Annotated in this window: 51 protein-coding genes and 2 tRNA genes (1 of these 53 cut by a window edge); 30 read left to right on the top strand and 23 right to left on the bottom strand. The window is 70.3% G+C overall.

The window, feature by feature from the left end; genetic code table 11:
- Window positions 1-922, bottom strand: partial view of a DEAD/DEAH box helicase gene (locus ABZW11_RS34400; RefSeq protein ID WP_355426446.1) — the start only. Its footprint begins 1,100 nt before the window's first position; only the first 922 of its 2,022 coding nucleotides appear in the window; it begins with the start codon at window positions 920-922; its stop codon lies off the left edge, out of view.
- 351 nt (window positions 923-1,273) lie between these two features.
- Here ABZW11_RS34400 and ABZW11_RS34395 point away from each other — a divergent pair, with 351 nt between their 5' ends.
- On the top strand, window positions 1,274-1,918 hold the full coding sequence (locus ABZW11_RS34395) for a ferritin-like fold-containing protein (protein ID WP_355426444.1): 645 nt from the start codon (window positions 1,274-1,276) through the stop codon (window positions 1,916-1,918).
- Window positions 1,919-2,521: 603 nt separating this feature from the next.
- Here the strand turns inward: ABZW11_RS34395 and ABZW11_RS34390 are convergent.
- The 5 genes from ABZW11_RS34390 to ligD (ABZW11_RS34370) form a co-directional block, all read right to left on the bottom strand.
- Window positions 2,522-2,755: a DUF3107 domain-containing protein gene (locus tag ABZW11_RS34390; RefSeq protein ID WP_345389806.1), complete on the bottom strand. Its 234-nt coding sequence runs from the start codon at window positions 2,753-2,755 to the stop codon at window positions 2,522-2,524.
- 88 nt (window positions 2,756-2,843) lie between these two features.
- Complete coding sequence (locus ABZW11_RS34385) at window positions 2,844-3,464, bottom strand: TetR/AcrR family transcriptional regulator (protein WP_355426440.1); 621 nt, start codon at window positions 3,462-3,464, stop codon at window positions 2,844-2,846.
- 123 nt (window positions 3,465-3,587) lie between these two features.
- Complete coding sequence (locus ABZW11_RS34380; protein WP_355426437.1) at window positions 3,588-3,794, bottom strand: hypothetical protein; 207 nt, start codon at window positions 3,792-3,794, stop codon at window positions 3,588-3,590.
- 44 nt (window positions 3,795-3,838) lie between these two features.
- Complete coding sequence (gene ligD, locus ABZW11_RS34375; RefSeq protein WP_355426434.1) at window positions 3,839-4,711, bottom strand: non-homologous end-joining DNA ligase; 873 nt, start codon at window positions 4,709-4,711, stop codon at window positions 3,839-3,841.
- The gene (ligD, locus tag ABZW11_RS34370) at window positions 4,708-5,610 is read right to left on the bottom strand and encodes a non-homologous end-joining DNA ligase (RefSeq protein WP_355426431.1); all 903 of its coding nucleotides are present in this window, start codon (window positions 5,608-5,610) and stop codon (window positions 4,708-4,710) included. Before ligD (ABZW11_RS34370) ends, ligD (ABZW11_RS34375) begins: the two co-directional genes overlap by 4 nt.
- 59 nt (window positions 5,611-5,669) lie before the next feature.
- Here ligD (ABZW11_RS34370) and ABZW11_RS34365 point away from each other — a divergent pair, with 59 nt between their 5' ends.
- The 3 genes from ABZW11_RS34365 (at window position 5,670) to ABZW11_RS34355 (ending at window position 7,821) form a co-directional block, all read left to right on the top strand.
- Window positions 5,670-6,560 (top strand): Ku protein, encoded by an 891-nt coding sequence (locus ABZW11_RS34365; protein ID WP_355426428.1) that lies wholly within the window; start codon window positions 5,670-5,672, stop codon window positions 6,558-6,560.
- 150 nt (window positions 6,561-6,710) lie between these two features.
- Window positions 6,711-7,142 (top strand): S26 family signal peptidase, encoded by a 432-nt coding sequence (locus ABZW11_RS34360; protein WP_355426487.1) that lies wholly within the window; start codon window positions 6,711-6,713, stop codon window positions 7,140-7,142.
- Window positions 7,143-7,485: 343 nt separating this feature from the next.
- A complete protein-coding gene (locus tag ABZW11_RS34355) occupies window positions 7,486-7,821 on the top strand; it encodes a hypothetical protein (protein WP_355426426.1) in 336 nt (111 codons plus the stop codon).
- A gap of 730 nt (window positions 7,822-8,551) precedes the next feature.
- Here ABZW11_RS34355 and ABZW11_RS34350 read toward each other — a convergent pair.
- From ABZW11_RS34350 to ABZW11_RS34340, 3 genes are all read right to left on the bottom strand, one after another.
- Window positions 8,552-8,833 carry a hypothetical protein gene (locus ABZW11_RS34350; RefSeq protein ID WP_355426423.1) on the bottom strand — a complete coding sequence of 94 codons (282 nt, stop codon included), beginning with the start codon at window positions 8,831-8,833 and terminating at the stop codon, window positions 8,552-8,554.
- A gap of 519 nt (window positions 8,834-9,352) precedes the next feature.
- Window positions 9,353-9,733, bottom strand: a complete 381-nt coding sequence (locus tag ABZW11_RS34345; protein WP_355426420.1) for a hypothetical protein — start codon at window positions 9,731-9,733, stop codon at window positions 9,353-9,355.
- A 1,018-nt stretch (window positions 9,734-10,751) separates the two neighbouring features.
- Complete coding sequence (locus ABZW11_RS34340; RefSeq protein ID WP_355426418.1) at window positions 10,752-11,048, bottom strand: hypothetical protein; 297 nt, start codon at window positions 11,046-11,048, stop codon at window positions 10,752-10,754.
- Window positions 11,049-11,194: 146 nt separating this feature from the next.
- Between ABZW11_RS34340 and ABZW11_RS34335 the strand changes: the two genes are divergently transcribed.
- The 11 genes from ABZW11_RS34335 (at window position 11,195) to ABZW11_RS34285 (ending at window position 27,805) form a co-directional block, all read left to right on the top strand.
- Window positions 11,195-12,094, top strand: coding sequence for an alpha/beta hydrolase (locus ABZW11_RS34335; RefSeq protein ID WP_355426415.1), 900 nt, complete (start codon window positions 11,195-11,197; stop codon window positions 12,092-12,094).
- 44 nt (window positions 12,095-12,138) lie between these two features.
- Window positions 12,139-13,320: an adenylyltransferase/sulfurtransferase MoeZ gene (moeZ, locus tag ABZW11_RS34330; protein ID WP_355426412.1), complete on the top strand. Its 1,182-nt coding sequence runs from the start codon at window positions 12,139-12,141 to the stop codon at window positions 13,318-13,320.
- A gap of 38 nt (window positions 13,321-13,358) precedes the next feature.
- Window positions 13,359-14,081 (top strand): hypothetical protein, encoded by a 723-nt coding sequence (locus ABZW11_RS34325; protein WP_355426411.1) that lies wholly within the window; start codon window positions 13,359-13,361, stop codon window positions 14,079-14,081.
- Window positions 14,075-15,307 carry a S8 family serine peptidase gene (locus ABZW11_RS34320; RefSeq protein WP_355426408.1) on the top strand — a complete coding sequence of 411 codons (1,233 nt, stop codon included), beginning with the start codon at window positions 14,075-14,077 and terminating at the stop codon, window positions 15,305-15,307. Before ABZW11_RS34325 ends, ABZW11_RS34320 begins: the two co-directional genes overlap by 7 nt.
- Window positions 15,308-15,364: 57 nt before the next feature.
- On the top strand, window positions 15,365-16,267 hold the full coding sequence (locus ABZW11_RS34315) for a hypothetical protein (protein ID WP_355426405.1): 903 nt from the start codon (window positions 15,365-15,367) through the stop codon (window positions 16,265-16,267).
- Window positions 16,261-17,424: a S8 family serine peptidase gene (locus tag ABZW11_RS34310; RefSeq protein WP_355426403.1), complete on the top strand. Its 1,164-nt coding sequence runs from the start codon at window positions 16,261-16,263 to the stop codon at window positions 17,422-17,424. Before ABZW11_RS34315 ends, ABZW11_RS34310 begins: the two co-directional genes overlap by 7 nt.
- A gap of 57 nt (window positions 17,425-17,481) precedes the next feature.
- The gene (locus ABZW11_RS34305) at window positions 17,482-17,841 is read left to right on the top strand and encodes a hypothetical protein (protein WP_355426400.1); all 360 of its coding nucleotides are present in this window, start codon (window positions 17,482-17,484) and stop codon (window positions 17,839-17,841) included.
- A complete protein-coding gene (locus ABZW11_RS34300) occupies window positions 17,829-18,143 on the top strand; it encodes an MGMT family protein (protein WP_355426398.1) in 315 nt (104 codons plus the stop codon). The genes ABZW11_RS34305 and ABZW11_RS34300 overlap by 13 nt, the downstream gene beginning before the upstream one ends.
- Before the next feature lie 208 nt (window positions 18,144-18,351).
- Window positions 18,352-21,099 carry a CDP-glycerol glycerophosphotransferase family protein gene (locus tag ABZW11_RS34295; protein ID WP_355426395.1) on the top strand — a complete coding sequence of 916 codons (2,748 nt, stop codon included), beginning with the start codon at window positions 18,352-18,354 and terminating at the stop codon, window positions 21,097-21,099.
- Between the two features lie 251 nt (window positions 21,100-21,350).
- Complete coding sequence (locus ABZW11_RS34290) at window positions 21,351-24,530, top strand: ATP-dependent DNA helicase (protein ID WP_355426392.1); 3,180 nt, start codon at window positions 21,351-21,353, stop codon at window positions 24,528-24,530.
- The gene (locus ABZW11_RS34285) at window positions 24,524-27,805 is read left to right on the top strand and encodes an ATP-dependent DNA helicase (RefSeq protein ID WP_355426389.1); all 3,282 of its coding nucleotides are present in this window, start codon (window positions 24,524-24,526) and stop codon (window positions 27,803-27,805) included. Before ABZW11_RS34290 ends, ABZW11_RS34285 begins: the two co-directional genes overlap by 7 nt.
- Here ABZW11_RS34285 and ABZW11_RS34280 read toward each other — a convergent pair.
- The 4 genes from ABZW11_RS34280 to ABZW11_RS34265 are packed head-to-tail and all read right to left on the bottom strand — an operon-like array spanning window position 27,765 to window position 32,979.
- On the bottom strand, window positions 27,765-28,838 hold the full coding sequence (locus ABZW11_RS34280) for a type III PLP-dependent enzyme (protein ID WP_355426386.1): 1,074 nt from the start codon (window positions 28,836-28,838) through the stop codon (window positions 27,765-27,767). The genes ABZW11_RS34285 and ABZW11_RS34280 overlap by 41 nt on opposite strands.
- Window positions 28,835-30,367 carry an IucA/IucC family protein gene (locus ABZW11_RS34275; RefSeq protein WP_355426384.1) on the bottom strand — a complete coding sequence of 511 codons (1,533 nt, stop codon included), beginning with the start codon at window positions 30,365-30,367 and terminating at the stop codon, window positions 28,835-28,837. The genes ABZW11_RS34280 and ABZW11_RS34275 overlap by 4 nt, the downstream gene beginning before the upstream one ends.
- Window positions 30,368-31,843, bottom strand: coding sequence for an IucA/IucC family protein (locus tag ABZW11_RS34270; RefSeq protein ID WP_355426381.1), 1,476 nt, complete (start codon window positions 31,841-31,843; stop codon window positions 30,368-30,370). It abuts the gene before it with no gap.
- Window positions 31,840-32,979, bottom strand: coding sequence for a siderophore biosynthesis protein (locus ABZW11_RS34265; RefSeq protein ID WP_355426378.1), 1,140 nt, complete (start codon window positions 32,977-32,979; stop codon window positions 31,840-31,842). Before ABZW11_RS34265 ends, ABZW11_RS34270 begins: the two co-directional genes overlap by 4 nt.
- A 214-nt stretch (window positions 32,980-33,193) precedes the next feature.
- Between ABZW11_RS34265 and nudC the strand changes: the two genes are divergently transcribed.
- A complete protein-coding gene (gene nudC, locus ABZW11_RS34260) occupies window positions 33,194-34,096 on the top strand; it encodes an NAD(+) diphosphatase (protein ID WP_355426376.1) in 903 nt (300 codons plus the stop codon).
- 3 nt (window positions 34,097-34,099) lie between these two features.
- Here nudC and ABZW11_RS34255 read toward each other — a convergent pair whose 3' ends face one another.
- On the bottom strand, window positions 34,100-34,348 hold the full coding sequence (locus tag ABZW11_RS34255; protein ID WP_355426373.1) for a mycoredoxin: 249 nt from the start codon (window positions 34,346-34,348) through the stop codon (window positions 34,100-34,102).
- A gap of 75 nt (window positions 34,349-34,423) precedes the next feature.
- A complete protein-coding gene (locus tag ABZW11_RS34250) occupies window positions 34,424-35,281 on the bottom strand; it encodes an alpha/beta hydrolase (RefSeq protein WP_355426371.1) in 858 nt (285 codons plus the stop codon).
- 189 nt (window positions 35,282-35,470) lie between these two features.
- Between ABZW11_RS34250 and ABZW11_RS34245 the strand changes: the two genes are divergently transcribed.
- From ABZW11_RS34245 to ABZW11_RS34225, 5 genes are all read left to right on the top strand, one after another.
- Complete coding sequence (locus ABZW11_RS34245) at window positions 35,471-37,519, top strand: ATP-dependent DNA helicase UvrD2 (protein WP_355426368.1); 2,049 nt, start codon at window positions 35,471-35,473, stop codon at window positions 37,517-37,519.
- Window positions 37,520-37,645: 126 nt separating this feature from the next.
- Window positions 37,646-38,515, top strand: a complete 870-nt coding sequence (locus ABZW11_RS34240) for an acyl-CoA thioesterase II (RefSeq protein ID WP_355426365.1) — start codon at window positions 37,646-37,648, stop codon at window positions 38,513-38,515.
- Between the two features lie 113 nt (window positions 38,516-38,628).
- Window positions 38,629-38,892 (top strand): hypothetical protein, encoded by a 264-nt coding sequence (locus ABZW11_RS34235; protein WP_355426363.1) that lies wholly within the window; start codon window positions 38,629-38,631, stop codon window positions 38,890-38,892.
- A 129-nt stretch (window positions 38,893-39,021) separates the two neighbouring features.
- Window positions 39,022-39,291, top strand: a complete 270-nt coding sequence (locus ABZW11_RS34230) for a WhiB family transcriptional regulator (protein WP_355426360.1) — start codon at window positions 39,022-39,024, stop codon at window positions 39,289-39,291.
- 65 nt (window positions 39,292-39,356) lie between these two features.
- Complete coding sequence (locus ABZW11_RS34225; RefSeq protein WP_355426357.1) at window positions 39,357-39,521, top strand: hypothetical protein; 165 nt, start codon at window positions 39,357-39,359, stop codon at window positions 39,519-39,521.
- Window positions 39,522-40,084: 563 nt separating this feature from the next.
- Here ABZW11_RS34225 and ABZW11_RS34220 read toward each other — a convergent pair.
- The 3 genes from ABZW11_RS34220 to ABZW11_RS34210 form a co-directional block, all read right to left on the bottom strand.
- The gene (locus ABZW11_RS34220) at window positions 40,085-40,291 is read right to left on the bottom strand and encodes a hypothetical protein (protein WP_355426355.1); all 207 of its coding nucleotides are present in this window, start codon (window positions 40,289-40,291) and stop codon (window positions 40,085-40,087) included.
- Window positions 40,292-40,854: 563 nt separating this feature from the next.
- On the bottom strand, window positions 40,855-42,198 hold the full coding sequence (locus tag ABZW11_RS34215; protein WP_355426352.1) for an AarF/UbiB family protein: 1,344 nt from the start codon (window positions 42,196-42,198) through the stop codon (window positions 40,855-40,857).
- Window positions 42,199-42,260: 62 nt separating this feature from the next.
- A complete protein-coding gene (locus tag ABZW11_RS34210) occupies window positions 42,261-43,778 on the bottom strand; it encodes a hypothetical protein (RefSeq protein WP_355426349.1) in 1,518 nt (505 codons plus the stop codon).
- Window positions 43,779-44,242: 464 nt separating this feature from the next.
- On the opposite strand from ABZW11_RS34210, the gene ABZW11_RS34205 reads away from it, so the two are divergent.
- From ABZW11_RS34205 to ABZW11_RS34195, 3 genes are all read left to right on the top strand, one after another.
- Window positions 44,243-45,025 carry an enoyl-CoA hydratase-related protein gene (locus ABZW11_RS34205; protein WP_355426347.1) on the top strand — a complete coding sequence of 261 codons (783 nt, stop codon included), beginning with the start codon at window positions 44,243-44,245 and terminating at the stop codon, window positions 45,023-45,025.
- Window positions 45,026-45,092: 67 nt separating this feature from the next.
- Window positions 45,093-45,608 (top strand): M48 family metallopeptidase, encoded by a 516-nt coding sequence (locus tag ABZW11_RS34200; RefSeq protein WP_355426345.1) that lies wholly within the window; start codon window positions 45,093-45,095, stop codon window positions 45,606-45,608.
- Complete coding sequence (locus ABZW11_RS34195) at window positions 45,605-46,189, top strand: hypothetical protein (protein WP_355426342.1); 585 nt, start codon at window positions 45,605-45,607, stop codon at window positions 46,187-46,189. Before ABZW11_RS34200 ends, ABZW11_RS34195 begins: the two co-directional genes overlap by 4 nt.
- Here ABZW11_RS34195 and ABZW11_RS34190 read toward each other — a convergent pair.
- The 3 genes from ABZW11_RS34190 to ABZW11_RS34180 are packed head-to-tail and all read right to left on the bottom strand — an operon-like array spanning window position 46,176 to window position 48,967.
- Window positions 46,176-47,162, bottom strand: coding sequence for an endonuclease/exonuclease/phosphatase family protein (locus tag ABZW11_RS34190; RefSeq protein ID WP_355426339.1), 987 nt, complete (start codon window positions 47,160-47,162; stop codon window positions 46,176-46,178). The genes ABZW11_RS34195 and ABZW11_RS34190 overlap by 14 nt on opposite strands.
- Before the next feature lie 33 nt (window positions 47,163-47,195).
- Complete coding sequence (locus tag ABZW11_RS34185; RefSeq protein WP_355426336.1) at window positions 47,196-47,756, bottom strand: NUDIX hydrolase; 561 nt, start codon at window positions 47,754-47,756, stop codon at window positions 47,196-47,198.
- A complete protein-coding gene (locus ABZW11_RS34180; protein ID WP_355426484.1) occupies window positions 47,753-48,967 on the bottom strand; it encodes a zinc-dependent metalloprotease in 1,215 nt (404 codons plus the stop codon). Before ABZW11_RS34180 ends, ABZW11_RS34185 begins: the two co-directional genes overlap by 4 nt.
- Before the next feature lie 130 nt (window positions 48,968-49,097).
- Between ABZW11_RS34180 and ABZW11_RS34175 the strand changes: the two genes are divergently transcribed.
- From ABZW11_RS34175 to ABZW11_RS34150, 6 genes are all read left to right on the top strand, one after another.
- Entirely contained in the window at window positions 49,098-50,171 is a 1,074-nt protein-coding gene (locus ABZW11_RS34175; RefSeq protein ID WP_355426481.1) for an NAD-dependent epimerase/dehydratase family protein, read from the top strand.
- 16 nt (window positions 50,172-50,187) lie between these two features.
- Window positions 50,188-50,613 (top strand): molybdenum cofactor biosynthesis protein MoaE, encoded by a 426-nt coding sequence (locus ABZW11_RS34170; RefSeq protein ID WP_355426333.1) that lies wholly within the window; start codon window positions 50,188-50,190, stop codon window positions 50,611-50,613.
- 10 nt (window positions 50,614-50,623) lie between these two features.
- Window positions 50,624-51,670, top strand: a complete 1,047-nt coding sequence (locus ABZW11_RS34165) for a PDZ domain-containing protein (RefSeq protein WP_355426331.1) — start codon at window positions 50,624-50,626, stop codon at window positions 51,668-51,670.
- A gap of 129 nt (window positions 51,671-51,799) precedes the next feature.
- Entirely contained in the window at window positions 51,800-54,769 is a 2,970-nt protein-coding gene (locus tag ABZW11_RS34160; protein ID WP_355426328.1) for a UPF0182 family protein, read from the top strand.
- A gap of 56 nt (window positions 54,770-54,825) precedes the next feature.
- Window positions 54,826-54,902, top strand: a tRNA-Met gene (locus ABZW11_RS34155).
- Between the two features lie 109 nt (window positions 54,903-55,011).
- A tRNA-Met gene (locus ABZW11_RS34150) sits at window positions 55,012-55,088 on the top strand.
- Between the two features lie 24 nt (window positions 55,089-55,112).
- Here the strand turns inward: ABZW11_RS34150 and ABZW11_RS34145 are convergent.
- Both ABZW11_RS34145 and ABZW11_RS34140 read right to left on the bottom strand, forming a co-directional pair.
- Window positions 55,113-55,310 (bottom strand): hypothetical protein, encoded by a 198-nt coding sequence (locus ABZW11_RS34145; RefSeq protein WP_355426326.1) that lies wholly within the window; start codon window positions 55,308-55,310, stop codon window positions 55,113-55,115.
- 363 nt (window positions 55,311-55,673) lie between these two features.
- Window positions 55,674-56,411 carry a hypothetical protein gene (locus ABZW11_RS34140; RefSeq protein WP_355426323.1) on the bottom strand — a complete coding sequence of 246 codons (738 nt, stop codon included), beginning with the start codon at window positions 56,409-56,411 and terminating at the stop codon, window positions 55,674-55,676.
- Between the last annotated feature and the right edge of the window lie 395 nt (window positions 56,412-56,806).

Raw genomic sequence — 56,806 nt, 5'->3', positions numbered from 1 at the left:
CGGTGCGGCCGATGCGGTGCACGTAGGTCTTGTCGTCGGTGGGGCAGTCGTAGTTGACCACGTGGGTGACGTCGTCGATGTCGATGCCGCGCGCCGCCACGTCGGTGGCGACCAGCACGTCGATCTTGCCGTTGCGGAACGCCCGCAGCGCCTGCTCCCGCTGGCCCTGACCGAGGTCGCCGTGGACGGCCGCGACCGCGAAACCACGCGTGTCGAGCTGCTCGGCGACCATGTCACAGGCCCGCTTGGTCTCGCAGAAGACCATCGTGAGCCCGCGGCCATCGGCCTGCAGCAGGCGGGCGAGGATCTCGATCTTGTCCATCCGGTGCGTGCGCCACACGATCTGGCGTACCTGCGGCGTGGTCTCGCCCTCGCCGCTCTCCATCTCCGCGCGTACGTGCGTCGGACGGTTGAGGTATTTGCGCGACAGCGCGACGATCTCGCCCGGCATCGTGGCCGAGAACAGCATCGTCTGCCGCTGCGCCGGGATGAGCTTGAAGATGCGTTCGATGTCGGGCAGGAAGCCCAGGTCGAGCATCCGGTCGGCTTCGTCGAGCACGAGCGAGGTGACCTGGCTCAGGTCGAGGTGCTTCTGCTTGACCAGGTCGAGCAGCCGGCCCGGCGTGCCGACGATGACGTCGACGCCGGCCTTGAGCGCCTCGATCTGCGGCTCGTACGCGCGGCCGCCGTACACGGTCAGGACTCGGGAGCCGAGCTTGCCCGCGGCGGTCACGAGGTCTTCGCTGACCTGCACGGCCAGCTCGCGGGTCGGTACGACGACCAGCCCGCGGGGCTTCTTGCGGTTTTTGCGCGGCTTGCCGATGCTCTGCAGCATCGCGATGCCGAACGCGTAGGTCTTTCCCGTGCCCGTGCGTGCCTGACCGATCAGGTCCTGGCCGCTCAGCGCGAGCGGGAGTGCCATCTCTTGGATGGGGAACGGTGTGACGATGCCCTCGGTCTCGAGGGCATCGGCGATCTCTGGTGTGACTCCGAGGTCTCGGAAAGTCGTCAGCGTGGCCTGCCTCAGTCTCAAATGAAGGCGGGCCTGCCGGGACCGACGGGCGGAAAACAGCCCCCGTGTCGTGGGTCCTCGCGGTAGAGCCAGCCCTCTCGCGTCATCAGCGACCGCGCACCCGGGGAATCGGGGGTTATCGGGTCATCAACCCGAAGCAACACAGTGCGGTCGCACTTTCACAGAGCAGTGTACTCGATACCACAACGCTGACAGAGCTTGCGTATGTTCCCGAGATTTGGCCGAAGTACGCTGCCTTGCATGAAGGAGTCTCCTGGAGTCGTCGACCTGCTCGGTGTGCTGGCGTACGCGGAGCTCAGTGCGTACGCCCGCATGACCGAGGACGCCGCCTCGCTGGCACCCACGCTGGCCGACCGCGCGGCGCTCAGCGAGCTGGCCGTCACCGAGTACGCCCACTTCCGCCTCCTGCGCGACCGGCTGGCCGAGCTCGGGGCCGATCCCGGCGACGCCATGTCGCCGTTCGTGGACGCGCTGGACGCCTGGCACGCACAGACCCGGCCGGCCGACTGGCTGCAGGCGCTGGTCAAGACGTACGTGGGGGAGGGCATCGCGCTCGACTTCTACCGGGAGGCCGCCCGCCACCTCGACCCGTCGATCGCCTCCCTGGTCGACGAGGTGCTGGTGGACGAGGAACGCTCCCGCTTCGCGGTGGAGGGGGTGCGGGCCGGCATCGCCGCCGACCCGACGGCGGCCGGCCGCCTCGCCCTGTGGGCCCGCCGCCTGGTGGGCGAGGCTTTGAGCCAGGGCCAGCAGGTGGCCTCTGCCCGGCCCGAGCTGGCGTTGCTGCTCATGGAGTCGCAAGGCGAGGAACACGCCGACATCTCCCGTCTCTTCGCCAAACTCACGGAGGCCCACAACAAACGCATGGCCGCCCTCGGCATCTGACCCGGCGCGCCGCAGTCAGGCCCGCAGGGTCGCCGTCACGCCAGAGACCGTCGAAGCGGTCGCGTGGGCCTTCCTTCGCCCCCTAGGAAGTGGGTCGAAAGGGTGGTGGAGATTGGGCGGGTGGGGGGTTTCGGGAGGGTTGGGTGGCTTGTGGGAGGTGAGGTTGCGCTAACCGGCGGCACGCGGCGCGGAAGGGTTGTACCGTGCCGACATGAGGGCCTCGCGCCGCTACGGCAGTTCCTTGACGAGATGTGGGCCGAACCGCTGGGTATCCCGCGCTGTGTTGCGAAGGGAGAGCGCGGCCTGTCCGGCTGCGGAGCCGGGCCGGGCATGTGTCCCCCGCCCCCGCCGCCCCCGTGGTTGCCTGTTCCGCCGCTCCCCCCGCACCTGACCACCACCCGGTGCCCCGACCGACCACACCGGACGTCACCCGACAATCGGATCGACCGCATCGGACCGTTGACCGGCGACCGGACCGACCGCATCGGAGGCACCCTGCCTGCCGGCATGCCCGATGCGGCAGGCACATGCGGCCTGCTGAGCGGCGAGCGATGGAGTCGGGGAAGGGTACGGCTCGGGCGGCCGTACCCTTCGCGTACAGACTTAGAGCGTGCCGCCGAAACCGACGGGGCGGGACTCGTCCTCCCCGATCTCGATGAACCCGAGCGAGGCCACCGGCACCACGACTCGCCTGCCCTTGACGTCGGTCAGGGCGAACACGCCGCCGCGATCGACGGACAGGGCGTTTCTGATCTCCTGCTCCACCTGGTCGGCGGAGAGGTCGGTCTCGACAACGAGTTCGCGGTGTACGGAGCGTACGCCGATCTTGACTTCCATGGTGGCTCCCTAGATGACGGGCTGGCTCACTTTCATCGTGGCCGTTCGGCCCCCCGAAAACGACGAATGATCGCGCCCAGCGAACGGGTTATGCCGTACGCGGAAAACCGCTGATGCCCCGCCACGCGAGCCGGGCCATGAGTTGCTCGGCCGCGTCCTTGGGGATGGAGCCGTGGGTGGTGACCCAGTAGCGGGCGCTCACCTCGGCCATGCCGACCAGGCCCACACCAAGGAGATGGGCCTCGTCGCTGGTGCACCCGGTGTCCTCCTGGATCAGCTCACTGACCATCTCCGCGCACTCCTGCAGCGACCGTTCGACCCGCTGCCGCACGGGCGCGACGTTGCGCAGGTCGGACTCGAAGACCAGCCGGAACGCCTCGCCCTGGGTGGAGACGAAGTCGAAGAACGCGCTGAACGTGGCCTGCACGCGCAGTTTGTTCTCCTGCGTGGAGGCCAGCGCCTCGCGGCAGCGGTTGACCATGTCGTCGACATGGAGGTCGAGCAGCGCGAGATAGAGCTCGAGCTTGCCGGGGAAGTGCTGGTAGAGCACGGGCTTGCTGACCCCGGCCCGGTCGGCGATCTCGTCCATGGCGGCCGCGTGATAGCCGTTCTCCACGAACACTTCCTGCGCGGCGCTCAGGAGCTGCCTGCGTCGGGCCAGGCGGGGCAGCCGGGTGCCCCGGGGCTTGGCATCCGGGGTTGCTGTCACGCGGGTCTCCATTGGTCTCTCAGCGAACTGTGCGGACATCCTACGTGCGGCCGGCCGCCGGCGTCGGCCCCAGCCGTCCGTCTTCGACCTCTTTCGCGCAGGTCACCGCCGCCGGGCCGGGGCTCAGCGGTAGTCGTCTTCGTCGAGATCCACCACGCGGTCCTGGTCGGCCCCGTCGGCGGGGTCGACGTCGAGCGGCAGCTCCCGGCGCAGCCGCCCGGTGTTCTGGAGCATCTCGCGCTGCTGCTCGATCGCGTCCGCCTCGGGCGTCTCGATCGACAGCTCTTCCTCTTCTTCGATGTACGGGACCTCGTCCCCGCGAATGTCCATCTCCGACATCTTCGGCCCCCTTCTCGGTGCGGACGGAAACCAGACTACGCCCGGCGGAAAAGGTCGCCGTGCTTCTCCACTCTGGCGAGTACGTCGGGCGCGGTGAACACCAGGTCGTCGGGGTGTTCGCAGCCCTCCACCTCTTTCCAGGTGAGCGGCGTCGACACGGTCGGCCGGTCCTTGGCCCGCAGCGAGTAGGGCGCCACGGTGGTCTTGGCCGGGTTGTTCTGCGACCAGTCGATGAACACCTTGCCAGGCCGCGCCTTCTTCGTCATCACGCTGACGACCTGGTCGGGGTGCTCCTTCTCCAGAAGCTGGGCCAGCCTCTTGGCGTACGCGGACGGCTCCTCGCGGCAGTCCCAGTCCGCGTACAGCTGCATGCCCTTGCTGCCGCTGGTCTTCGGCAGCGCGGCCAGCCCCTCGGCCTTCAGCACCTCGCGCAGCATGAGCGCCACCCGCGTGCACTCGACGATGGTGGCGGGCGCGCCCGGGTCGAGGTCGAACACCAGCGTGTCGGGCGGCAGCGCCTGCCCGTCGTCGTCCACGCGCCATTGGGGAACGTGCAGTTCGAGCGCGGCGAGGTTGGCGTAGTAGACGAGGGTGGGCAGGTCTTCGACGACGGCGAAGTCGATGGTCTCGCGGTTCTTGGTGCTGCCGGGCGCGGGCAGGTTGACGCGCCTGACCCAGTCGGGGGTGTGGTCGGGGGCGTTCTTCTCGAAGAAGGACTGTCCCGTCACGCCGTTGGGGAAGCGCTTGACGGTCAGGGGACGGCCCTGAAGGTGCGGCAGCAGGACGGGGGCGATGCGGCTGTAATAATCGATGATCTCGGCCTTCGTGAACCCGTTGTCGGGATAGAGGACCTTGTCCAGGTTGCTCAGGGTCAGCTCGCGCCCGTCGACTTTGACCGGCACCTTCATCGCGTCACCTCCGCGGGGAGTTTGTCGGGGCGCAGGCCACGCCACACGGGGTGTCGCAACCGCTGTTCGTCGGTCCACATCGTGTAGGCCACCTCCCCTACGAGATCGGGCCTAACCCATCGATTACGCCACGGCACCGGGTTCGCGAAGGGGCTGTGCGGCACCTCCAGCGGGCGCAGCATCGCGTACAGGTCGTCCAGCACGGGCTCGGTGAAGCCGGTGCCGACGTGCCCCACGTACGTCAGCCCCCGCTCCGTGAACACTCCCATGAGCAGCGAGCCGATCCCGCCCGCGCGCCGCCCCTTGCCCGGCTTCCAGCCGCCGATGACGACCTCGCGGGTGGTGAGGTTCTTGACCTTGACCCACCAGGGGGAGCGGACGCCGGGGCGGTAGGGGGAGTCGAGTCGCTTGGCGACCACGCCTTCGAGCCCCTGTTCAGAGGTGGCGGTGAGCAGGTCGGACGCGCCGGGAAAGTATGGGGGAGCGCCGATGCCCAGCTCGTCGAGCAGGGCTCTGCGGTCGCGGTACGGCAGGTCGAACAGCGGCATGCCGTCGAGATAGAGCAGGTCGAAGGGCAGGTACGTGACGGGGTAGCGCTTGAGCACGGCCGGCTCGGGGTCGGTGAGGTGCATGCGGTGCTGGAGGCGGATGAAGCTGGGCCTGCCGCGCGGGTCGAGTGCCACGACCTCGCCGTCGATCACCGCGTTCTTGATTCCGAACCCCGAGATCTCCGGATAGCGGCGGGTGTACTCGACGCCGTGTCTCCCCGTCACCCGCACCCCGCCGTCGAGGTGGATGAGGGCGCGGATGCCGTCCCACTTGACCTCCAGGCCGTACTGGTCGCGATCGGAGGGTAGTTCCCCGGGCACGGCGAGCATCGGTTCGACCGGGTATGGCATTGCTTGCCCCATGACGGGTATGTGCCCCACGGTGGGCCGTTGAGAGCTGAGGAGTGACCATGCGCAGCATCTGGAAAGGTGCGATCTCCTTCGGTCTGGTCACGATCCCGGTCAAGCTGTACTCCGCGACCGAGCAGAAGGACGTCAGCTTCCACCAGGTCCACCGCAAGGACGGCGGCCGCATCCGCTACAAGCGCGTCTGCACCCAGGACGGCGAAGAGGTGCCCTACTCCGACATCGCCAAGGGCTACGAGCTGGCCACCGGCGAGATGGTCGTGCTCACCGACGAGGACTTCGAGGACCTGCCGCTGAGCAGCTCGCGCAGGATCGACGTCCTGCAGTTCGCGCCCGTCGAGCAGATCGACCCCATCTACTTCGCCAAGTCGTACTACCTGGAGCCCGACGCGCAGGGCGCGAAGCCGTACGTGCTGTTGCGCAACGCCCTGGAGAGCTCAGGGCAGGTCGCCGTCGTCAAGGTGGCCCTGCGCCAGCGCGAGTCGCTGGCGACGCTGCGGGTCCGCGACGGCGTCTTCGTCCTGGAGACCATGCTCTGGCCGGACGAGATCCGCGTCCCCGACTTCCCGTTCCTCGAGGAGGACATCGAGGTACGCCCCCAAGAGCTCAAGATGGCCGAGTCCCTCATCACCACCATGGAGTCGGACTTCGACCCGAGCGAGTACCACGACACCTACCGCGAGGCGTTGCAGCAGGTCATCGAGGCGAAGGTGGCCGGCAAGGAGGTCATCCCCGCCCAGGAGGAAGAGGAGGCCAAGCCCGCCGTCGACCTCATGGCGGCGCTGCGGGCCAGCGTGGAGGCAGCCAAACGGGAACGCGAGGGCTCCTCCGCCAAGCCCAAGAAGGCGTCCGGCAAGTCGAAGGACTCCAAGGAGAAGGAGTCGAAGGAGGAGGAGAAGGCGCCGGCCAAGCGCAAGACCCGCAAGTCGGCCTGAACCAGCGCATCCCAGGCCCTTGGCCGGCCACCTGCGGCACATCCCCTGGTGATTCGTACACGCTCATCCGCGCTGTCCCTCGCCCTGCTCCTGCCGCCCGTCTCCGCCTGCGCGCTCGTCGACGTGGCCCTCGGCGGTTACCGGGCCACCATGTCGAGTGGGTCCATGGAACCGACGATCAGGATGGGGTCGCTCCTGACTGTCAGCCCAGGCGGCGACTACGCGCCCCGGACCGGCGACATCATCATCTACCGCACGCCCGAAGGCCGGGCCGGCACCGTCGCGGGTGAGCGGCGCGTGGGGCGGGTCATCGGCGTACCGGGGAGCACGGTGAAGTGCTGCGTCACCGGCGGGCTGCTGGAACTGAACGGCAAGCCGCTGGAGGAGCCCTATGTGACGATTCGTCCTTCCTCCCGCGTGGAGTTCGACATCCGTGTACCGCAGGGTCGCCTGCCCCGCTGCCCGGCCGACCCGGTGCCCTTTCGTGCGGCACCGCCATCGCATGGTGGTCCCTCTCTGGAGGAAATCCGCCGCCCTCGCAGTGCCTGGGCGGCGCTCCTCGCTCCTGTAGACGTCGCCTGACGGACGGCGTTTCCCGCATCCGCTCCAGAGGCCCTTACGGCCTTGTCGGCGCGTGCTCACTGCCCCGCGCGCCCTGGGGGGCTTGCCCCGTACCGTCGCCGCCTGTCCCCGGGCGTTGCTGAAAGGTACATATCAGCTTAAGTCGCGTTATTTCATTTGATAGGAGTTTAATGCAAGCAATAAGATTCTTAATGCAGAGCAAAATGGAGGCGTATCTGTTTGCCTGCTCATCCGCCGGAAATGACACTTCGTGGATGACTCTTCAGCGGGCGTCCAAGACATGTTTCCGGGTAATCCGGAGACGTCGAGAACGGGGCAATCGAACCTTTAGGGGGAAAACGCAATGCCCAAGCTCAAGAGTGTTATCGCGGGCCTCGCCATCAGCACTGCGCTGACCGGCGGCGTGGTCAGCGCCGGCGCCGCCACCACTTCGGCAAGCGCCGACGCGGCCACCCAGATCAGCACCGGCAACTCGGTTCTCGCCGGCTGCGGCGGCTGGGGCTGGGGCTGGCGTCGCTGCGGCTGGGGCTGGGGACACCGTCGTCACCACCACCACCGTCTGAGGGTGAAGGTCAGGATCCACAACCGCAACGTCAACCGTAACCACGAGCACCGCGAGCACCACCACCACGACCGCCGTGTCCAGCCGCCTGCGGCCGCTGAGGCGACGGAGCGTTGATCTGACCGTGTGACAATGGCGTAGGAATTGGATTTCCTCGTCTCCACGGAATTCAAAGTGAGGGCTCTCCCGGCACCGCCGGGGGCCCTCACTGCCTCGTTTCCGGCGGTTTTCTTGTTGGTGGGTGTTTCGGTGTTGTGCTGATTTCGTGGTCGCGTGGGAAATGACCCGGCTCTGATGAGCCTCCAGCCGTGCGGGCCTGTGCCTGCACGGTTTTTGCTGGTCGCGGGGCGTTGAGGCCGCTTCCAGTGGTGGCGAGATTGCAAGGTGGGGGATCGGTGGACAAGGCCGAGCGCTGAATGCTCGGCTCTTGGAGCGGCATGGGTGGAGCGGTAAGGGCGTGCCTCGGTGCGGACTGCGCTGGGCAACTCCTGGGGTGCGGGCCTGTGCTGTGAACAGGGTGTGCTGTAAGTCGGACGCCGGGCTGACGGTCGTGCTGCTTGGTGTCCCAGGGGTTGTGCTGGGCGGGGTCGGGCGACTCAGGGCGGGGCTGCTGGGGTGGGGATGTGCGGGTGAGGTGCCGGCCGGGGGAGGGCGTGGGGGTGGGGTGCCGGTCGAGGGAGGGGTGCGTGGTGGGGGGTGAGAGTGCTGTGGGGATGAGGAGTGCCCGTATTCGGTGGGGGCGGCCACTGTCCTCGGCGTCGAGGACGGTGGGCGCCTCCCGGTGAATACGGGCACTCCCCTAGCTACGGCTTGAGTTCATCGCATGGGCGGACTCGTCAGCCGAGGGTCACCACCGGCGGTCGTGCCGGTCGTGGTCGTGGTTGTCGTTGCGGTTGTAGTTCCGGTTGACGATGACGACGCGGACCCGGCCGACACCGTGGTGCCGGTGGCCCCACCTCTTCCAGGGCTTCCAGCCCCAGCCCCAGCCGCCGCAGCGGCGGGGACGCCAGCCGCAGCCGTGTCCGGCCAGGACGGAGGTGCCGGTGCTGATCTGGGTCGCGGCGTTGGCGCTCGCGCTGGTGGTGGCCGCCCCTACGCTGACCACACCGCCCGTGAGAGCGGTGCTCATGGCGAGACCGGCGATAACACTCTTGAGCTTGGGCATTGCGGTTTCCCCCTAAAGGATCGATTGCCCCGTTCGCGGATATAGCTAGCAATTCATCCGCACCATGGATATTTCCCTGCGAAAGCAGAAGAAACGGACATTGTCCGCTCTTTCCCGAGTCCAGTACTTCTCATGACATGGCAGAGCCCATGGAGCGCTGGAGGACGCTTGCTGTAAATGCGTATGGCGCCGGTCAGGGTCAGGGGGGCGGTGGAAGGAAGGGGGATGGAAGGTGGCTGCGGAGGGCGCAGGAGAATGCACGGGGATGAGAAGGGCGTGCGAACATCGCCAGTGGCTCGACGTACGAGATCCCGGCCGCTGGTGCGCCCGGGAAATGACGCAGCGAGGGCCTCCCGGTGTGTGCCGGGAGAGCCCTCGCCAGAACTGCCGTGGAGACGTGGAGAAACGAACCTCAGGCTGAACCGCGCGTGAAACGCGGGCCGTCCCCGAGAACTCCTTGCGCCATCAAAGCACGGTCATTCACTACCAGGTGCCGTTGTTGTGGTTGTGGTTGTGGTTGTGGTCGTGGTCGTGGTGGTGGTGGCGCCTGCGGGGGCCGTTGTCGTTCACGTTGTCGTTGTGGACGACGACGCAGATCTCGCCGCGGTGGCGCCTGTGGCCCCAGCCCCAGCCGCCCCCGCCGCCCCAGCCGCCGTGGTGCCTGTTGCAGCGCTGGTGGTGACGGTTGTGGTGACGACGGTGGCCCCAGCCCCAGCCCCAGCCGTCGTCCGTGCGGACGGACGTGCCGTTGCTGACCTGCGTGGTGGCGTTGGCGGCGGACGTGGCCGCGCCCACGCCCACCACGCCGCCGGTCACCGCCGTGCTGATGGCGAGGCCTGCGATAACACTCTTGAGCTTGGGCATTGTGTTTCCCCCTAAAGGATCGATTGCCCCGTTCTCGGCCGTTTCCTAAATGCCGGAAACAGATCTTGGACGGCTGCTGAAGGCTCATCCGTCGAAAGTCATTTCCGTGCCGATGGACGGGCAAACGGCGACGACCCCATTTTGCTCTGCATTAACAATCTTATTGCTCGCATTACATAATTATCAAATGAAATGACATGATATGTCCGATTCGACGGCATATCTAGCCGAGATCGCAGGCGACAATGGGCGACTCGCGGGCTGTCGGCTGCGCCCGGGTTGCCATTCGCGATGTCGTACGCATGCGGCGTTCTCGCGCGCGGAAAAGAATTTCCGCGAGCGCGAGAAAGCCGCGACGCCGGGCCCGGACAATGCCGCTCATTGTGCTGAGGCCGGCCGGATGCACCGATTGAGGTGATGCGTGCGCGGCTGCTCGCACATGCTGAGCGTCGTGCGGGCGCGGCGGCGGCCATCGTGGTGTGGGGGAACGTCCCCCGGAGATGTCTGCCGCTCTACGTGGTCCCCATGCGCGATGCCCGACCGCCACTCGCCGTTAACGATGAGTGGCGTAGGTGTCACGCTGGGTACCGTGATGCTTTCCGAGCGGGTGCGCCATAAACGGCGAACAGCGGCTTTTGCCGGAAGCTTGGGCTGTCAAGAGATCGCTTAGAGACCTATAGCGCGAAATATCAGGACAAGTCCGGATCAGGGTGGGTGGCGAGGCATAGGGGTGGGGCACTGGATGGCGGGTGCTCGAAGGACCCGGCAAGTGCTCGTCAGGCGTTCGCGCGGCGCGGACCCTCCGCTTGGGGACGAGGTCTGCGGGGCCCCCGTTCGGCGGCTGGGATCGAGGATGAGGGCTGGGGGCGGGCGGATGGCTCGTGCGGCGTCCCCTCTGTTCTCGGGAGCGCTGGGGAGGCGCCTCCTTGGTTCGAGGCAGCGCCCGGGGGCGCCGCCTTCGTTCGCAGGGCGGTGCTCGTGCGGTGTCCTCTCCGTTCGAGGAGGCGGGGGTCAGGGGTCAGCGTCTGCCGAGTTTCTTCAGGTAGTGGCCGTAGGCGTAGCCCTCGCGGCCGATGTCCGTGCCGTGGATGTGGCGCCAGGAGCCCGTCTTCCTGCACGGGCCCCACGTACGGTCGCCTGGGTAGAGCTTGTCCAGGATTCGGCCGTTCGGCCAGGCGCGGACGTTGAGGTGCGTCTTCACGCGTACCACTCGATACGTGCATCCTGGGCGGTCGGACGCGTGCGCCGGGATGGCGCAGGCCGGCCCCGCGCACAGCGTGGCGGCGAGTAGTGCGGCGATGCGGGTGGTGAGCATGGGCGTACCCCCTGTCGTTATCCGGCCCATCTGTCCAGGAAAATCAGGAAAATAACCTCGCTGTACGGAATCCAGACCCCTCCAGCAAGCGATGGTTATCGTGAGAAGCAGGGGAAGAGACGTTCGAGGAACGAGGAGGAGCAGTCATGACCCCGGAGCCGGTCCCGCACTGGCCGGGAAGGATGATCGGCTCGGTGCACGTCCGGTCCACCCATGAGGGCCCCGCGGACCAGGCGGTGTTCGTGCACGGCCTGGCCGGATCGGCGACCAACTGGACCGACCTGATGGACGAGCTCAAGGACACCGTCACCGGCCACGCCATCGACCTCCCTGGAGCAGGTTTCTCACCGGCGCCCCCGGACGGCGACTACTCGGTGGCGGCGCACTCCAAGGCCGTGATCGAGCTGCTGGAGCACACGGGCCCCGCGCACCTGTTCGGCAACTCGATGGGCGGCGCCATCGCCGTCAGGGTCGCCGCGGCGCGTCCCGAGCTGGTCCGTACGCTCACGCTCGTCTCCCCGGCCCTGCCCGACCTGCTGCCGCGCTACGGCCCCGTCCGGGTGGCCGCCGCCGCGATACCCCGGCTGGGGGAGTGGGTGGCCGACAGACTCCGGCTGGTGCCGGTCGAGCAGCGCATCACCGCCTCCATGGCGATGGTCTGGGCCGACATGGGAGCGTGTCACCCGATCCGCCTGCGCGACGCCATAGAGGAGCAGCGCAGGCGCGACGACCTGCCGTACGCGGGCCAGGCGGTCGTGGGTTCGGCGCGCGGCATCGTCACCGAGTACTTCCGCTGGGGTGAGGACAACCTGTGGCGGCAGGCGGCCAAGGTCGAGGCGCCGACGCTGATCGTCCACGGACGCCACGACCGCCTGGTGCGCCCGGCCATGGCGAGGAAGGCGTACCGTACGTTCCGGCAGGTCAGGCTGGTGTTGCTGCCGACGGCCGGCCACGTGGCGATGATGGAGATGCCGCGGGTCGTCGCGGCGGAGGCACGCCGTCTGATCGGTGAGACGCGATTGGGGAATGCCCCACTGCCCGGCTAGGTTTCACAGTGAGATGGGTCCCCTTTAAAACGGGAGCGTAGAAAGTGTCGTTGCCACCGCTGGTCGAGCCGGCCGAAGAGCTGACCGTCGACGAAGTGCGCCGCTACTCACGTCATCTGATCATTCCCGATGTGGGCATGGCGGGGCAGAAGCGGCTGAAGAACGCCAAGGTGCTGTGTGTGGGCGCCGGGGGCCTGGGCTCGCCCGCGCTGATGTACCTCGCGGCGGCGGGCGTCGGCACCCTCGGCATCATCGACTTCGACGTGGTCGATGAGTCCAACCTGCAGCGCCAGATCATCCACGGCCAGTCCGACGTGGGCAAGCTGAAGGCCGAGAGCGCCGCCGCGACCGTCCGCGAGATCAACCCGCTGGTCGACGTCGTCATCCACAACGCCACGCTGTCCGTCGACAACGTGATGGAGATCTTCTCCGGCTACGACCTGATCGTCGACGGCACCGACAACTTCGCGACGCGTTACATGGTCAACGACGCCGCGGTGCTGCTCGGCAAGCCGTACGTGTGGGGCTCGATCTACCGCTTCGACGGCCAGGCGAGCGTCTTCTGGGCCGAGCACGGGCCGTGCTACCGCTGCCTCTACCCCGAGCCCCCGCCTCCCGGCATGGTGCCGTCGTGCGCCGAGGGCGGCGTGCTCGGCGTGCTGTGCGCGTCGATCGGCTCCATCCAGGTCAACGAGGCCATCAAGCTGCTGACCGGCATCGGCGACCCGCTGGTCGGCCGGCTGATGATCTACGACGCCCTCGAGATGAAGTACCGCGACGTCAAGGTCCGCAAGGACCCCGAGTGCGTCCTGTGCGGCAAGAACCCGACGCTGACCCAGCTGCTCGACGACTATGAGGCGTTCTGCGGCGCGATCTCCGACGAGGCCGCCGAGGCGGCCACCGGATCGACGATCACGGCGCAGGAGCTCAAGGGCATGATGGACCGCGGCGAGAACATCTTCGTCGTCGACGTCCGCGAGCCCAACGAGTACGAGATCGTCTCCATCCCGGGCGCCACGCTGATCCCGAAGGGCGAGTTCCTCAACGGCTCGGCCCTGGAGAGGCTGCCCCAGGACAAGAAGATCGTGCTGCACTGCAAGTCGGGCGCGCGCTCGGCCGAGGCGCTCGCGGTCGTCAAGAACGCCGGTTTCTCCGACGCCGTTCACGTGGGCGGCGGCGTGCTGAGCTGGGTGAAGACGGTCGACCCGAGCCTGCCCAGCTATTAAGGGGTTTCCGCCGGGACCTCCCGGTTAAGGTCGATGCCGTGAATGCCGCCCGTCCATGGCCGATCCTCGTGGCGGCCTCCGCGCTGACGCTGATCTGCGCGGTGGCCGCCGGGGTGGCGGGCAGCGCGGCCGGCACCGAGCTGACCCGCGGGCCCACCGCGGCCGAGTTGCGCGCGGCGGCCCACCGGGAGGTGGCCGAGCGCTGGCGCACCTGGCCGGCGGGCCGCATCTTCCCCGAGACGCTGCCCTACTCCGCCGAGCAGGGAGGCCGGGAACGTGCCACCAGGATCGGCATCTCGCCGCGCACCGGCTGCGGCCGCGACGCGGTGGACGCCGCCGCGGTCAAGGCGCTGCGGCAGGCGGGCTGCAAGGGAGTGCTGCGGGCCACGTACGTCGACGCGCTGCGCGGCGTGCTCGTCACGATCGGCGTGGTGGCGCTGCGCGACGAGGCCCACGCCCGACGCGCCAGGGACGCCTTCTCCGACACCGGCAAGCCCACTCCGGGGCTGCGTCCGGTCTCCTTCCGCGCCACGCTGGCCGACCGGTTCACCCCCGGCGTACGCGAGGCGGGCTCGGTCCGCCAGGCCGGCCCCTACCTGGTGCTGACCACGTCGGGCCAGGTGGACGGGCGGCCGTCGGCGGCGGCCGGCGAGGCGCGGCCGTCCATCTTCGCCTTCGCCACCGAGATCTCCGAGCAGGTGCTGACCCGGCTGAGCACGCCCGGCATGCCCGACTGCGCGTCTGGGGAGTGGCGGTGCTGAGGAAGGGCGCGGCCGGGGCGCTGGCAGGGGCGCTGACAGGGGCGCTGGCCGCGGTGCTGCTGGTGCCGGTGGGGCCGCTGCGGGCCGACGACGTACGCGGCGGGCAGCGGGCGGTCATCGAGACGCTGGCGCTGACGAAGGCGTGGCGCGCCAGCAAGGGCGCGGGGGTGACGGTGGCCGTGCTCGACTCGGGCGTGGACCCGCACCATCGCGACCTGGCCGGGTCGGTACGCGTCGGTGAAGACTTCACCGCGGGCGCGAACCCGCCCGGGACGGCTCCCAGCAGGTTGCACGGCACGTACATGGCGTCGCTGATCGCCGGGCACGGCCACGGGCCTGACGGAAAACGGGGGATCATCGGCGTGGCGCCCGAAGCGGACGTACTGTCAGTAAGGGTCATCCTGGAGGACGAGGAGCCGGGTTTCCTGACGTTCAACTCGGCCGAGCGTTTCGAGAACGTGGTGGCCAGGGGCATCCGCTACGCGGTGGACGAAGGGGCTGACGTGATCAACCTGTCGATCTCCAAGGAGCTGGCGACCCGCGAGGAGCGGGCGGCCGTGCGCTACGCGATCGGCAAGGGCGTCGTGCTGGTAGCCGCCGCGGGCAACGACGGCGACAGGAAGAAGGACGGTGACTTCGCCCCCTACTCCTATCCGGCGGCGTTCCCCGGCGTGGTCTCGGTGGGAGCGACCGACCGGCGGATGCGCCGGGCGGCGTTCTCCAACTGGAACTCCTCGGTGCTGGTGGCCGCGCCCGGCGTGGACATCATGGGCGCGGGCCCCGGCGACGAGTACTGGGTCGGCAGAGGGACGTCGCAGGCGACCGCGCTGGTGTCGGGCGTCGCCGCCCTGATCAAGGCGAAATACCCGAAGATGTCGCCGCCGCTCGTCGCGCGAGCCCTCGCCGCGGGCGCCAAGGACCTGCCGCCCGGCGGCTACGACACCGCCACCGGCTTCGGCCTCGTCAACGCCGCCGAGGCCCTGAAGGAGGCGTCCAGGCTGGCGGAGCACACCGAGGTCGCGGCCGGCGACCAGGCGCACGACCCGGAGAGACCGCTGGCCGGCGGCAGCGCGGGCCCCATCGACGTCGTCACCAGGGACGAGCGCCGCGTCACGGTGTACGCGGCCATCGCCGCGGGGGCCGCCCTCGGCGCGCTGGCTTCACTGTCCGTCATCTTTATCCTGGTCAGACGCGTACGACGGGCGCACATGTCGCAAGACGCATGATCCGCCCCTCAAGGGGGACGAAATAGACATCGACGCGAATGCGGGAACGAGGCGGTGGTGAAGGCACGTAGGTCGACCACAGGGCTACCGCGCGCCGAGGGGGACGCCACACAGGGGCGGAGGAACCCGCTCGGCGCCACAACCGGCCGCCGCTCGCGCGTGCGCTCGTGGCCGGCGGCGGACTCACGCAAGCGCACGGCGGCCAGGCAACGCGCGGAAGAGGCCGAGCTCCAGCAGGGCGTCCGCTACCGCCGCGCCTTCGTGGTGCTGCTCGGCGCCATCATCGCCGTCTCGGCGCTCGTCGTCCTGCTCGGCACCGTCGGGCTGTTCACCGAGACGCGCTCGCGCCCGCTGACGTCCGCCGAGCAGAGCCGCTACCAGCAGGAGGAGATCGCCCGCCGCTGGCAGGCGTGGCCCGCCACGGGCGTCTTCCCTGAAGAGGTGCGCTACCTCGGGCTCGACCGCGCCCAGCAGTACGCCAGGCGCGTCGGCATCGCACCCGAGACCGAGTGCGGCAAGGGCGTCGACGCCTCCGTGGCCGGCGTGCTGCAGAACCACGGCTGCGTGACGCTGCTGCGGGCCACGTACATCGACCAGACCGCCACCTTCGTCTTCACGGTCGGCGTGGCCGTGCTCAAGGACGAGGAGTCGCGCGTGTCGGCCGGTGAGGAGCTCACCCAGGACGACCGCGTCGGCGTGCTGCCGGTCGCCTTTCCCGGCACCGTGACCGAGCGCTTCGGGCCCGACCAGCGCCAGCGGACGAGCTGGGTCGGCGCGGGCCCGTACATCGTGTTCTCGACGGGCGGCTACGCCGACGGGCGTACCAGGGCCGCGATCCCGCCGGAGGAGATCCTGCACAGCGAGCTGTGGCCGGCCGCCAAGTCCATCGGCAACCAGATCGCCTACTTCCTCGCGGACCCGCCCACGGTGCCGCCCTGCACCCAGGGGAACGTGTGCTGACCGTCGTACGCGCGCTGACCGCCGCCGTGCTCGCCTTCTCGGCTCCGGCCGCGGACCCGGTCAGGGAACAGCAGGCATGGGTGCTCGACGCGCTCAACGTCGAGCAGGCGTGGACGGTCACCAAGGGTGAGGGCGTCACTGTCGCCGTCGTGGACAGTGCCGTGGACACCGGCGTCAAAGAGCTGAAGGGCCGCGTCACCGCGGGTCCCGACATGACGTCGGGCTCGGTGCAGCGCGACCTGCCGCCGGGCCGGCACGGCACCGCCATGGCCGCCCTGATCGCCGGCTCGGGCAAGGGCGACGGCTTCGTCGGGGTCGCGCCGTCCGCGCGCATCCTGTCGCTGCCCATGGTCATCGACGACGAGCCGGGCGTCGCCGTCCCGCCGCTTGAGGACCAGCAGGGCAGGCCCGACGCGCAGAGCCCGCTGGCCCGCGCCCTGCGCTACGCCGCCGACCACGGGGCCCAGGTCGTCAGCATGTCCATCGGCTCGTACGGCCCGCTCAGGTCCGAGCGCGAGGCCGTCTCGTACGCGCTGAGCAAGGGAGTCGTCCTGGTCGCCGCCGTCGGCAACGACGGCCAGACCGCGTACGCCAAGGAGAAGGGCACCTCCTACTGGAGCTTCCCAGCCGGCTACCCGGGCGTCATCGGCGTGGCCGCCACCGACAAGCAGGGCAAGCGGGCCACGTTCAGCAGCGACAACCTGTCGGTGCTGGTGTCCGCGCCCGGCGTGGGCGTGCCCGTCGTCAAGCGCGGCAGCGGCTACGAGCTGTCCGAGGGCACCAGCTCGGCCGCCGCGCTCGTGGCTGGCGTGGCCGCGCTGCTCAAGGCGCGCTACCCGGCGCTCGCCCCCGAGCAGGTCGCGCAGGCCCTCGCGGCCAGCGCCAGGGGACGGCCCGCGGCCGGCTACGACGACGAGACCGGCTTCGGCGTGGTCGACGCCGCCGCCGCGCTCAACGCCGCCGAGCGGCTCGTCGGCGCCAAGCGCAGCGTCACGCCCGGCATGCAGCACTTCGGCCAGGGCGCCGACTCGCCCGTCCCGACCAGGCCGGGGTCCGACCCGGTCAGGCTGTGGCTGTACGGGGGCGGGGTGCTCGTGGCGCTCGTCATGTTCTGCGGCGCGATCGTCGTCCTCAATCAACGCAAGGAGCAGGCATAACGGCGAGTTCGTGAACAGGTTTCCGAGTCGGGAGAAGATCCGCTATGGTCCCCCGTCATGGGATACGAGCTGCGAGTGGTGCGTGAGTCGCCACTCGCCTTCGCCGAGCTGGCGAAGGCCATCGCGCCGGCCGGTTTCGAGCTGCACGGGTCCGACGAGATCGTGGCAGGCCACGCGGGCGCCAAGCACACCGTGGCCCGCTGGCAGGGCGAGGTCGTCGGCGAGCCCGGCTCCGACTGGCAGGTGGCCCAGCTCCTGCGCCTGTCCACCGCGCTCGGCGCCCGGCTCGTGGGCGAGGACGGCGAGGTCTACGGGCTGCGCGACGGCGTGATCGAGGTCGCCACCGGCGACAGCGCCGTCGAGATCGGCACGTTCGAAGAGATCATCGACGCGGGCCCGGCGGCGTGGAGCCCGTGAACCCGTTCGCCGAGCGGGTGCTCGACCTCGTCGAGCGCATCCCGCCCGGCAAGGTCATGTCCTACGGCGACATCGCCGAATATCTCGGCGAAGGCGGTCCACGCCAGGTCGGCAAGGTCATGTCCACCTGGGGCGGCGGCGTCCCGTGGTGGCGCGTCGTCCACGCCGACGGCTCAGGCGCGGCCCCTGACCACGTGCGACGCTGCCTGGCCCACTGGCGAGAGGAAGGCACCCCGCTGCGCGGCGAACGCGTGGACATGCGCCTCGCCCGCTGGGACGGGCGTTCAGCCGATTTTCAGTAACCCACCTGACCTGCGCTTTCGTCGAACAAGCGATTTCGTGACATGTGACTCCCATTACCATGGGCTGAACAGTGATGGCGGCCCGAAAGGCGGTGCCTCCCCTATGGCCACCGGCGTCACAGCCCGAAGCCAGGGCGGCGATTCGCTCGCCGACCGCCTGAAGGCTGTCCAGGATCTCTGCGATCGTGGCGAGCCTCTCGAAGCGGTCATGCGAGCGGTCGGCCCAGGCGGTCGCGACGCGGCGTTCGACAGCGAAGTGCTGAGCGGTCCCCTCGGGGGTCGCATCGACCTCGCGGTCAAGCGCGGCGCGGCGCGGCGGCGCGAGATGCTCGACCTCGTACGCCCCTACCTCGCGGGCGTCGAAGCGCAGGTCAAACGCGACCTCCCGGTGGCGCGCCGCGTCATCGTCCACCTCATCGAGACCCGCTCCGACGACGAGCTCGTCGAGGGCGAGACGCTGCTCAAGGTGGTCACCGCGGCGGCCGAGCCGTCCAAGCGCATCCGCAAGGGCCTGCGCTGGTACGCCGACCTGCCCTTCCGCGACGAGCTGCCCCCCGACCTCTACCGCCTGCGCCGCGCCGACCTGGTGCCGGTCACCCACATCGACGACATCGTCTGGGTCGACGGCAAGCTGCGGGTCAGCGGCTTCGCCTACCTGGCCGGCCTGTCGGTGCGCAGCCGCAGGTTCAACTGGGCGACCGTGGTGCTGCGCGGCCCGCGCTGGCTGCCGCCCATCCGCATGCGCACCCGCAGGGTCCTCGCCCCCGAGGCCACCCACGGCGCGCGCGAGCCGGGCTGCAACTACGACTGGTCCGGCTTCACCGCCGAGCTGAGCCCGTGGCCGCTGCGCTGGCGCGGAGCCGTGCGCGGCATGGTCCACGGAGTGCGGCGGCGCATGCGCCACCGTCCCGGCGTGCCCGACGCCACCACGTGGCGGGCCGAGATCGTGTTCTGGAGCCGTGGCGCGCGGGCCACGGGCCTGCTGCGCGGCTCCTCCATCGGCCGGCCCGAGCGGCCCGCCGGGCTCAAGCTCAAGCCGGGCTGGTGGGTGCGTCCCGTCTGGACGTCCGACCGCGCGCTGCAGGTCGTGCTCCAGCCCAACAGGGCCGAGCTGACCGGCGTGCGACTCGACGGCGAGCGACTAGAGCTGAAGATCTTCCTGCCCGGCCGCCAGGTCACCAAGGGCCACGCCAGGCTCGGCGGCCACCGCATCGCCGCCGACTTCACGCCGTCCGGCGACGGCACGCAGGTCGTGGTCGGCCTCGCGGTGCCCGCGCTGACGCAGGAGAAGGACGGCCGGCGCCTGTGGGTCGAGCCCAAGGGCGACCCGGCGGCCCCCGTCATGCTGGCCGACGCGGCCGAGGTCCGCACGCCCGTGGGCGACCGCGAGATCACCGTGCTGGGCGACCGCCGCGACCGCGTCGTGGTCTCCGCCCACCGCATCCGCCCGGTCATCACCTCGGCGGTCTGGGACGGCCCCGCGCTCGTCCTGCGCGGCCACTACCCCGACGCCGAGGGCCCCCGCACGCTGACCCTGCGCCACCGGTCGGGGCTGTCCTATCTGCTGCCGATGGAGCGCTCCGGCGCCGACTTCTCCGTACGCGTCGAGCCCGACACGATGGACCGGTTCGGCGAGGCGGTGCCGCTTTCTTCCGGCACGTGGAACATGTCGCTGCGCCACCCGTCCGGCGAGATCGTCCCGCTGCGCATGGACCACGCCGCGCTGCCCGGCCTCGACGAGGAGCCGCGCACGCTCGGCGGCCACGTCTACCGGATGATCTCCACCCGCTTCGACGTGCCGGTGATCACCGTCGAGGAGGACAGGCCGGCGGAAGAGCGCGGCGTCGCCGGCACCCATGTGCTGCGCCGCGTCTTCTACCCCGCCCAGCGCACCGAGCCGCTGCGCGAGAGCACCGTCTACGTCGTCAACGACGGCCGCCTCTACGCCGACAGCGTGCGCGCCGTCTACGAGGAGCGGCTGCGCAGGGGCGACGACCGCGAGCACGTCTGGATCGTCAAGGACGGCGCCTTCGTGCCGCCCGGCCCCGCCAAGGTCGTCCGCGCCGGCAGCCGCGAGCACCACGAGGCGCTGGCGAGGTCGCGCCACATCATCACCAACGCGTTCCTGCCCGCCTGGTTCCGCGCCCGCGAGGACCAGGTGGTCGTCCAGACCTGGCACGGCACGCCCGCCAAGCTCATCGGCGGCGACCAGGCCCACATGAAGCGCGACCCGAGGCCGCCGATCTGGCACCGCCAGGCGGCCGAGGTGCGCGGCTGGGACCTGCTGCTGTCGCAGTCGCCCTGGGCCACCCAGGTGCTGCGCAAGGCGTTCGGCTACAAGGGCGAGGTCCTCGAGAGCGGGCTGCCGCGCAACGACGTGCTCAACTCACCCGACCGCGAGGAGCGCGCGGCGGCGGTGCGGGCGCGGCTCGGTCTGGCCGAGGGCAAGCGGGTGGTGCTGTACGCGCCGACCTACCGCGACTACGACCGCAAGAACGCGATGGTCAAGCTCGACCTCGCCAAGGCCCGCGAGGCGCTGGGCGCCGACCACGAGATCCTCGTACGCGCCCACCCGATGCAGGCCATGCCCGCCGTCCCCGACATCGCCCGCGACGTCACGACATATCCGGACATCGCGGATCTGCTGCTGGTGGCCGACGTGCTGGTGACCGACTACTCCTCGGTCATGTTCGACTTCGCCGCCACCGGCAAGCCGATCGTCCTGTACGCCTACGACCGGGCCAAGTACGCCAACAAGCGCGGCCTCTACATCGACCTGCCCGAGCAGGCGCCGGGGCCGGTGCTGTCCACGTCGGCCGACGTCGTGGAGGCCCTGCGGTCGATCGACGCGGTCGCCGCCGCCAACGCCGACCGCTACGACGCCTTCCGTGCCACGTTCGCCCCGCGCGACGACGGCAAGGCGACGGCCCGCGTGGTCGACCACCTCTTCTCGTGACGTGACCCCATCCGGCCCGGGGCTCAGGTCCCGGGCCGTCTTCTTGCGCGTGGCGTTGACGCCGACGGCGAACACGGCGTCCGGCGTGTCACGAGAAAACCGGTATTTGCCTCGATACCGTAGGCGGATCGCTGAAGGAGACCGGGCAAGTCGGCACGATCTACCCCTGTGGTCTGGTGGAATCTAGTGCTGTGAGTGCTCAGACCTGGCGGTTGGTGCGGCGAGGCAGCGGGGGGCCCGATGTGCCTCCTGTGCTCGATGAGCACCAGCGTGCCGTGGTCGGCCACGAGGGCGGGCCGCTGCTCGTTCTCGCAGGTCCCGGCACCGGCAAGACCACCACCATCGTCGAGAGCGTGGTCGACCGCATCGAGCGGCGCGGCCTGGACCCCGAGCGCGTGCTCATCCTCACCTTCAGCCGCAAGGCCGCGGAAGAGCTGCGCAGGCGCGTCACCGGCCGGCTGCGCCGCACCACCCGCACCCCGCTCGCCCTGACCTTCCACTCCTACGCCTACGCGCTGCTGCGCCGCGAGTCGGTGCTGGCGGGCAAGGAGCCGCCGCGCCTGCTCACCGGCCCCGAGCAGCTGCTGGAGATCCGCCGGCTGCTCCACGGCGAGCTGGAGCAGGGCGCGCCGGGCTGGCCCGCCTCGCTGCGCGAGGCGCTCAAGACCCGCGGCTTCGCCGAGGAACTGCGAGACTTCCTCTCACGCGCCTACGAACGCGGCCTCGACCCCGAGCACCTCGTCGCGCTCGGCCGGCTGCACGGGCGCTCCGACTGGGTGGCGGCCGGCCGGTTCGCCGAGCGCTATCAGGACCGCTTCGACCTCGCCCCCGAGGAGACCTACGACTACGCCGAGCTCATCGGCGCCGCCTGCGCGCTGCTCGACCGGCCCGAGGTGCGCGAGCGCGAGCGGGCCGCCCACGATGCGGTCTTCGTGGACGAATACCAGGACACCGACCCGGCCCAGGAGCAGCTGCTCGCCCACCTGGCGGGCGACGGCCGCGACCTCGTGGTGGTGGGCGACCCCGACCAGTCGATCTACGGCTTCAGGGGCGCCGACGTCCAGGGCATCATGAAGTTCCCCGAGCGCTTCAGGACGCTCGACGGCCGCGAGGCGCCGGTGGTGGCGCTGCGGGTGTGCCGCAGGAGCGGCGCCGACCTGCTTGAGGCGTCCAGGCGGGTGGCGGCCAAGCTGCCGGTCGCCCCCGCGCCCGAGCACGACCAGCGCCACGGCCACCGCGACCTGGTGGCGCTGCCCGACGCCGACCCCGGCGACGTGCGCGTGCTGCTGGCCGACAGCACCAGCCAGGAGGCCGCGATCGTGGCCGACACGCTGCGCCGTGCCCACCTGATCGACGGCGTGCCGTGGCACCGCATGGCCGTGCTGGTCCGCTCGGCCAGGCGGCAGGTGCCGCTGCTGCGGCGGGCGCTGGTCAACGCCGGCGTGCCGACCATGATCGCCGGCGACGAGGTGCCGATCGCGCAGGAGCCCGGCGTGCGGCCGCTGCTCACGATGCTGCGGGTGGCGCTCGATCCGTCCCAGCTCGACGAGGCGGCGGCGGAGGAGCTGCTGACGGGCCCGCTCGGCGGCACCGACATGATCGGCGTACGCCGCCTGCGCCGCGCACTCAAGATCGCCGAGAACGAGGCGGTGACCGCCCTCACGAGCGACCCGACGGAGCCGGAAGAGGGGGACGACCCCGAAGAGGGGGAGGAGCCGCAAGGGCCGCTCAAGGCGCGGCCGTCCGGTGAGCTGCTGGTGGCCGCCGTCAAGGACGTGCGCGAGCTGACCCGCCTGGAGCCGCACGTCGCGCTGCCCGCAGAACGCGTCGCGAAGCTGCTGGCGGCGGCCCGCGAGGCGGCCGCGCAGGGTGGCACCGCCGAAGACCTGCTGTGGACGATCTGGCACGGCAGCGGCCTGGCCGAGCGGTGGAGCGAGCTGAGCCTCGGCGGCGGCCCGAGGGGGGCGCAGGCCGACCGTGACCTCGACGCGGCGGTGGCGCTGTTCGACCACGCGGCGAGGTTCGTCGACCGCATGCCGATGGCGGGCCCCGAGGTGTTCATCGACGACCTCGCGGCCCAGGAGATCCCGGGCGACACGCTGGCCGACCGGGCGCCCGACGGCGACGCCGTACGCGTGCTGACCGCCCACCGCTCCAAGGGCCTGGAGTGGGACGTCGTGGTGGTGGCGGGCGTCCAGGAGGGCGTCTGGCCCGACCTGCGGCTGCGCGGCTCCATGCTGGGCGTGGAGGACCTCGTGGAGGTGGTCGAGGGGGCCGAGCCCAACGCCGCCTCGCTGGCCTCGAAGCTGCTGGCGGAGGAGCGCAGGCTGTTCTACGTCGCCGTCACCAGGGCGAGGCGCAGGCTGGTGGTCACGGCGGTGGGCGGCGAGGACACCGACGAGCGGCCGTCCAGGTTCCTGACGGAGCTGATGCCGGGCGGGGTCGAGCCGGCCACGATGGACGACCGGTCACGCTGGCTCACCATGCAGGCCCTGGTGGCCGACCTGCGCAGCGCGGTCACCGACCCGGCCAAGCCCCGCACGATGCGCCGCAAGGCCGCCCAGCAGCTCGCCAGGCTGGCCGCGGCGGGCGTGCAAGGCGCCCACCCCAACGACTGGTACGCGCTCACCCCCATCTCCGACGACCGCCCCCTGAGCTGGCCCGGCGACGTCGTCAGCATCTCGCCGTCGGCGGTGGAGAGCTTCACCAAGTGCGGCCTGCGCTGGCTGCTGGAGACCGCGGTGGGCGCGGCCGGCACCAGCACGGCCCAGGGCCTCGGCAACGTCATCCACGCTCTCGCGGTGCTCGCGGCGACCGACCTGCCGAGCGAAGACCTGCTGGGCGACCGGCTCGACCAGATCTGGAACGAGCTCGACTTCGGCGGCGTCTGGTACAACCGCAAGCAGCGCCAGGTCGCCGAGCAGATGATCGGCAAGTTCCTGCGCTGGCACAAGGAGAACCCGCGCGAGCTGGTGGCCCTGGAGGAGGCGTTCACGGCGATGGTGTCGGAGGGCGTGCAGATCAAGGGCAGGGTCGACCGCGTCGAGCGCGACTCCGACAACCGCGCGGTGATCATCGACCTCAAGACCGGCGGCTCCAAGCCCAGGGCCGGCGACATCGACCGCCATCCTCAGCTCGGCGTCTACCAGCTCGCGGCGCTGCTCGGCGCGTTCGCCAGGCACGGCATGACCGAGCCCGGGGGAGCGGCGCTGGTGCAGCTCGGCAAGGCGGCGGGCAAGCACGACGCGGTCGAGCAGAAGCAGCAGCCGCTGTCCGACGACAAGGACCCTGGCTGGGCCAAAGACCTCGTCGACACGGTCGCGATCGGCATGTCGGGCCCGTTCTTCCAGGCGAAGGTCAACGACGGCTGCCGCACGTGCGCGGCCAGGGCGAGCTGCCCGGTCAACGACGGCGGGGGGCAGGTGTGCTGACCCCGGCCGAACTCGCCGGCAAGCTCGGCATCCTGCCGCCCACGCCCGAGCAGGCGGAGGTCATCGAGGCGCCGCTGGAGCCCATGGTGGTGATGGCGGGCGCGGGCTCGGGCAAGAGCGAGACCATGGCCGGCCGGGTGGTCTGGCTGGTCGCCAACGGCCTGGTCAAGCCCGAACACGTGCTGGGCCTGACGTTCACCCGCAAGGCCGCCGCCGAGCTGGCCACCCGCGTCAGAGAGCGGCTCAACGGTCTGGCCGAGGCCGGGCTGGTCGAGCCGGGCGCGCTCGACACCGAGCCGACGGTCTCCACCTACCACGCCTACGCCGCCCGCCTGGTCACCGACCACGCGCTGCGCGAAGGACTGGAGCCGACGATGCGCCTGGTCACCCCGGCCGTGTCGTGGCAGCTCGCCTCGCGGGTGGTGGCGATGTACGACGGGCCGATGGACAAGATCGAGCTGGGCCCGCCCTCGGTCACCGCTGCCCTGCTCGAGCTGGCCGGCGAACTGTCGGAGCATCTGCGCACGCCCGCTGACGTCCGCGAGATGGGGCGGTGGCTGGACGAGCGGCTGGCGGCGCTCCCGGGCCGTACGACGCTGGCGCAGCGCAGGCCGGTCGGCGTCCAGGCGGCGAGGGAGCAGCTGCTGCCGCTGGTGGAGGCGTACGAGCGGCTCAAACGCGCCCGCGAGGTGATCGACTACGGCGATCAGATGTCGCTGGCGGCCAGGATCGCCTCGCGGCACAAGGAGGTCGGCGAGATCGAGCGCTCCCGCTACGCGGTGGTGCTGCTCGACGAATACCAGGACACCAGCCACGCCCAGCTCGTGCTGCTGCGCTCGCTCTACGGCGGCGGCCATCCGGTGACGGCCGTGGGCGACCCGTGCCAGTCGATCTACGGCTGGCGCGGCGCGTCGTCGGGCAACCTGCGCCGCTTCCCCCGCGACTTCCGTACCGCGACGGGCGACCAGGCGCAGCTGCGCCGGCTCAGCGTGAGCTTCCGCAACGGCGACCGGGTGCTCGACGTCGCCGCCCGCGTGCAGCTGCCGCTGCGCATGGAGGCCCGCGAGGTGCCGGTCCTGGTGCCGGGGCCCAACCGCGTCGAACGGGGCCGGGTCACGTGCGCCTTCCACGAGACGGCCGAGGACGAGGCGAAGTGGATCGCCGACGGCATCGCGAAGCTGCTCGGCCAGGAGGTGGCGCCCGACGGCCTGCCGTGGGGCGAGAAGGAGCGCAAGAAGACGCTGCAGATCCAGCCGCAGGATGTCGCGATCCTCGCCCGCAAGCGCTCGCAGTTCCCCGCGCTGCGCAGGGCGCTGGAGGAGCGTGACATCCCGGTCGAGGTGGTGGGTCTCGGCGGCCTGCTGACCGTGCCCGAGGTGAGCGACATCGTCGCCACCCTGCGCGTCCTGTACGACGCCACCGCCGGCGACGCGCTGGCCCGGCTGCTGGCCGGTCCCCGCTGGCGCATCGGCCCCGCCGACCTGCGGGTGCTGGGTGAGCACGCGCGCACGCTGGCCCGCGAGCTGAGCGAGAGCGGGCGTGCCGACGACCCGCTCGACCAGGTGGTGGCCGACCTGGCGGAAGAGCGGGGCAGCCTGGTCGACGCGCTCGACGAGCTGCCCGATCGCGAGGAGTGGCTTGAGCCGTTCTCGCCGCCGGCCCGCACCAGGCTCGTCGCGCTCGCCCAGGAGCTGCGCCAGTTGCGGGCGCACACCGCGCAGCCGCTGCCCGACCTCATCACGGAGGTCGAGCGCAGGCTGGGGCTCGACATCGAGGTGGCGGCGCGCAGCGGCACGGCGGGGGCGTTCGCGGCGCGGGCCGACCTCGACGCGTTCATCGACGCGGCCTCCAGGTTCGCGGGCGACGCGGAGGACCCGACGCTGGGGGCGTTCCTCGCCTATCTGCAGGCGGCGGAGAGCGAGGAGTTCGGGCTCGAGGCGGGCCGGGTCGGTGAGAGCAACAGCGTCAAGCTGATGACCGTCCACGCGTCCAAGGGGCTGGAGTGGCCGGTCGTGGTGGTGCCTGGCCTGTCGCAGCTGGTCAGCTCGAAGGGGACGATCGCGACCGGCAGCATCTTCCCGGCCACCCCGGTGATGAACAGCCGCTGGACCGAAAATCCGCGCAAGCTGCCCTACCCGCTGCGCGGCGACGTGGCCGACCTGCCCAGGCTGGGCGGGCTGAGCAAGGAGGAGCTGGCCGCGTTCGACGAGCACTGCCGCGAGCGCGACCTGATGGAGGAGCGCAGGCTCGCCTACGTCGCGGTGACCCGCGCCCACTACCACCTCATCGCCTCCGGCTACCGCTGGGGCACCGCCACCAAGCCGCTGGAGCCGTCCGACTTCCTGCTGGAGATCCGCGACACCGCCGACCGGGTCGCGGTCTGGGCCGACGCGCCGGCCGAGGGCGCGGGCAACCCGCTGCTCGCCGAGCCCGCCGAGGCCACCTGGCCGGTCACGCCCGAGGGGCTGCGCTACGAGTCGGTGCTCGACGGCGCCCATCTGGTGGAGGACGCCCTGGCGGGCACGCTCGCCGACGAGGAGGGCGAGGCGCTCAAGCCGTACGAGGAGGAGCGGCTGCGCGCCTGGGAACGCGACACCGACCTGCTGCTGCGCGAGCGCGAGCTGCACCGCCGCCGCCCGGCGACCACGGTCGAGCTGCCGGCGAAGCTGACCGTGTCGTCACTGGTCACGCTGGCGGCAGACCCGCGCGAGCTGGCCCGCAGGATCCGCCGTCCCGTGCCGGTCAAGCCGGCGCCGCTGGCCAGGCGGGGCACCTCGTTCCACAAGTGGCTGGAGACCCGGTGGGACCAGCAGCGGCTGATCGACGACTTCGAGCTCTTCGACGAGGAGCCGGAGGAGGCCGACGTGCGCCTGGCGGAGCTGCAGGAGCGCTTCGAGGAGAGCGAGTGGGCCGACCGGCGGCCGATCGACCTGGAGATCCCGTTCGAGATGATGATCTCCGACCGGCTGGTGCGCGGGCGCATGGACGCCGTCTTCGAGCGGCCGGGGGGCGGCTACGAGGTCGTCGACTGGAAGACCGGCGCGCCACCTCGGGGCAAGAAGGCGCAGCGGGCGGCGTCGGTGCAGCTCGCGGCGTACCGGCTGGCCTGGGCGCACCTCGCGGAGGTGCCGCTGGATGAGGTGGGCGCGGCCTTCCACTACGTCCGCGACAACCGCACCGTACGCCCGATCGACCTGCTCGACGCCGACGGCCTGGTCGCGCTCATCGAGAAGGTCAGGACGTCAGATGGTGGAAGGCGGGCTTCGGGTGCATGAGGAAGTCGTGGTGGGAGATGTTCCAGGCGTAGGCGCCCGCCAAGGCGAAGACCACGGTGTCTCCCACCCGCACTGAAGTCCCTATATTTCGGGCGAAAACGTCTTTCGGGGTGCAGAGCTGGCCGACGACCGTGACCGGCTCGTCCGTCACCCCCGGCCCCGCGCCCGTCGGCAGCACCGCGAACGGCTGGTCGTGCCCCTTCGTGACCGGCGTCCGCAGGTGGTGGGTGCCGCCCAGCACCACCGCGTACGCCTGCCCGTGCACCCGCTTCACGTCCACCACCCTGGTCACGTAATAGCCGCAGTACGCGGTCAGCGCCCGCCCCGGCTCGACCCGCAGCAGCCGCCCCCGGCGCAGCGCGTCCAGCCCCGCCCCGTACGCGGCCCAGTCGAACCGCTCGTCGGGCGAGGCGTACGACACCGCCATCCCGCCCCCGAGATTGACCTCCTCGTACTCCCCGTCGCCCAGCAGCGCCTCCGCCAGCCCGAGCAGCTGTGGCGCGGAGAGGCCGCTGGCCAGGTGGGCGTGCAGGCCGCGCAGCCGTACGCGGTCGGTGAACAGCGGCAGGCACTCGGCCACGCCCGCCGCGTCCATCCCGAACGGCCCGCTCATCGTCAGCGCCGCCCCCTCGACCGGCAGCCCGGGGTTGAGCCTGAGCAGCACGTCGGCCTCCAGCCCCGTGTCCAGCAGGCGGCGCAGCTCGTTCGGCGACTCGACGTGCAGCCGGTGGTGCGGCAGCCGCAGCTCGGCGTCGGTCTTGCCGGGCCCGCCCAGCGCCACCGGCATGCCGGGGAACAGGCCGGTGACGTGCGCGTGCTCACCGGCCGACGACACCTCGAACCCGTCCACGTGGCCGGCCAGCACCCGCAGCAGCCCGGCGTCGGGGTTGGCCTTGACCGCGTAGTACAGCTCAGTGGCCCCCAGAGCTCGCCGTACGGCCGCGACGTGCGCGTCCAGGGCCGGCAGGTCATAGACGTAGGCGGGGAGTCCGGGGAGGCGTACGGCGGCCTCCTGGACGCGCGGGGCGATCATGCGAGCGGGTTCGCGATCGGCACGTACCCGGCCGTCCTGTCGGCGGCCCTGGCCCAGCGCACGCCCAGGTTCGCCTTGGCCGGCAGCGGCGCGCCCGCGAGCAGGTCCGACAGCCCGAGCGGCCGGCGCAGCGCGTCCGCCTGCCGGTCGATCAGGTCGCGGGCCTCCCGCCACAACGCGCGCAGCAGGGCGTCGTCGGGTCCTGCGAGCGTCGCGGCGATCTCGGTCAGGTGGTTGACGAGCAGGCAGTAGACCACGCGCGCCCAGCCGCGCTCGGCGTCGTAGGTGAGCGCGCGGGCCACCTCGGGGTGCGGCCCGGCCAGGTCGTGGCGGCCCTCGACGAGCTTGGCGCCCTCCAGGTCACGGAAGACGGCCTCGACAGGGATGCCGTCCGCGTCCAGGCCGACCAGCACGTTCTGCAGGTGGGGCTCCAGCACCACGCCGTACGTGAAGTACAGGTCGAGTACGGGCGGCACGACCACCCCCACGTACGCCCGCCACCAGCCCAGCGGATCGGGCGGCTGCTCGTCCAGGGCCAGGGCGGCGGCCGGCACCGGGGTCACGCCGGGGGAGCAGACCGCCCACGGGCTGTGCCGCACGATCACGCCGAGGCCCTCCCGCAGCCGGGTGCCGAGCGCGGCGGAGCGGTAGCCGGGCTCGGGCAGCCAGCGGGTGCCGGGGTGCTTCACCGCCACCGCGTCGAAGATCGGCACGAGCCGCCTGGTGAGCTCGACCGCGCCGGCCAGCTCGTACCAGGCGTTCTTGCGCACGCAGTTGGTGATCCTGACATCCAGGGAGAACTTCAGGCAGACCTCATGCGAAGGGGCGTACACGGTCCGTACCGACGACGTGGGCGCCACCACGGGACCGGGACCGAGGTCGATCAGCTCGCCGCCGAGCGCGGGACGCAGCAATTCGAGCTGCCACGGATGCGCGGGCAGCACCCGGTAGCCGGGCGGCGCCTCGCCCAGCGCGTCCAGCACCGAGGGGTCGCCGCCCTCGTCCAGCACGTCATCGCGCACCCCCAGGAGCCTGACGGGGAACTCGGCGTGCGCCTCGGGCGCGTAGCGCAGCCAGCCGTCGCCGCCGCGCGCCTTGGGGCTCGGGTGGAACGGGTGCCCATACACCAGGGCCTGCTCCGAGGCCAGCCACGGGTCGGCCGGCGGCACCGCCTCGACCCTGGCCCGCAGGATCGCCTCCATCGCGGCCCTGCTGGCCGCCACCTGCCCGGCGAACTCGGCGTTCCTGCCCCCCAGCTCGGTCTCCACCAACGTCACCAGCTCGTCGCTCGACAGCGGCCGCCAGGCGCCGGACTCCAGCCGCTCGGGCGGGCCGTCGAAGCGCAGCGCCGCGCCCCCGTGCGTTCGGGCCCGCAGCAGCACCCCCGCCACCCGCAGCAGCACGTACGGCGGCGCCGGCCACACCAGCCCGCGCGGCCCGGCCACCTCCCGCACGCAGCAGCGCAGCAGGGCCGCCAGCGTCGCCTCCTCGGCCGGGCCGCAGGGCGCCTCGATGGCCAGTCCGTGCATTCAAGCTCTCCTCAGGTAGTTGGGCCCGCTGGTGCCGTAGAACTTGTTGATGTCGCGCGCGCCCGACCGCTCCTTGGCCACGAGCGTCCCCGCGGTGACCATGGACTTGCCGGTCAGCCTGGCCGCGTCGAGCGTCCGCGCCCGCAGCAGCCTGGCCATGGGGTCGTCGTCGTACTCGTCGAGCGCCTCGGCCAGCGTGTCGCGCAGCAGTGCCGCCGCCTCCGCGTGCGGCAGCGCGCCGAAGACCACCGACGCGGCGGCCAGGTGCAGCGTGATCGTGACGAACACGTCGGCGAGCGCGTGGGGGTCGTCGTTGAGCAGGCGCTCGTCGGCGAAGTCCGGCACCTCGACGCCGCTCGCCCGCAGCCGGGACGGCGAGGCGAGCAGGCCGTCGTTGTCCTTGACCAGCAGCCGCATCCGGCCGTCGGGGGCGAAGAGCAGGGCGAGGTTCTGCTGGTGCGCCTCAAGGGCGACGCCGTGCCGCACGAACAGCCGGACGTTCCAGCGCAGCAGCAGCCGCAGGTAGGCGGGCAGCACGTCGCCCAGCTCGGCGAGCACTCCGGGCGCGTTGAGCGCCGCCACCGGGACGATCCTCCCCTCGGGCAGCCGCCTGACCATCCAGGCCAGGTACTCGTCCCCGGTCTCGGCGTAGGTCTGCTCGTCGGCCAGCACGACGTCCGGCCCGGCCAGCTCGCGCAGCAGCAGCTCCGCCCTGGCGCCGTCGGCCAGCGTGCCGGGCTTGAGCGAGCGGCGGTTCCTGACGCCGAGGGTGCTGACGGGGATGGGCAGCTTGAGGTGCAGGCGGGGGGAGACCCCGACCGTCCGCATGGACAAGGTGGGACGTACGGTGACCGCCGCCGCGTCCAGCACCCGTACCCCGTCGATCCGCCGCACTTCGGCCACCGCCAGCGGATGCACGGGAAACAGCACCTCGCCCGCGAAAGGCGCCACCTCAGCGGGCAGCTCCGCCGAGCCGGGCGCGAGCAGCTCACGCGGCACCACCGCCCACCGCAGCTCGAACGAGGGCCCGAACTCCGGCGCGTACGCCCGCAGCTCCGCCTCCGACAGCCCCACCCGCGCCCGCGACGTCGGATAGACCGGATGGTCGAGGAACGCGGCCAGCGTCTCGTAGGACGGCCCCGACCGCAGCACCTCATGGGCGACCTCGTCGTGCAGCTCCAGCGCGCCCAGCGCCGCCAGGCACTCCTCGAAGAACGCCGCCACCCCACCCGCGTCGGCCGGATCGGCGACCTCCGCAAGCGTCTCCAGCACCTGCTCAAGGCCCAGCGACTCGTCCTGGGCCACCTCGAAGTCCTGGAACAGCAGCCCGGGCCGCAGCCGCACCCACCGCCCGTCGGCCAGCGTCAGCCCGACGCCGTCCCTGGTCCTGGTGACACGGGAGGCGAGCCCGCCGTAGTCCTCGCGCAGCAGGGCGTTGAGCACCCGGGCGGCCAGGTACGCCTCCCTGGAGCTCATTCCACCACCCACGGCCGGGCCGCGCGGAAGGCGGCGACGGCCGCGTCCACCGCCTGCCTGGAGGGCCCGACGGCCCGTACGACGCCCAGGTAGTCGCGGTTGGTGCGGGTGAGGGTGACGACGTCGCCGGCGGAGCGCAGCGGCCGGTGCCAGAGGCGTACGCCGCCGTCGGTCACGGACTCGTGGCCGGGCGCCTCTTTGATCACGCCCGGCCGGTCCGCGACGACGCTGACCGCGCAGGCGTGCGCCGTGGTCGCCGGGACGCCGGGCACGCGCTCGCCGAGGTGCACCCGCAGGATCCACTCGAACAGCGGCACCCCGAGCACGTCGGCGAGCAGGAAGTCGCAGTGGTCGCCGATCACCCGGTAGTTCACCTCGATGATCCGCGGACCCGAGGGGGTCAGCACGTACTCGGTGTGGCACGCCCCGAACCCCACGCCCAGCGCCCGCAGCGCGGCCAGCACGTGCGCGTGGGAGTCGTCCGGCGCCGCCCAGTCGAGCCGCTCCTCCACGAAGTACGGCAGCGCCCCCAGCGTCGTCTCGAACCCGCCGAGCACCCGCGGCCCGCCCTCGTCGCCGAGCGTCTCCAGCGTGCGCACCGGCCCTTCGAGGTACTCCTCCACCACCAGCGCCTCGCCCGGCCGCCGTCTCCTGACGCCCGCCACCGCGGCGGCGAGATCATCCGTCACGAGCATGACGTCCTCGCTGGCCACCCCCTCCCGCGGCTTCACCACCACCGGGTACGGCACCCGCTCGGGCACCGGGTCACCGGGCCCCAGCCGCAGCGAGAAGACCTCCTCGACCCCGGCCGCCGCGAGCGCCCGCCGCGTCAGGAACTTGTTCTTGGCCGCCGCGCACGCCCGCCAGTCCTTGCCGGGCAGCCCGAAGTAGGCGGCGGCGAGCGCGGTCTCGGTCTGCAGGTGGTCGGAGTTGGAGAAGACGGCGTCGGGCCTGCCGAGGTGCTCGATCGCGTCGATGAGGGCCCGGGGGTCGCGTACGTCGCAGCGCACCGCGTCCGGATGCTGCTCGGGGCGGTCGGTGAGGATCGTCACCGAGCAGCCGAGCGCCCGCGCCGCGGGCAGGAAGCCGTCCGTCACGGAGTCGGTCGGTTTGAGCGCGGTCAGGTAGAGCCGCAACGCGAAGGCACCCCCGGGGATCAGGTAAGGCTAACCTAACTCGTCGATCTTAGCCCGGGAGAGATCACCACGGGGTGCCGATTGTGTAATCGCCGGCTAACTGCGAGGTCATAGGATGACAGAGGACTTGGGGAGGGGGCGGCCAGTGCGGACCGCGGAAGAAAAGCTCATCGGACCACTGCTTCTCGCTCGGGGGACCACCGACAGATCATCGGTGCTGCGCGCCGACGACGGGTGGCTGGAACAGGCGTGGTCCGACCCTGCGACGAGGGTGCTGGTCATCGACAACGGCCACACGCTGGTGCGGCGCGCGGGTGACGAGGTGCACGCGGTGCTGCTCACGCCGGCCGAGGCGCCGCCCGGGCCGCGCTACCTCCTGGGCGTCGACGACGGCGCCGCCTACTTCGCGGTGGCCGCGCCACTGCCGGGGCTGCCCGCCGGCGACGTCAACGGCCGGCTCACCACTCCGATGGGGCTGCGCGACACGCCGGAGGGCCGTCCCGTCGCGGCCGGGCTGCGCCAGGTCGGCGGGCTGCTCGGCGACCGCGACGCGGGCCTGCTCGTGCACGCCGTGGCGCTGGAGGCCTGGCACTCCACCCACGAGTTCTGCCCGCGCTGCGGCACCCGCACGACCATGCAGGCGGGCGGTCACATCAGGGTCTGCCCCAGCGACGGCAGCCAGCACTTCCCGCGGGTCGATCCCGCCGTCATCATGCTGATCCGCGACCCCGACGACCGCTGCCTGCTGGCCCGCGGCCCGCAGTGGCCCGAGGGGCGGCTGTCGATCCTCGCCGGGTTCGTCGAGCCGGGGGAGTCGCTGGAGGCGGCGGTCATCCGCGAGGTGGCGGAAGAGGTCGGCATCGCCGTCGCCAACCCGCGCTATCTCGGCAGCCAGCCCTGGCCGTTCCCGCGCAGCCTCATGCTCGGCTTCTTCGCCGAGGCCACCACGACCACGCTCACCCCCGACGCCGACGAGATCGCCGAGGCGCACTGGTATTCGAGGTCAGAGCTGCTCCGCGCCCTCGACTCCGGCGAGCTGCGCCTGCCGCCGCCCGTGTCGATCGCCCGCCGCCTGATCGAGACCTGGTACGGCGGCGAGCTGATCGGCGACTGGTGACCGTCAGGCCGCTCCCAGCAGGGCCTTGACCTCCATGGCCGAGGGGTTCGTCCGCACGACGCGCCCCTTGGGGGTCTCGATGACCACGGTCGGCACCACCTGGTTGCCGTTGTTGACGCTCTCCACGAACTCGGCGGCCGCCTGGTCGCGTTCGATGTCGACGTCCTTGAAAGCGATGCCCTCGCGGGTGAGCTGGGCCTTGAGCCGCTTGCAGGGGCCGCACCACGTAGTGCTGTAGACCGTGAGCGCCATCTGGGAGATCCCTCCAACGTCAGGAAATCAAGCGATCCGTGCAACAACCTGCGACGTCCGCTTAATCCCGGATTCCTACCCGATGCGCTCCGCGATCCATGCCTGCACCCGCTCCGCCACACCCGGCTCCCGATAGAGCGGCGAGCTGTGGTTGGTGCCCGGCGCCGTCAGCACCGTCACCGGCACGCCCACCTGGCCGAGCATCTGCTTGAGCAGCTGGCTCTGCACCGGCGGCACGAACTCGTCCTCCGAGTGCACGGTCAGCATCGGCGCGTCCTTGCGGCTGGCGTGCCAGGCCACCTCCATGCTGGCCCAGACCCGCGAGCACTTGCCCTTGGGCGCGCAACCGCCGGCCAGCTTGATCGCCGCCGTACGCAGCCTGCGCTTGTTCGGGTCGGGCGACTTGGCCCCGTCGGAGTACGCGCGCAGCGGCGAGATGATCGGCGACAGCCCGACCACGCCCTTGAGCCCGTTGATGCCGTCACCGTACGTGCCGACCGCCGCCGCGATGTGCCCACCCGCGGAGAACCCGACCAGCACGTAGTTCTTCGGGTCGAACGCCCACTTGTCGGCGTGCTTGCGCGCGAGCGCGATGGCCGCCAGCGCGTCGCTGCGCTGCGCCGGCCACGCCGCGTCACTGGACAGCCGGTAGTTGAGGTTGAAGACCGTGTAGCCCATCTCGGCGTAGCCGCGGACGATCTCCTTCATGTACTTCTTGTCGCCGCTGGACCACCAGCCGCCGTGGATGAGGAAGACGCCGGGCCGCTGCTGGCCGTCGGGCGTCCACCACACGTCCATGCTCTGGCGCTGGTGCGAGCCGTAGCGAACGGTCTCGACCGATAACCCGCCGAGGCCCTGTGAGTCGAGGGGGTTGTGCACCGTCGGCAGCGGGGTGGGATCGCCAGAGGCGCTCGCGGCGACAGGTGTGAGCACAACGGCAGCGAGCGCGAGGGCGCTCACGCAAACCGCAGTTCGCACGGCCTTCCTTTCCCCCATGCACATGGTCGGCCCCATTGTGGGGGAAGAGACCATCCTTTTGCATCTCGGTGACGACGAACATACGCCGGGGCGCATGTTGCCAGAATAAAGCGTGGCACCGCCAGCGGCTGGGAGGATTCAGGGGTGAACAACGCGGATGACGTACTGATCGGGCTCGACCCCGAGCAGCGTGCCGTCGCCGAGGCGGTGCGCGGGCCGGTGTGCGTGCTCGCAGGTGCGGGAACGGGTAAGACCAGGGCGATCACCCACCGCATCGCGTACGCGGTCCGCAGCGGCGTCATCGACGCGCAGAGCGTGCTGGCTGTGACATTCACCACTAGGGCGGCCGGCGAGCTGCGCCAGCGGCTGCGCGCGCTCGGCGCGCCCGGCGTACAGGCCCGCACGTTCCACGCCGCGGCGCTGCGCCAGCTCACCTACTTCTGGCCGCGCGTCATCGGCGGCGCGGCGCCGTCGGTCATCGAGTCGAAGCTGCCGGTGCTCGGCGAGGCGTGCCGCCGGCTGCGCAGGAACGTCGAGCGCGCCGAGCTGCGCGACATCGCCTCCGAGGTCGAGTGGGCCAAGGTCACCCAGATCGGCCCTGAGGACTACGTCGCGGCCGCGGCGAAATACCACCGCACGCCACCGATCACGCCGGCCGAGCTGGCCGACGTCTACGACGCCTACGAGCAGATCAGGCGCGAGCGTCACCTGGTCGACTTCGAGACGATCCTCGAGCTCACCGCCGCCGTGATGACCGAGCACCAGGAGGTCGCGGCGCAGATCCGCCAGCAATACCGCTACTTCGTGGTCGACGAGTACCAAGACGTCAACCCGCTGCAGAAGCTGCTGCTCGACACCTGGCTCGGCGGGCGCGACGACCTGTGCGTGGTCGGCGACCCCAACCAGACCATCTACTCCTTCACCGGCGCCAGCCCCCGCTACCTCACGAACTTCGCCGTCGACCATCCCGGCGCGGCCGTCATCAAGCTCGTCCGCGACTACCGCTCCACCCCGCAGGTCGTCGACCTCGCCAACCTCGTCATCGCCAAGGGCAAGTCGCCCCACCGCTTGGAGCTGGTCGCGCAGCGCCCCGACGGCCCCAAGCCCGCCTTCAAGGAATACGACGACGAGCCGGCCGAGGCCGCCGACGTCGCCAGGTCGATCAGGAAGCTCATCGACAAGGGCGTGCCGTCGCGCGAGATCGCCGTGCTGTTCCGGGTCAACTCGCAGTCCGAGGCGTACGAGGAGGCGCTGGCCAAGGCCGAGATCCCCTACGTGCTGCGCGGCGCCGAGCGCTTCTTCGAGCGTCCCGAGGTCCGCCAGGCCGTCGTGCTGCTGCGCGGCGCGGCCCGCTCCGCCGCGGGCGAGCCGCTGGCCTCCGAGGTCCACCACATCCTGGGCGGCATCGGCCTGACCCCCTCGCCGCCCGGCGGCGGCAAGGCCAGGGAGAAGTGGGAGTCGCTCAAGGCGCTGGCCGACCTCGCCGAGGACATGGCGGCCGAGGGCGCCGACCTGCCGGCGTTCGTCACCGAGCTCGAACGCCGCGCCTCCGAGCAGCACGCGCCGCCCGTCGAGGGCGTCACCCTCGCCTCGCTCCACGCCGCCAAGGGCCTGGAGTGGGACGCCGTCTTCCTCGTCGGCGTCACCGACGGCATGCTGCCGATCATCTACGCCGAGAGCCCCGAGCAGATCGAGGAAGAACGCCGTCTCCTCTACGTCGGCATCACCCGCGCCAGGGAGCACCTGTCGATCTCGTGGGCGGCGGCCAGGGCGCCGGGTGGCCGGAAGAGCCGCCGGCCGTCCCGCTTCCTCGACGGCCTGACCGGCCGCGCGCCCGCCGCGCCGCGCGTGGCGCAGTCCGCCCGCGCCGAGCGCCGCCAGGTGGCCGCGCCGGTCAACTGCCGGGTGTGCGCCAAGACGCTGACCGCCGCGACCGAGCAGAAGCTCGGCCGCTGTGCCACCTGCCCCGCCGACTACGACGAGGCGCTGCTCGAGCGTCTCAAGGCGTGGCGCACGGCCACCGCCAAGGAGACCAAGGTCCCGCCGTACGTCATCTTCACCGACGTCACGCTGCAGGCCATCGCGGAGCGGGCGCCGGCGACCGAGCAGGAGCTGCTGGCGATCGCGGGCGTCGGCAAGGTCAAGATCGACCGGTACGGCGAGGCCGTCCTCGCTCTCTGCCGCGCCTCCTGACACCGCCGTAACGGGGACGCAACGCAAAGACGACATCATTCCGGCTGAACCGGGCCCGGCATTCGCCCCGGTACGGGCGGCACGTCACACTTGTCGCAGGACCGGAACATCCAAGGGGGACGACACGTGAACGAGGCGCTGAAAGAGCTGCTGGACCTGCTCGACCTCGAGCAGATCGAGCTCGACATCTTCCGCGGCAGGAGCCCGGAGGAGCGCATCCAGCGGGTCTTCGGCGGTCAGGTGGCGGCCCAGGCACTGGTGGCGGCCGGACGTACCGTGCCCAAGGACCGCAACGTGCACTCCCTGCACGCCTACTTCATCCGTCCTGGCGACCCCTCGATCCCGATCGTCTACAACGTCGAGCGGCTGCGCGACGGACGCTCGTTCACCACCCGCCGCATCGTCGCCGTCCAGCACGGCAAGGCGATCTTCACGATGTCGGCGTCGTTCCACGTCGCCGAGGAGGGCGTCGCGCACCAGGCGTCCGTGCTGCCCCAGGTGCCCGACCCTGAGACGCTGCCGACGTTCCAGGACCGCATGTTCGAGATCGTCGGCGACCACCCCGAGCTGCGCGACTGGGCGTCGCGGCCCCGCCCTGTCGACGCCCGCTACGCCTCGCCGCTCACCTGGGAGGCGCACCTCGACCCCGCGCTGCGCAGCGCGCAGACGAACGTGTGGTTCCGCTACGACGCCGAGCTGCCCGACGACCCGCTGCTGCACGTCGTGCTGGCCGCGTACGCCTCCGACTTCACGCTCGTCGACACCATCCTGCTCGCGCACGGCATGGCGTGGGGCGCCTCCGACATCATGGGGGCCTCGCTCGACCACGCCATGTGGTTCCACGCCCCGTTCAGGGCCGACGACTGGCTGCTCTATGCTCAGGAGTCTCCCTGGTCCGCCGGGGCCAGGGGACTGGCCCGGGGCGAGATGTTCACCGCGTCTGGACAGCTCGTGGTCTCGGTCGTACAAGAGGCCATGATCCGCCGGACGAAGTGACGAAATCGCAGGTAGAAAATATGTTGCCCCTTCCCGGCAATCCGGTTTAGGGTCTTGGTCAAGCGAGTCGGACGGTCTAGTTCCGACGATCCCGAGAGTGGAGGTGAATCCCAGTGATCAGCATCAAGATGTCTGCCACGCCGTGGTTCACCTCCGCGTGCCGTGACTCGGTGGCGCTGCTTGCCGCTGCCGCCAAGCTCCGGCAGGAGAAGTCTGCCCGTCGTCAGGCCGCCGCCTTCATCGCGCGAGCTCACTCCGGTGTGGCCGCGGAAGGTGCCCCTGTCTATGCGGGACGTATCGAACTGCCGGCCAACCAGCTCACCAAGGGTGGACTGTGCGGTCCGCAACCCTGGCGGGATGCTCCGGTCATAACCTGACCGGCTTACAGCAGCCCCCAGGCCGCGGATCCACAGACAGGATCCGCGGCCTTCTTGTTTGTCCGTGATCTCTGACCACCTACGAGGTGCCCGACCAAGATCAAAAAGATCGATCAAAAGGAGAAGCAGATGGGGGCGAAGACGATCATGGACCTGATCGACGAAGCCAAGATCCCCTGTCGTACCGACCCTGACCTGTGGTTCGCCGAGTCGCCGGAGGACGTCGAGTTCGCCAAGGCACTCTGCGGCGGCTGCCCGATCCAGAAGGCCTGCCTGGAGCGCGCGCTCGAGCGCGAAGAGCCCTGGGGCGTCTGGGGCGGGGAGCTCATCCTCAGGGGAACGATCGTTCCCCGCAAGCGTCCGCGCGGGCGTCCCCGCAAGCACCCGGTCGCTGCCTGAAACCCCGCACCAACCGAAAGAGAGAAGAAACGATCATGAGGACCCAGCCGACGAGGAGTCTGCTAGTGCCGGATCTCATCCATGACCTGGTGAATGACCGAATACAAACCCTCCATCGTGAGGCCGCTGAGCAGCGCGTCATCCTGCGCGCCCAGCGCGTGGAGCGCGCGCGACGCGGCGTCACGCGCGCCAACGAGCGCCTCCGCAGGGTATTGAGCCGCGAGTTCTGACCGGCAGGTCCTGCCGCCGGCGCAGGATCTCCCACCGGAACTTGTGAATGAAGAGAGCCGGGCGCACAGCCAAGCGCCCGGCTCTCCCCTTTTGTCTACACCGCCACCCACCCGACCCGACCCCTCAACCCACCCAGCCCGACCCCTCAACCCACCCCACCACCATCACCGGTCACGTCTCCACGCACCGGTCACAGAACTCCTTGCCACCGCCACCGAACCCCCAGGGCCACCCCTGAGGGCTGACCGATGCGTGCGCACACTCCTCTGTGTGCGCATCTCCGACAGCAGGCCATTGCTCAAGCGACCACCGCTGCCAAACACCGCCGCACCCCCACCGAGCACTTGCCCCCACGGCGATCGGCGACCACATCCCCCGATTCACCGCGGCACGACACCTGTGCACCAGAACCACAAGCCCGAGATTCATGGCAAGGAGCGATCAGCGGCCGATCACAGTCCCGCGTCCCGACTGCAACCATGCACGACGACGGACCATTCACCATCGCGAATCGCTCACTGCCATGCCCACTCACCGAAACTCCCGGCCCAGCCACCTGAGCTCAAGGAGCAGTGCAACCCACCAGGGGAAGCTCAGCGGGAAGCCCCGGAGCCGTCGGATCCACGAGGGTGGTGACCTCGCCGACCCCGGCCGTCACGCATTCGAGCAGGGCGACCGGATCGACGACGGCGTTCGCAGCAGGAGCGCCCACGAGCAACCCCATGCCGGCGAGGACAGCGGCGCCGAACAGGCGCACGAAACGGTGCATTGGTGCCTCCCAACGGAGAGTAACTTTTAGCTCTCGTATGATTGCACAGAGTAATGGCTTCTCAAGCCACCCCACCTCAGCCCCGCAAGCACACGGCACCAACCCCCGCCCTCATATGGCGGGATGTGTCCCCGCAATCAACCACCCCAGCCCCGCCCCGAGCCCAGAGTCTTTGCCAACAGAACTCGGAGCGCCCCCACCAAGAGGCAAACCAGAGGGACGCCCCACACCAACTCCAGCGCGCCCCTTCCACCTCGCCCTCACTACGCCAAGGTCAGGGCCAAGGTCAGGGCCAAGGTCAGGGCGCCGGTCTCAGCGTGCCCCGGCTGAGGGCCTTCGCCTGAAGAGCGGGGACTGAGGAGTGCTGACCGAGCAGGCGTCACCCACGCTTGGGCTCTGCCTGAGCAGACGTCACCGACGCTTGGGCTCTGCCCGAGTGCGCGTTGGCGTGGCGGATGACACCCAGTAGCGCTGACTGGGTGCAGGCACCGAGCGGCGCCACCGAGGTCGATGTTGCCGCTCGTCTCAGTCGGTCGAACTCGGCACCCAAGCATGAACTCGGGTCAGCTGACGGCCAGCGCCTCGTCTGGGTTGGGATCGGCGTCGTCGGCGAAGCCGGGGACCCAGCGGATGACCTCGTCGCGGAAGCGGGCCGTGGTGCCCAACTGGCACAGGACGCCGATACCGGCCGCGTGGACGCGGTGGATCAGCACGTACGAGGCCGGCAGATTGAGCTGGCGGACCACGTTCGTGGGCCGAAGGTCGGTCACGCTGGCGGCCTGCGCCTGCAACCACTCCCGGCTGAACGTGAACTCCTCCACCGCCGTCGGCTCCACGTACGGCGCGAGGAAGGCGCGCAGCGCATCGGGGTCGATCTCGATGTCCTCGCGGATGAAGCCCTCCTGCCGCAGCCCGGCCATGACGGTCCCCATGTCGCCCTGGTTGAAGATCCGGGTGAGCTGCCCGAACGCCTTCGGGTACCCCTCGGGCAACCGGTTGACGGCGCCGAAGTCGAGCGCGCCGAGCCGCCCGTCGTCCAGCATGCGGAAGTTGCCCGGGTGCGGGTCGGCGTGCAGCATCCCGACCCGCGCCGGGGAGCAGAACAGGAACCGTACGAACAGCAGCCCCGCCTGGTCGCGCTGCTCCTTGGTGCCCTCGGCGATGATGCGCGACAGCGGCGTGCCGTCCATCCACTCGGTGACCAGCACCATCTCGTTGGCGGCCACCACGTCGGGCACGTAGAAGTCGGGGTCGCCGTTGAACTCCAGCGCGAACGCGTGCTGCGCCTCGGCCTCGCGCAGGTAGTCGAGCTCCTCGGCGATGCGTTCGCGCAGCTCGCTCAGCACGGACTTCATGTCGAGCCCCGGCAGCAGCGCCCCGAACAGCTTGCCCAGCCGCGAGAGCTGCGCGAAGTCGCCGAGCAGCGCCTTGCCCGCCCCCGGGTACTGGATCTTGACGGCCACGACCCGGCCGTCGTGCCACACGGCTTTGTGCACCTGCCCGATGGAGGCGGCCGCGGTCGGCTGGTCGTCGAACGACTGGAAGTGCTTGCGCCAGTCGTCACCCAACTGCTCGGTCAGCACCTTGTGCACGGTCGACACCGGCAGCGGCGGCGCGGCCTCCTGGAGTTTGGTGAGCGTGGCGCGGTAGGGGCCGGCGATCTCCTGCGGCAGTGCCGCCTCGAAGATCGACAGGGCCTGGCCGAGCTTCATCGCTCCGCCCTTGAGCTCGCCGAGCACCTTGAAGACCTGCTCCGCGGTACGCTGCTGCACCTCCTGGGCCACGATCTCCGCCGACTTGCCGCCGATGCGCTTGCCCAGGCCGAGGGCGGCGCGGCCGGCGAAACCGAGCGGAAGGGTGGCCAACTTGGCCGAGCGCGTGACGGCACGGCGCGGGAGATCGTTCACACTGATGCGCGGAACCTCGGCGAGATACCGCTTCCCCCCTTCGTGATCATCCTTTGAGCACGTCAGTCGCGGTTGGGTGCCATGACCATTCTTAGCGAATATCGATTGTTTCGCATACAGCGACATTGCGGGTGTATCACCCACGATCTCCCTATCCACCGCCAATCAGGCGTTACCTCCACTGTGCCGTTGGTCACAGCAGGGGTTTTTCCGTCGAGGAACGCCAGCGCGTGCCCCACCGCCCCCGCCGCGACGACGCCCGCCAGCGCCACGTCGCAGGCGATCTCGCCCGGCGGATAGCCGCCCAGCTGTGCTGTGACCATCCCCCACTCCGGGTCGCGGTCGCGCCGGGTCAGGTCGAGGCAGTGCACGCACGCCGTGATGCCCGGCAGGACCAGCGGGCCCACCGTGCCGTGTCCCTCGAAGGCTGATGCCAGAAGATGGGGGATGTCGAGGTCGATCAGCTCGTTGACCAGCACCCCGTCGAGGGGAGTGACCGGCGCCAGGATGACGAGGTCAGGTCGATCGGTCTTGTCCCCAAGATACGGCCCTCCGGCGAGCACATTGACCGTCGGCCGGCATGCCTCCTCACCCAGCTCGCTCTCGTACGCACTGACGCGCGGCACCCCCTTCGGCCTCCGCGCCGGTTTCTTGCCTCGAGATCCGGACCCGCTTGCAGGCTCAGACCTAGGCCTGGGACCTGGGGTTTCCTCCCGTCCTGTCGCCTGCGCCGGGCTTGCTCCCTGCGCCGGAGAAGCGCCGCCTGTCCGGGGGGAGGGTGGAGTGGTGCGCTGAGGGGAGGGGCGGGCGGCCGGTGGGGTGGGTGAATGGGTGACCACGGCGCGGGCTGGGTGTCCGGTGATGGATGGGGTGATGCCGCCCCAGCGCACCGCCGAATCCTGTGGGAAGCGTGTCGTGGGGGCGGGCCCGGCAGGGGGTGGGATGCGCTGGGCCAGGTCCTCGGACTGGATGTGCGACGGAGGCGGTGGGTCGCCGGCGGTGAGGCGGCGGGCGACGGCGACGGCGCCCACCTCCCGAGGGAGGCCCACTTCTGCCCAGGTCAACCCGCCTGGTGTGAGGTCGGCCGGCCGGGCGGGCGCCGGGTCGAGCACGCGGATGTTGCCCACGCCGGCGGCCGCCAGGAGGGCGACGATCTGGGCGCCGACCCGGCCCGCGCCGTAGACGCGTACGCGAGCTTGGCGGCGGCGTTCGAACGTCGTCATCATGCCGTCAAGGGTGGTTGATGCGAGGTCGAGGGCGTCGAGATCGGGTCTGAGCCGGTCGCGCTGGGCCAGCGGCAGGTCGCTGAGGCAACCGGGCTCGAGTGAGGCGTCGTGGAGCGCGCCCTGCGCGGCGAGATGGTCGATCAGGCACCGGGCGCGCGGCTCGTCGAGCCCGGCGAGTGCGGCTTCCTCCAGCACGGTCTCCAGCTCCCGCGTGCCGTCGAGGCTCTCGATCCACTCGAGCACCCGCTCGGTCAGTCCACTCAGCATCACCGCTCTGAGCGGATGCGTGCCGAGCTGGAGGGTGCTCTCGTCGCGCAGGAGGTGTCGGAGGGCGGGCTTCACACGTGGCCTCATGGCCGGAAGATTTTCACGGCCGAGCAAGATCAGGAGGGACTTCGGCCCCGACTGTGGATAACCAGGCGCATGGCGAGTGACCTGTGGATGAACGACGACAAGGACGCTTCGGCGCGGTGGCGAGGCAGCGAAGCGGTCAAGGAAAGGAGCGCCGGAGAGCTGGGAGGCGGGGAGTCGAGGCGGCGCCAGTGCTCTGCTTCGGCGGGAGTGCCGAAGCGTCGACGCACCGGAGTGCCGGAGCGCCGACGCACCGGAGTGCCGGACCGCAGGAGCGCCGATGCGGCGCGCCCGAGGAACATGCGCCGATACGCCGAAGCGCTGGGACACCGGTCCGCTGAGCGGCTGGACGGTCGGTCCGATGGAGCGCAGGGCGCTGGACCATTGGAGCGCTGGTCGGTGGGACGTGGAGTGCGGAGGTGCTGGACGGCGGGGGTGGGGGAGTGGGGCGGGTTACGCTTCCCCGCATGAACGAGCTCTTGGTTGATCGCAGAGACGACGGAGTAGTGCTCATCACCCTCAACCGCCCCGACATGCGCAACGCCATGACCGACACCATGACGGCCGAGTGGCGGGCGGTCATGGCGGAGCTGCGCGATGACCGGCAGGCGCGGTGCCTGGTCGTGACCGGGGCGGGATCGGCGTTCTCATCCGGTGGTGACCTGTCGTGGATCGGCGAGCGCGGTACGGAGGCCGTCCCGCAACTCCGCGACCGCATGCTCGCCTTCTACCGCACCTGGCTGGCGATCAGCGAACTCGAGATCCCCACGATCGCCGCCGTCAACGGCCCCGCGGTGGGTGCGGGGCTGTGCGTGGCCCTGGCCTGCGACCTCGTGTACGCCGCCGACGACGCCAAGCTGCTGGCCCCGTTCACGTCGCTGGGCCTGCACCCGGGCATGGCGGCCACGTACCTGCTGCCGAGGAGGGCGGGCGCGCGGCTGGCGACGGAGATGCTGCTGACCGGTCGCAGCGTCTCTGGGCAGGAAGCATCCGGTAAAGGACTAGTGAATCAATCTTTCCCGAAAAATCATCTAATGTCGGAAACGGAGGCCATCGCCCGGAAGATCGCCCAGAACGCCCCCATTGCCACGCGCCTCACCAAAGTAGCCCTCAACCAAGGCCATCAAGACCTGGAAGCCGCGCTGATGTGGGAATCCCTGGCCCAGCCCGTGACCATGGCCTCCGCCGACATGATCGAGGGCCTGACCGCCCATCGGGAAAGGCGCATGCCCAAATTCACCGGCTCTTAATCATCTGACCAGCAGAAACATGGTCCACCCTCTGTGGAATTTCGTCAGTCTCGGCTAACGTGCATATGTGCCCCCCGAGACAGTCGAGGTTCGTCGCAGTTCTCGTCGCCGGCGTACGGTTTCCGCCTACCGCGACGGCGACAAGACGATCGTGCTCCTGCCCGCCTGGCTGAGCGGTGAAGACGCGGATGAATGGGTGAGCCGCATGCTGGATCGGCTGGCCGCGAAAGAACGACGTCGAAGGCCGACCGACGAGGCTCTGCTCGAGCGGGCCAAGGAGCTGTCGGCCAGATATCTGGACGGCGAGCCCGACCCCGTGAGCGTGCGCTGGGTGGACAACCAGCAGCACCGCTGGGGCTCGTGCACCCCCGAGACCGGGACGATCCGGATCTCCACCAGGCTCAAGGGCCTGCCCGAGTGGGTCATCAACTATGTGATCATCCACGAGCTGGTGCACCTGCTGGTGCCCAGCCACGGGCCCAGGTTCTGGGCGCTGGTAGAACAGTATCCGAAGGCGGAGCGGGCCCGCGGGTTCCTTGAGGGATTCTCCGCCGCGGCCCACACCGCACCGGAGGAGTGTTGACGCGCATCGTCGCGGTCCTGGTTCATCGGCACATGGCGGACGCGGCGCCCGAAGGCGTCGATCCCGCGCGGTTCCTCGAGGCGGTGGCCGAGGACACGTACGAGATGGCCGCCGGCCTCGACCTCGTCACCCCCGTGCTCGCCACCAGCGTCCCCGGCCTCGACGACATCGTCTGGCCGGGCACCGAGGTGATCACGATCGCTGAGGGCGAACCGCTGAGAACCACCCTCGCCCGTCTCAAGGCCGATCAGGCGGCGGTGATCTGCGCCGACGCGCCCGACCTGCCGCCCCTGCTGGTGGGCAAGCTGTTCAGGGAGCTGGGCCGGGCCGAGATCACGATCTGCCCCGCGGAGAACGGCGGAGCCGTCGCCATGGCCTGCGCCCTGCCCGCGCCGGAGTGGGCCGAGCCCGACCTCGACGCGTACGACGTCGTCAAAGACCTGCGCGCGCAGGCCCCCGGCCCCCGCAGGGTGGCGACCACCCCGGGCTGGCACCGCCTGCGCACCCCGCACGACCTCGCCCGCCTCGACCCCGGCCTTGAGGGCTGGGAGAGCACCAGAGCCCTGATCACGGCACGGTGAGCCGGGCCAGCACGGCGCGGTGATCGGTGCGCGGCACGTCACGCACGCTCACCTCCTGCACCCCCACCCGCCGATCGACCAGCACGTGGTCGATGGTGATGAGCGGCGGCACCTTCTTGTTGGCCGGCCACGTGGGGATCAGCCCGGCCCCGACCTCGTCGGCGGCGTCCTTGTAGCCGCGCGCGAGCAGCCGGCGCATGGAGGAGTGGTCGAGCGAGGCGTTGAAGTCGCCCGCGATGATCCTGATCCGGTCGGGCGAGGCGGACGGGAAGGACTCAAGGGCCCGCTTCCAGTCGGCGACCTGCGGCCCGAGCGGCGGGAACGGATGCGCGTCGATGAACTCGATCGGCTCGCCCCCGGGCAGCGCGATCGTCGCCGCCGGCATGTGGTGCCCGGCCGGCGCGCTCCAGCTCGTGAGCGGCTCCATCGGATGCCGGGAGAACAGCCCGCTGCCACTGGCGTTCCACTCGTCCTCCAGCACGCGGTACGGCATGAGCTCCTTCAAACCGGCCGCGTCGAGGTCGGCGACCGCTCCGGGAGTCAGCTCCTGGGTGCTCAGCACGTCGGGCCTGAACTCGCGTACGAGCTGCAGAATCGTCCCCACGTCGGCCTTGCCGAACAGCATGTTGACCGTCATCACCTGCAACGGCCTGCCCTTGGCCGCGTCGGCGGTGCCGAGCGCCCTGGGCAGCACGCTGAAGCCGAGCGCCGTCGTCGCGAGCAGCGCGACGACGGTCGCGGCGCGCCTGCGTCCGAGCGCCGCGATGAGGAGGGGGAGCAGCGAACCGGCCGCCGCGTACGGCGTCGCCGTCATGAGCTGCGTCGGCAGCGACCCGCGTTCGAGACCGGCCACCCTGGCCACCGCCCACGCGGCGAACGGGGTCACGGCCACCCAGGTCAGCGCCGTGCGAGGCATCTTGCGACGTTTGCGAACCGGCGTCACGATCGTGCCGCCGACGGCCGAACCCTCCATGCGAGCCCCCCTTTGGAACGACGCAAAAGGACTCTAGCCAAGCGCGCGTGAGCTTGAGCTGAGCGCCTCACGTCCGCGTGCGGCCAGCCGCCTGGTGGCCTCGTCGGACGGCTCGGGGATCTCGTCGACCGGGAACCACCGCAGGTCGAGCGACTCGTCACTGATCACGGTCGTGGCGTCGGGCGGCGCCACCGCGGCGTATTCGACGTCGAGATGCCAGCTGTGCGGCGGATGGCACCACACCAGGTGCCGGTCGACCGCGAGCGGCCCGGGCAGCAGGCGAAGGCCGGTGATGCCGGACTCCTCCCACGCCTCCCGCAACGCCACCTCCGCCAGCGAAGTGTCGGATGTCTCACAATGGCCGCCCATCGGCAGCCACATCTTGGCCTTGGGATGCAGCGTGAGCAGCACCTGGGACCCGTCGTGCGACAGCACCGCCGTCGTCGCCGTCAGATGCCCCGGCACGCATTCGCGCAGCATCGCGTCGTCGTGAGCGCGCAGGTGATCGAGGAACTCCAGGCGCAGCGCCTCTTCATCGGGCGTCGGCGCGGCCCAGGAGGACAGCACCGCCACCGCGTCGGCGTGCAGGGTCAACGCTTGCCTTCCTCGCCCTCGTCGTCGCCGGGCTTGGCCTCGAGCTGGGAGATGTCCCAGGTGGCCTCACCGCGTACGAACGCGTCGGGGTCGTCGAGGTCCTCGGCCGTCGGCATCAGGTCGGGGTGGCTCCACAGCGCGTCGCGCCCGTCGACGCCGCGCGCGTTCTCCAGCGCCTGCCACAGCGCCGCGGCCTCGCGCAGCCGCCGCGGCCGCAACTCCAGACCCACCAGCGTGCCGAACGTCAGCTCGGCGGGCCCGCCGGTGGCCCGGCGCCTGCGCACGGTCTCGGCCAGCGCCACCGCGGAGGGCAGCTTGCCCTGCGCCGCGCGGTCGACCACGGTGGCCACCCACCCCTCGACCAGCGCGAGCGTCGTCTCAAGGCGCGCGAGCGCGGCCTTCTGCCGCTCGGTCTCCTCGGGCTTGAGCAGGTTGCCCCCGCTCAGCGCCTCCTGGATGGCCTGCGGGTTGTTGATGTCGAGCCCGCGGATCTGCTCTTCGAGCGCGGAGGTGTCGACCGTGATGCCCCTGGCGTATTCCTCGACCGCGCCGAGCAGATGCGAGCGCAGCCACGGGACGTGCTGGAACAACCGGTGATGCGCGGCCTCGCGCAGCGCCAGATAGAGCCGGATCTCGTCGGACGGGATCTCGAGGCCCTCGCTGAAGGACGCGATGCCGCCGGGCAGCAGCGCCGCCGTGTCGGACAGGGGAAGACCGATGTCGGTGGTGCCGATCACCTCGCGCGCCAGCGACCCGATCGCCTGCCCGATCTGCTGGCCGACCATCATGCCGCCCATCTGCTTCAGCATGCCCATCAGCGGCCCCGCCATCTGCTGGGCCTCAGGGGGCAGGCCGGAGCCGCCGAGCGCGCCGCCCATGGTCTCGACCATGCGTTCGGCGATCGGCTCGCACAGCTTGCGCCAGATCGGGATCGTGTTCTCGATCCATTCGGACCGGCTCCAGGCCTGCGGCGTCGTCACGCCGCTCGGCAGCGTCGTCGCCTCGTTGAGCCACAGGTCGGCCAGGCTGAGCGCCTCGACGATCTGGCGGCGCTCGCCTTCCATGACACTCGGGTCGCCCTGGGCCACCACGGAGTGCCTGGCGATGTTCTTGGCCATGTCCCAGTTGACAGGGCCTGAACCCTGGGGCGCCGACAACATGTCGGCGAACTGGCGCATCGCCTGAGCCATCTGCTCAGGGTTGCCGAACATGGCGAACGGGTTCTCGTTGGGGTCGTTTTCGCGACCTGGCAGGTCAGTCACCGCTCTACCTCGTGCAGGATGGAGGAGTCCACATCCGCCACGTTAGTCGTCCTACGGCGGATCAGTGCAAAGTGAGGACCTGGTGCCAACCTCGAAACGCTCGCGCCAACCCGTCGTCGCCGTCACAGGGGCGGCCTCCGGCCTGGGCCGCGAGCTGCTCGCGAGGCTCGTATCCGCCGCGGATTTCCGCAGAGTGGTGGCCATCGACGAGCAGCGCGGCGACATCCAGGAGGCCACGTGGAGAGTGATCGACGTACGAGATCCGCTCTTGGCGAACCGGATCTCCGACATCGACGTCCTGGTCCATCTCGCCGGTGACTACGCCGTCGACTCCGACCCGGGGGAGCGGCGCGCGTACAACCTGCGTGCCGCGCAGACCGTGCTCACCGCCTGCGCCGCCGCACGCGTGCGCAAGGTCGTGCTGGTCACCAGCGCGATGGTGTACGGCGCCGCACCCGACAACGAGGTGCCGCTGCCGGAAGACGCTCCCGTGGCCGCCGAGCCCGACACCGGCGTGGTGGGCGACTTCCTGGAGATCGAGTCCCTCGTACGCAGATCGCTGCGCAGCCACCCCGGCCTGGAGATCACCGTGCTGCGCCCCGCGGCCGTCGTCGGCCCGGGCGTCGACACCGTGATCACCCGCCACTTCGAGTCGCCCAGGCTGCTCACGGTCAAGGGCTGCCACCCCCATTGGCAGTTCTGCCACATCGACGACCTTGTCTCCGCCCTCGAACTGGCCGCCCGCGGCCTGGTCAGCGGCGTGGTCGCGGTCGGCAGCGACGGCTGGCTGGAGCACGATCAGATCGAGGAGCTCTCGGGCATCAGGAGCCTTGAGCTGCCCGCCGGCCTGACGTTCGGCACCGCGCAGCGCCTCCACCGCCTCGGCGTCACCCCGGCGCCCGCCACCGACCTGCACTACGTCGTCTATCCGTGGGTCGTCGACTGCGCCGCGCTGCGCGAGGCCGGCTGGAAGCCCCAATGGACGAACGAGGCCGCGTTCGAGCAGCTCCTGGAGCTGCGCGAGAACCGTACGACCGTGGTCGGGCGCCGCCTGCCCGTCAAGGAGGCCACGCTCACCGCCGCCGGCGCCACCGTCGCCGTCATCGGCACCGCCGCGATCGTCCGTCAGGTACGTAAGAAGCGTCGCTCGTAACGGTTAGGCTCTTTCCGTGGACGTCATCCGCTTGCTCGGCATACGTGAGACCCCGCTCTCGGTCGACGAGGTGCTGGCCGCCGTGCGCGACCACGCCGCGGGCGGCACCGCCTTGTTCCTCGGCACCGTGCGTGAGCAAGACCACGGCAAGCCGGTGACCGGGCTCGCCTACTCCGCCCACCCCTCGGCGGAGGCCGAGCTGCGCCAGGTGGCCGAAAAGGTCGCCGCCGACTTCCCGGTGACCGCCGTGGCCGCCGTCCACCGGGTGGGCGACCTCGCGCTCGGCGACATCGCGGTGATCGTCGCGGTCGCCGCGCCCCACCGCGACGAGGCGTTCAAGGCCGCGCGGCGGCTCATCGACGACCTCAAGGCCCGCGTCCCCATCTGGAAACATCAGGCGTTCGCCGACGGCGAGACCGAGTGGGTCGGCGCCGGCGAATAAGCTCGAAGACATGTCTCGACGCGCCCTGACGCTCCTGCTCGCGGGATTCCTCGTGCTCGCGCTCGGCGTGGCGGGCGCGTTCCAGCCGGTCCCGTACGTCGTGCTGAGCCCCGGCCCGACGGAGAACACGATCGGCGAGGTGAACAAAAAGCCCGTCATCGCGATCAAGGGCAGGCAGACCTACCCCACCAGCGGCTCGCTGCAACTGGTCACGGTCGCCTACCAGGGCGGCCCCGCCGCCAAGATCGACCTGCTGACGGCGCTGCGCGGCTGGCTCGACCCGACCGTCGCGGTGGTCCCGCAGGAGACGATCTTCGCTCCCGACCGCACCGCGCAGGAGGTCGAGGAGGAGAACACCGTCGAGATGACCAACTCCCAAGACTCCGCCACCGCCGCCGCGCTCAACGAGCTGAAGGTCGCCTACGCGATGGTCGTGGGCGTGGTCTCCACCGAGAAGGGCAGGCCCGCCGACGGCAAGCTGATGAAGGGCGACGAGATCAACTCCGTCGACGGCAAGGAGACGAAAGACGTCACCGCCGTCGCCGACGCGGTCAAGGCACACAAGCCGGGCGAGAGCGTCACCTTCAACGTCACCAGAGGCGCACAGAAGCTCGACGTCACCGTGCAGACCGTCGCGGGTCCCAAGGCACAGACCGTGGTCGGCGTCATGATGCAGGCGCAGTACAAGTTCCCGTTCGACGTCGACATCAACGTGGGCGACGTGGGCGGGCCGAGCGCCGGGCTGATGTTCTCGCTCGGCATCCTCGACAAGCTCACCCCTGGAGAGCTGACCGGCGGCAAGCAGATCGCCGGCACCGGCACCATCACCCCGGCCGGCGAGGTCGGCGCGATCGGCGGCATCGCGCAGAAGATGGTCGGCGCCAAGGACTCAGGCGCCACGGTCTTCCTGACCCCGGCCGGCAACTGCGCAGAGGCGCTCAAAAGCGTTCCTGACGGGCTGCGGCTGGTCAGGGCCGACACGTTGCACAGCGCGGTGGCGGCGCTCGACGCGCTGCGCACCGGCAAGGGTGACGTGCCCGCGTGCGAGGCCGGATGAAACTTCTGGCGCTCGCCGTGCGTTAGCCGTACGGCTGGCCCTGCGGTGTAGGTTGCCAGACACGGACCGTTTCTTCATTACGACGAGGGGTTGGCCTTGAGCTTCCGGACCCCAGGAGCCGGCAGGGCGATGCGCTTGCCCCGCCGACCGCGACTGCTTCTGCCTGTGGCGATCGCCCTCGTGGCGATCGTGGCATTCTTCTTCCTGTTCTCCGGCATCTATACCGACTATCTGTGGTTCGACGCGACCGGATTCACGACGGTCTTCAGCGGTGTGGTGCTGACCCAGATCGTGCTGTTCCTGGTCGGAGCGGTGCTCATGGTCGCCATCGCGGGCGGCAACATGTTGCTCGCCTTCCGCACCCGGCCCATGTTCGGCCCGGCGATGTTCGGCGGCGCCAGCGGAGCCGACCGCTACCGCATGGCGCTCGACCCCCACCGCAAGCTGATCTTCATCGTCGGCATGGCGCTGCTCGCCCTCTTCTCCGGCTCGTCCTTCTCGGGCCAGTGGCAGACGTGGCTGCAGTTCATCAACGGGGAGTCGTTCGGCAAGACGGACAAGTTGTTCGGGATGGACATCTCGTTCTTCATGTTCGACTACCCGTTCATCCGGATGGTGCTGAACTTCCTGTTCACCGCCGTGATCATCTCGATCGTGCTGGCGACGATCACGCACTACCTGTACGGCGGCTTCCGCCTGCAGTCGCCCGGCGTCCACGCCTCCCGCGCGGCCCGCGTCCACCTGTCGGTGCTGCTGGGCGTCTTCGTGCTGCTCAAGGCCGTGGCCTACTGGCTCGACCGGTACGGACTCGTCTTCTCCGACCGGGGCTTCGTCCACGGCGCCTCCTACACCGACGTCAACGCCGTCCTGCCGGCCAAGACCATCCTCGCGATCATCGCGCTGATCTGCGCCGCGCTCTTCTTCGCCGGCGTGGTGCGTCCGGGCGGCATGCTGCCCGGCGTCTCCTTCGGCCTGCTCGTGCTCTCGGCCATCCTCATCGGCGGCGTCTACCCGGCGCTGGTCGAGCAGTTCCAGGTCAAGCCCAACCAGCAGGGCAAGGAGTCGCCCTACATCGGGCGCAACATCGAGGCGACCCGCGAGGCGTACAACGTCGACAAGACAGAAGTCGAGACGTACAACGCGCAGGCCGACCCGACCAAGGTCCAGGCCAACGGCGACACCTCCGTCTCCGGCGTGCGCCTGCTCGACCCGTCCCTGGTCTCCTCGACCTACGAGCAGACCCAGCGCATCAGGGGCTTCTACAGCTTCGCCGACCCGCTCGACGTCGACCGCTACCCCGACAGCTCGGGCAAGCTGATCGACCACATCGTCGGCGTCCGCGAGCTCGACGGGCCGCCCGAGGGGCAGAACAACTGGATCAACCAGCACCTCGTCTACACCCACGGCTACGGCTTCGTCGCCGCGCCGGGCAACAAGGTCGACAGCAGCGGCCTGCCCGACTACGACGCCAAGGACATGCCGGTCACGGGCCCGCTGGTCAACAGCACCCAGCTCAAGGAGTCGCGCATCTACTACGGCGAAGACCCGGCCTCGGCCGAATACGTCATCGCCGGCGGCAACCCCAACGCGCCGCAGGAGCTCGACTACCCGGAGACGGGCGGCACCGGGCAGAAGAACACGACCTACACCGGCCGGGGCGGCGTCCCCGTCGGCTCGTTCCTCAACCGGCTCCTCTACGCCGCCAAGTACGGCGAGGCGAACATCGTCCTGTCCGGCGACGTCAACGACAACTCCAAGATCCTGTACGTCCGCAACCCGCGCGACAGGGTCCAGAAGGTCGCGCCCTACCTCACGCTCGACGGCAACGCCTACCCGGCGATCATCGAGGGTCGGGTGCAGTGGATCGTCGACGGCTACACGACGAGCAACGACTACCCGTACTCGCAGAGCGAGAGCCTCGGCGAGATGACGCGCGACACCTCGACCGACCGGCGCGTCATCGCCCAGCAGCCGAGCGACCGCATCAACTACATCCGCAACTCCGTCAAGGCCACGGTCGACGCCTACGACGGCACGGTCAAACTCTACGCGTGGGACAGCAACGACCCGCTGCTCAAGACCTGGAGCAACGCCTTCCCCGGCACGATCCGCCCGGCCTCGGAGATGAGCGCCGAGCTGAAGCAGCACGTGCGCTACCCGGAAGACCTGTTCAAGGTGCAGCGCTACACGCTGTCGCGCTACCACATCACCGACCCGGCCGCCTTCTACAGCGGCCAGGACTTCTGGAACGTCCCCAACGACCCGACACAGGGCGAGAAGAACATCAAGCAGCCGCCCTACTACCTGACCACCACGATGCCGGGCGGCCAGCCGACGTTCTCGCTGACCACCACGTTCGTGCCGCGTCAGGGTCCGAACCTGGCGGCGTTCATGGCCGTCGACTCGTCGGCGAGCGGCGAATACGGCCGGATGCGCATCCTGCGCATGCCGTCCAGCACCCCGATCCCCGGCCCAGGACAGGCACAGAACGCCTTCCAGAGCCGCTTCGCGGGTGAGCTCAACCTGCTGGGCGTCGGCGCCTCGTCGGTCCGTTACGGCAACCTGCTGACGCTCCCTTACGCGGGCGGGCTGGTCTACATCGAGCCGGTCTACATCCAGGTGGCCGCGGGCGGAGGGCAGGAGCCGTACCCGATCCTGCAGCGCATCCTGGTGTCGTTCGGCAGCAAGATCGGTGTGGCCCGCACGCTCGAGGAGGCCCTGCAAGAGGTCTTCGGAAGCGAGCAGCAGCAACAGCAGCAGCAAGAGCAGGAACAGACGGACGAGCAGCAGCAGGCTCAGCCCGACCAGGCGAGCACGGCGCTCAACACCGCGATTTCCAACGCCCAGAAGGCCTACTCCGACGCCCAGAAGGCGCTGCAGGCCAGCCCGCCCGACTGGGACGCCTACGGCGACGCCCAGAAGCGGCTGGAGGAGGCGCTGGAGGCGCTGAAGGGCGCGAACGCCCAGCCGCAGTCCTCGCCGTCACCGACGCCGTCAGGCTCCCCGTCGGCGTCCCCGTCGGCGTCACCGTCCGCCACACCGACAGGCTCGCCGCCGGCCGCGCCCAGCGCGCCACCGTCGGCCACGCCGACCGGTTAGCGCCATTCAGTTTGCGTCCGCCCCGCGTCGCCCGGTAGCCTTCATAAGCACGACGACGCGGGGTGGAGCAGTTCGGTAGCTCGCTGGGCTCATAACCCAGAGGTCGCAGGTTCAAATCCTGCCCCCGCTACCAGGCCGAAGGCCCGGGATCCGGAAACGGAGACCGGGCATTCGTGTGAACGGACCACCTCGGTGGTCAAAGCACTCCTCCGGGGCCTGTAGAGTAAGTGCAGACACACCGACGCGGGGTGGAGCAGTTCGGTAGCTCGCTGGGCTCATAACCCAGAGGTCGCAGGTTCAAATCCTGTCCCCGCTACCAAGATTGAAGTCCCCGGCCACCGGATCATCCGGAGGCCGGGGACTTCTTCGTTTCCGGGGTTGCGTGGCTGACCATGAGATACGTCTTGCGCACGGCCCAGCCGAGCAGGAACACCCCGAAGACGATCTGGACGCCGCGCATCCAGCCGGGCGACCCTTGATCCGCATAAATCACGATGCCGACCCACATCAGGCCGAATAGCCCGACCAAGCCGACTGCCACCCAATTCAGCCCCCGCTGCCACATATGCGGAGTCTTACAGGCGGTCGACCAAGGGCGGGTATGCCCGGAGTTGTCATCATGTCAGCGCCTGACCGGCGTCCCTCAGGGCGACACGGGACGGCCGTCGCAGCCGAACACGATGGCGACCTCAGCCGGGTTCGGATGGTCGTTTCGGAGAGGTGGATGGCCCGCCTCTCAGGACAGTCGCCCCTAGGTAGGACGGTCGCCCCTTGGGCGGGACGGTCGCCTCAGATCAGAAAGGCCGGTTGACCATCTCAACCGAGGTCGGATGGTCGCATCAGAGGGGCTGGATGGCCCCTCCTCTGAACAGGACCGTCGCCGCGGTGAGGCGAACCGGTCGCTTCAGCGGGGGAGGATGCGCGCGGTGCCGATGCAGCTCCGCATCCGCGGGGCGCGGGAGCGTGGCGGGCTCTGGCTCGTCACGTCGCCCTCCTGGGGGAGCTGCGGATCCTGCACGAGCTGGACGTCCTGGCACTCGAAGCCCTGCCCGGTGAACGTCGGCCCCTCCATGAGCCACTCGCCCTCCGGTGCCCGCGCCTCCAGTCCGTCCCTCTCCTGGGCCTGGCCTTCCACCGCCTGGCCTTCCACCGCCTGGCCCTCCACTGCCTGCGCTTCGAGTGCCGGCCGGCCCGGAAGCTCCGCCGTTCGGTCAGGGAGAAACTGCCCTGGGAGTGCTTGTCCCTCGGGGGACCGTCGCTCGGGAGACCGTCGCTCGGGAGACCGTCCTTCGCGGGCCGGGCCCTCACAGTCGCGGCTCTCCAAGCAGGCGAGCAGGGCGGCCGCCGCGCGGGCGTCGGCGAGGATGCGGTGAACAGCCTCACCGTCCTCCGGCAACTGCCCCCGCTCGGCCAGCTCGTGCCGGACGAAGCCGAGGGGGTCGGGCGACCCCACGATGTCGGCCGCCACCGTCGCCCGCGCCGCCGTCAGCAGCCGCAGATAGTGCGTACGCAGCACGGCCTCGCGCAGCTGGGCGTGCTCCAGGTCGTCGATCAGAGTCCTGGCGATCCGCAGCAGGTCATCAGCGTGGGTCGCCTCGTCGGCGAGGAACGCGCGGATGTCGTCGAACTCCGACCGGGTCATAGCGGTCACCCCTCCGTGAGCGCAGCATGCTCGTGACCTACTTCGTACCTGGGAGCGATTGCGGATGACTTGCGGTCGGCTTGCCCCATGGTGCCGGCTGGGCAGCTCGTTGCCGAGGTTTGAGTGTCTGGTGGGAAGGGAAGAACCTCCTGATTACCTGAGTCGGCCCGAGTACGCGGTGCAGGCTGCTAGAGTTACTTCCCGCAGGGCGATCGAGAGGCTCCTCAGAGCCTCGGAGATGCCCGGCAAATCCCACTACCTTCGCGGTCGTCCGTCGCTGGTTTCGCACCACTTCGGATCGGCTGGTAAGTTAGAGGGGTTGTCTCCGAAAGGGGGCGCGGCTTAATTCTTGGAAAGTCGAGCCGGTCCGGTCAATTTGACAGGGACTTGAGCGG

The organism is Nonomuraea sp. NPDC004580, from assembly GCF_040609855.1.
Taxonomy (GTDB): domain Bacteria; phylum Actinomycetota; class Actinomycetes; order Streptosporangiales; family Streptosporangiaceae; genus Nonomuraea; species Nonomuraea salmonea.
Note: the sequence above shows the minus strand (reverse complement) of the source record. Positions and strands in the feature narration are given on the sequence as shown.

What these genes read in the sequence shown, in the direction of transcription:
- ABZW11_RS34355 (WP_355426426.1), top strand. Translation starts at nt 7,486, where the DNA reads ATGCCCAAGCTCAAGAGTGTTATCGCGGGCCTCGCCATCAGCACTGCG.
- ABZW11_RS34335 (WP_355426415.1), top strand. Translation starts at nt 11,195, where the DNA reads ATGACCCCGGAGCCGGTCCCGCACTGGCCGGGAAGGATGATCGGCTCG.
- ABZW11_RS34255 (WP_355426373.1), bottom strand. Translation starts at nt 34,348, where the DNA reads ATGGCGCTCACGGTCTACAGCACTACGTGGTGCGGCCCCTGCAAGCGG.
- ligD (WP_355426434.1), bottom strand. Translation starts at nt 4,711, where the DNA reads ATGAAGGTGCCGGTCAAAGTCGACGGGCGCGAGCTGACCCTGAGCAAC.
- ABZW11_RS34180 (WP_355426484.1), bottom strand. Translation starts at nt 48,967, where the DNA reads ATGTTCGGCAACCCTGAGCAGATGGCTCAGGCGATGCGCCAGTTCGCC.
- ABZW11_RS34350 (WP_355426423.1), bottom strand. Translation starts at nt 8,833, where the DNA reads ATGAGCACCGCTCTCACGGGCGGTGTGGTCAGCGTAGGGGCGGCCACC.
- ABZW11_RS34140 (WP_355426323.1), bottom strand. Translation starts at nt 56,411, where the DNA reads ATGACCCGGTCGGAGTTCGACGACATCCGCGCGTTCCTCGCCGACGAG.
- ABZW11_RS34295 (WP_355426395.1), top strand. Translation starts at nt 18,352, where the DNA reads ATGCGAGCGGTCGGCCCAGGCGGTCGCGACGCGGCGTTCGACAGCGAA.
- ABZW11_RS34210 (WP_355426349.1), bottom strand. Translation starts at nt 43,778, where the DNA reads ATGAGGCCACGTGTGAAGCCCGCCCTCCGACACCTCCTGCGCGACGAG.
- ABZW11_RS34275 (WP_355426384.1), bottom strand. Translation starts at nt 30,367, where the DNA reads ATGCACGGACTGGCCATCGAGGCGCCCTGCGGCCCGGCCGAGGAGGCG.
- ABZW11_RS34395 (WP_355426444.1), top strand. Translation starts at nt 1,274, where the DNA reads ATGAAGGAGTCTCCTGGAGTCGTCGACCTGCTCGGTGTGCTGGCGTAC.
- ABZW11_RS34205 (WP_355426347.1), top strand. Translation starts at nt 44,243, where the DNA reads ATGAACGAGCTCTTGGTTGATCGCAGAGACGACGGAGTAGTGCTCATC.
- ABZW11_RS34280 (WP_355426386.1), bottom strand. Translation starts at nt 28,838, where the DNA reads ATGATCGCCCCGCGCGTCCAGGAGGCCGCCGTACGCCTCCCCGGACTC.
- ABZW11_RS34390 (WP_345389806.1), bottom strand. Translation starts at nt 2,755, where the DNA reads ATGGAAGTCAAGATCGGCGTACGCTCCGTACACCGCGAACTCGTTGTC.
- ABZW11_RS34365 (WP_355426428.1), top strand. Translation starts at nt 5,670, where the DNA reads ATGCGCAGCATCTGGAAAGGTGCGATCTCCTTCGGTCTGGTCACGATC.
- ABZW11_RS34220 (WP_355426355.1), bottom strand. Translation starts at nt 40,291, where the DNA reads ATGCACCGTTTCGTGCGCCTGTTCGGCGCCGCTGTCCTCGCCGGCATG.
- ABZW11_RS34165 (WP_355426331.1), top strand. Translation starts at nt 50,624, where the DNA reads ATGTCTCGACGCGCCCTGACGCTCCTGCTCGCGGGATTCCTCGTGCTC.
- ABZW11_RS34345 (WP_355426420.1), bottom strand. Translation starts at nt 9,733, where the DNA reads ATGCCCAAGCTCAAGAGTGTTATCGCAGGCCTCGCCATCAGCACGGCG.
- ABZW11_RS34305 (WP_355426400.1), top strand. Translation starts at nt 17,482, where the DNA reads ATGGGATACGAGCTGCGAGTGGTGCGTGAGTCGCCACTCGCCTTCGCC.
- ligD (WP_355426431.1), bottom strand. Translation starts at nt 5,610, where the DNA reads ATGCCATACCCGGTCGAACCGATGCTCGCCGTGCCCGGGGAACTACCC.
- ABZW11_RS34340 (WP_355426418.1), bottom strand. Translation starts at nt 11,048, where the DNA reads ATGCTCACCACCCGCATCGCCGCACTACTCGCCGCCACGCTGTGCGCG.
- ABZW11_RS34160 (WP_355426328.1), top strand. Translation starts at nt 51,800, where the DNA reads ATGCGCTTGCCCCGCCGACCGCGACTGCTTCTGCCTGTGGCGATCGCC.
- ABZW11_RS34190 (WP_355426339.1), bottom strand. Translation starts at nt 47,162, where the DNA reads ATGGAGGGTTCGGCCGTCGGCGGCACGATCGTGACGCCGGTTCGCAAA.
- ABZW11_RS34270 (WP_355426381.1), bottom strand. Translation starts at nt 31,843, where the DNA reads ATGAGCTCCAGGGAGGCGTACCTGGCCGCCCGGGTGCTCAACGCCCTG.
- ABZW11_RS34230 (WP_355426360.1), top strand. Translation starts at nt 39,022, where the DNA reads ATGGGGGCGAAGACGATCATGGACCTGATCGACGAAGCCAAGATCCCC.
- ABZW11_RS34380 (WP_355426437.1), bottom strand. Translation starts at nt 3,794, where the DNA reads ATGGACATTCGCGGGGACGAGGTCCCGTACATCGAAGAAGAGGAAGAG.
- ABZW11_RS34360 (WP_355426487.1), top strand. Translation starts at nt 6,711, where the DNA reads ATGTCGAGTGGGTCCATGGAACCGACGATCAGGATGGGGTCGCTCCTG.